This is a genomic window from Halomonas gemina, from assembly GCF_023554995.1.
GTDB lineage: Bacteria > Pseudomonadota > Gammaproteobacteria > Pseudomonadales > Halomonadaceae > Halomonas > Halomonas gemina.
Map to the genome: position 1 here is coordinate 1 of NZ_JAMJPK010000003.1, position 55,639 is coordinate 55,639.

Genomic DNA, 55,639 nt, shown 5'->3' on the forward strand with positions numbered 1-55,639 from the left:
TCTGAGCCATGATCAAACTCTTCAGTTTAAAGTCTGATAGTTCCTAAGGTGGAACCAAACCTGGCTCAAGGTTCAAACGTCTCATTTGACGAGTCGCTTGCCTTGAATGTTGCAGTGACTGGTCACCAACATCCCGACAAGCGCCCACATGAATTACCTGATCGATTGTTAAAGAGCGGCTCCGATCTCGATGATGGGAGCGTCTCGCTTGCTGGCGTGGCCGGCTCTAGCGAGCGGCGGTCTCGTCAGCGCCCTGCGAGGAAGACGTATTCTACGTGATCGGCTGTCCGTGTCAACCCTGCGAGGCGTGCCGTGGCACCCTGCGGCTGATCGACAGGCCATCGAGATGGCGACCGATCGAGAGGCGGTATTTTACCGAATCGGGCGTTTCCGTCAAGCGGGAATTTCGTCAACTTGCTCGAAAAACCCAAACTGAAACAACCACTTCTGCCTCTTATCACCGCCTGCAACGTTGCCCGTCGCCGGCAGCGGATGCGTACTTTACGATCTGAGGCCGCAACACGCAACCCCTGTGCGTCAGAAAAATATAGCCCAGCATTCACGGCCGCGCCATGCCGCGAGTAAGCTCAGATCACGAAGAGGTCGACGAAACGGTTCACCGGGGTACGCTCCAGGCGTGCTTGCTCCTTGCACAGCGCCATGATTGTCTCGCAGCGGCCTGCCGGGAAACGGGTCGCCAGGTTGCGCCGGAACTTGTCCACCAGCAGCGGAATCCCCTCGGCCCGTCGACGACGATGGCCTACCGGGTATTCGACCTCGACCTTCTCCGTGGCACTGCCGTCCTTGAAGAAGACCTGGATGGCATTGGCGATGGAGCGCTTCTCGGGATCGTAGTAATCCTTCGAGTAGGCCTCATCCTCGACCACCTCCATCCTGGCGCGCAATGCATCGATGAGCGGGTTCGCCTTGTGGAACTCGTCCTCATAGTGCTCCGCGGTCAGGCTGCCGAAGATCAGCGGCACGGCGGTCATGTACTGCAGGCAGTGGTCGCGATCCGCCGGATTGGCCAGGTCACCCTCCTTGGAGATGATGCGTATCGCCGAATCGTGGGTGGTCAACACGATGCGGTCGATCTCTTCAAGGCGGTCCCTGACCTGGGGATGCAGGGTGACGGCGGCCTCGCAGGCCGTCTGGGCGTGGAACTCGGCCGGGAAGGAGATCTTGAAGAGGATGTTCTCCATCACGTAGCTGCCGAACTCGCGCTGGAAGGTAAACTTGCGCTCCGCTTCGGGCTTGAGCGCCAGGTCCCGATTGGTATGGCTGAAGAGGATGTCATAGAACCCCCACTGCGGGGCGGAGAGCGCCCCGGGGATGCCCATCTCGCCGCGCAGGGCGATATCGGCGAGACGTACGGCGCGTGACGTGGCATCTCCGGCGGCCCAGCTCTTTCGGGAGCCGGCGTTGGGGGCATGACGGTAGGTACGCAGGCTCTGGCCATCGACCCAGGCATGGGAAAGCGCCGAGAGCAACTGCTCGCGATCGGCGCCCATCAGCTTGGCAACCACGGCGGTCGAGGCCACCTTGACCAGCACCACATGATCGAGGCCCACGCGGTTGAAGGAGTTGTCCAGCGCCAGCACGCCCTGGATCTCGTGGGCCATGACCATGGACTCCAGCACCTCGCGCATGGTCAGCGGCGAGTCGCCCTGGGCCAGGCGCTTCTGGGAGAGGTGATCGGCCACGGCCAGGATAGCCCCCAGATTGTCCGAGGGGTGCCCCCACTCCGCCGCCAGCCAGGTGTCGTTGTAGTCGAGCCAGCGGATGATAGCCCCGATGTCCCAGGCCGCCTTGACCGGGTCCAGCCGGAACGAGGTGCCCGGCACGCGGGCGCCATGGGGCACCACGGTGCCCTCGACCAGCGGCCCGAGGTGCTTGGTACACTCCGGGAAGCGCAGCGCCAGCAGGCCGCACCCCAGGGTATCCATCAGGCAATGACGGGCGGTATCCAGCGCCTCGCTGCTCTCGATCGTGAAGCCGAGGATATAATCGGCGATCTTCTGCAGTTCGACGTCATAGTCCGGCCGCACATTGGCTTCCACGGTACTCATGCTCATCTCCTGTTGCCCTGCCGAGCAAACGCCCTTGATCCGTGTCCTTCACTATAGAAGACGCCCCGAGTCCTGGGACCCGAGGCGTATTTCCATCGACGAGACCAGGCACAACGCCGGCCTTAGAAACTATCGCCGGGAACGCGGACCCAGCCCTCCATCAGCACCCGGGCGCTGCGGCTCATCACCGCCTGGTCGATCATCCAGCGGCCGTCCACCAGGCTCGCCTCGGCGCCCACACGCAGAGTGCCGGAGGGATGGCCGAAGGTCACCGCGTTGCGCTTGCCGCCGCCGGCGGCCAGGTTGACCAGGGTGCCCTCGATGGCGGCGGCCGAGGCGATGGCCACCGCCGCGGTGCCCATCATGGCGTGGTGGAGCTTGCCCATGGAGAGCGCCCGCACCAGCAGGTCAACCTCCTCGGCCTTGACCTGCCTGCCGCTGGAGGAGAGATAGTCGGCCGGCGGGGCCACGAAGGCCACCTTGGGGGTATGCTGGCGGGCCGCCGCCTCGCTGAGGTCGGCGATCAACCCCATGCGCACCGCACCATGGGCGCGGATGGTCTCGAACATCTCCAGCGCCTTGGCGTCGCCGTTGATCGCCTCCTGCAGTTCGGTCCCGGCATAGCCGAGAGCGGCGGCGTCGACGAAGACGGTCGGGATGCCGGCATTGATCATGGTCGCCTTGAGGGTGCCTACCCCGGGCACCTCCAGGTCATCCACCAGGTTGCCGGTCGGGAAGATGGCGCCCTCGCCGTCTGCCGGGTCCTTGAAGGCCACCGGCACCTCGGCGGCCGGGAAGGTTACCCCGTCCAGTTCGAAGTCACCGGTCTCCTGCACCTCGCCGTCCGTGATCGGCACTCGGGAAACGATGGTCTTGCCGATGTTGGCCTGCCAGATGCGCACCTCGGCCTCGCCGTTCTGCGGGATGCGCGTCGGGTCCACCAGTCCGTTGCTGATCGCGAAGGGTCCCACCGCCGCCGAGAGGTTGCCGCAGTTGCCGCTCCAGTCGACGAAGGCCTTGTCGATGGAGACCTGGCCGAACAGGTAGTCCACGTCGTGTTGGGGGCTCTCGCTCTTCGACAGGATCACCGTCTTGCTGGTGCTGGAGGTGGCGCCACCCATGCCGTCGATCTGCTTCTGGTAGGGATCGGGGCTGCCGATCACCCGCATCAGCAGCCGATCACGGGCCTCGCCCGGGACCTGCGCGGCCTCCGGCAGGTCGGTGAGCCTGAAGAAGACGCCCTTGCTGGTGCCGCCACGCATGTAGGTGGCGGGAATCCTTATCTGGGGTAGCTGGCTCATGCGCTCGCCACCTCCTCACTCCCCGCACCTTCCAGGAAGTCCTTGGCGAAGCGCTGCAGCACGCCGCCGGCGGAGTAGACCGTCACTTCCTCGGCGGTATCCAGGCGACAGGTCACCGGCACGCGGTCGGCCTCGCCGGTCTTGCGGTGGATGACAAGCTCCAGGGTCGCGCCGGGCTCAGGCTTGCCTTCCACGTCGTAGGTCTCGGTACCGTCGAGCTGCAGGGTGTGGCGAGTGGTGCCCTCCTGGAACTGCAGCGGCATCACGCCCATGCCGATCAGGTTGGTGCGATGGATACGCTCGAAGCCCTCGGCGACGATCGCCTCGACCCCGGCCAGGGCCACGCCCTTGGCCGCCCAGTCGCGCGAGGAACCCTGGCCATAGTCGGCGCCGGCGATGACGATCAGCGGCTGCTTGCGCTCCATGTAGGTCTCGATGGCCTCCCACATGCGGGTCACCTCGCCTTCCGGCTCGATGCGCGCCAGCGAGCCCTGCCTCACCTCGCCGTTCTCGTCGCGGACCATCTCGTTAAACAGCTTAGGGTTGGCCAGGGTCGCCCGCAGGGCGGTGAGGTGGTCGCCGCGATGGGTGGCGTAGGAATTGAAGTCCTCCTCCGGCAGGCCCATCTTGTGCAGGTACTCCCCCGCCGCGCTGTCCATCATGATGGCGTTGGACGGCGACAGGTGGTCGGTGGTGATGTTGTCCGGCAGGATCGCCAGCGGCCGCATGCCCTTGAGCGCACGCACCGCCGCCATGTTGCCCTCCCAGTAGGGCGGGCGGCGGATGTAGGTGCTCTGCGGTCGCCAGTCGTAGAGCGGGCTCTCGGCCGGCTCAAAGGCGTCCAGGTCGAACATCGGGATATAGACCTGCTTGAACTGCTCCGGCTTGACGAACTCGCCGACGATGGCGTCGATCTCCTCGTCGGAGGGCCAGAGGTCCTTGAGGGTCACCGGGTTACCCTTCGGGTCGGTGCCCAGCACGTCCTTCTCGATGTCGAAGCGCACCGTGCCGGCGATGGCATAGGCCACCACCAGCGCCGGCGAGGCCAGGAAGGCCTGCTTGGCGTAGGGGTGGATGCGGCCATCGAAGTTGCGGTTGCCGGAGAGCACCGCGGTGGCGTAGAGGTCGCGGTCGATGATCTCCTGCTGGATCTTCGGGTCCAGCGCGCCGGACATGCCGTTACAAGTGGTGCAGGCATAGGCGACGATACCGAAGCCGAGCTTCTCCAGCTCGGAGAGCAGGCCCGCCTCTTCCAGGTAGAGTCGCGCGACCTTCGACCCCGGCGCGAAGGAGGACTTCACCCAGGGCTTGCGCACAAGACCCAGCTCGTTGGCCTTCTTGGCCAGCAGGGCGGCGCCCACCACGTTGCGCGGGTTGGAGGTGTTGGTGCAGCTGGTGATGGCGGCGATGATCACCGCGCCATCGGGCATCCTGCCCGCCTTCTCCTCCGCCTGGGCCTTGTCATAGTCCACGGCGACACCGCGCTCGTGCAGGGCGCTGGTGGGCAGGCGACGGTGCGGGTTGGAGGGGCCCGCCAGGTTGCGCTCGACGCTGGACAGATCGAAGGTCAGCACGCGCTCGTACTGGGCGCCGGCCAGGCTGTCAGCCCACAGGCCGGTCTGCTTGGCGTAGGTCTCGACCAGTTCGACCTGCTCCGGCTCGCGGCCGGTGAGCGTGAGGTAGTCGAGGGTCTGCTCATCGATGTAGAACATCGCCGCCGAGGCGCCATACTCCGGGGTCATGTTGGAGATGGTGGCGCGGTCGCCGATGGTGAGGCTCTTGGCCCCCTCGCCGAAGAACTCCAGATACGCCCCTACCACCCGCTCGCGGCGCAGGAACTCGGTGATCGCCAGCACGATATCGGTGGCGGTGATGCCCGGCTTGGGCTTGCCGGTCAGCTCCACGCCGACGATGTCGGGCAGGCGCATCATGGAGGGACGGCCCAGCATCACGGTCTCGGCTTCGAGGCCACCCACGCCGATGGCGATCACCCCCAGGCAGTCGATATGCGGGGTGTGGCTGTCGGTGCCCACGCAGGTGTCGGGGAAGGCCACGCCGTCGCGTGCCTGGACCACCGGTGACATCTTCTCCAGGTTGATCTGGTGCATGATGCCGTTGCCGGCGGGAATCACGTCGACGTTCTCGAAGGCGGTCTTGGTCCACTCGATGAAGTGGAAGCGATCCTCGTTGCGACGATCCTCGATGGCGCGGTTCCTGTCGAAGGCGTCCTTCTCGAAGCCGGCGTGCTCCACGGCCAGGGAGTGGTCGACAATCAGCTGGGTCGGCACCACCGGGTTGACCTTGGCGGGATCACCGCCCTGCTCGGCGATGGCATCACGCAGGCCGGCCAGGTCGACGAGTGCCGTCTGGCCGAGGATGTCGTGGCACACCACCCGCGCCGGGTACCAGGGGAAGTCCAGGTCGCGGCGACGCTCGATCAGCTGCTTGAGCGCATCGGTGAGCAGATCGGGCTCGCAGCGGCGCACCAGCTGCTCGGCGAGCACCCGGGAGGTATAGGGAAGGGTGTCGTAGGCACCGGGCTGGATCGCCTCGACGGCCGCACGCACGTCGAAATAGTCCAGCTCGGTGCCGGGAAGCGGTTTACGGTAGTCGGTATTCATACTCAACCCCGATTCTCGATCGGCACCCACTCGCTCTTCTCGGGGCCGACGTAGTCGGCGCTCGGGCGGATGATGCGGTTGTTGGCGCGCTGCTCGAAGACATGGGCACACCAGCCGGTGACCCGCGAACAGACGAAGATCGGCGTGAACAGCTTGGTGGGGATGTCCATGAAGTGATAGGCGCTGGCGTGGAAGAAGTCGGCGTTGCAGAACAGCTTCTTCTCGCGCCACATCACTTCCTCGACGCGCTCGGAGACCGGGTAGAGCACGCTGTCACCGACATCCTCGGCTAGCTGCTTAGACCAGTGCTTGATGATGGCGTTGCGCGGATCGGACTCGCGGTAGATCGCGTGGCCGAAGCCCATGATCTTGTCCTTGCGCTCGAGCATGCCGAGGATCTCGCGCTCGGCCTCTTCCGGCGATTGCCAGTCCTCGATCATCGCCATGGCCGCCTCGTTGGCACCGCCATGCAGCGGGCCGCGCAGCGAGCCGATGGCGCCGGTCACGCAGGAGTGCATGTCGGAGAGGGTCGAGGCACAGACACGCGCGGTAAAGGTCGAGGCGTTGAATTCGTGCTCGGCATAGAGGATCAGCGAGACGTTCATCACCCGGGCATGCAGCTCGGAGGCCGGCTCGTCGCGCAGCAGGTGCAGGAAATGGCCACCCACCGACTCGTCATCGGTCTCGGTCTCGATGCGCACGCCATCGTGGCTGAAGCGATACCAGTAGCAGATGATCGACGGCAGCACGGCCAGCAGGCGGTCGGAGACGTCCTGCTGCTCATCGAAGCTCTGCTCGGTCTCCAGGTTGCCCAGCATGGAGGCGCCGGTGCGCATCACGTCCATGGGATGGGCGTCCTTGGGGATCTGCTCGAGGACGGTCTTGAGCGCGTCGGGCAGGCCGCGCAGGCCCTGGAGCTTGCTGATGTAGGCGTCGAGCTCGGCCTGGTTGGGCAACTTGCCCTTGAGCAGCAGGTAGGCGACCTCCTCGAACTTCGCCTTCTCGGCCAGTTCCTTGATGTCGAAGCCGCGATAGGTCAGGCCCGAGCCGGTCTTGCCGACGGTGCACAGGGCCGTGGTGCCGGCACTCTGGCCGCGCAGGCCGCTGCTGCTGACGGGTTTGTCTGCCATGTGGTATCTCCTTGTGAATCGATTCTTATCGGTTTGACGGCCGCGCAGCGTTACGCCTCGCCGCCCTTCTCCGCGAGCTGGTTTTCGGCAAACAGCGCGTCGAGCTTGCGCTCGAAGTCGTGGTAGTTGAGGAAGTCGTAGAGCTCGTCACGGGTCTGCATCAGCTCCACCACGTCCTTCTGGTGGCCGTTGTCGTGGATGCTCTGGTAGACCTTGAGGGCCGCGGCATTCATGGCGCGGAAGGCGGACAGCGGGTAGAGCACCATGCGGCATCCCACCTCGCTCAGCTCCTGCTGGGTGAACAGCGGCGTGGCCCCGAACTCGGTGATGTTGGCCAGGATCGGCGCGTCGACGCGCTCGCAGAAGGCCCGGTAGTCCTCGAGGGTGTGCACCGCCTCGGCGAAGATGGCATCGGCACCGGCCTCGATGCAGGCCTGCGAACGCTCGATGGCGGCATCCAGGCCATCCTTCTGGAAGGCGTCGGTACGCGCGATCAGGGTGAAGTCGGGGTCGAGGCGCGCATCGGCGGCGGCCTTGATGCGGTCGACCATCTCCTGCTTGGAGACGATCTCCTTGTTGGGGCGATGGCCGCAGCGCTTCTGGGCGACCTGGTCCTCGAGGTGGACGGCGGCCACCCCGGCGCGCTGCATCTCCTTGACGGTGCGGGCGATGTTGAAGGCCCCGCCCCAGCCGGTGTCGATATCCACCAGGAGAGGCACCTCGGTGGCGCCGCAGATGCGGTGGGCATCCTCGACCACGTCATTCATGGTAGTCATGCCGAGATCGGGCAGGCCGAAGGAGGCATTGGCCACGCCGCCGCCGGAGAGGTAGATGGCCTGATGGCCCACCCGCTCGGCCATCATGGCGGTGTAGGCATTGATGGTACCGACGATGGGCAGCGGGCGATTGGCCTCGAGGGCGGCGCGAAAACGCGCACCGGGGGTCTGCTGGGTCATGCTGGGTCTCCTCATGTTGTCCGGGTCGGCCTCAGGTGGTCGCCTCGGCTTCCTGCTTGAGAGTAGCGGCGTAGCGGTCGGCCACGTTGGCCCGGGAAGCGCTGACGTGGCGGCGCATCAGCAGTTCGGCCAGCTCGGCGTCGCCAGCCTCGATGGCATCGACGATGCGGTGGTGTTCGACGAAGGCGCGCTGGGGACGGGTGCCGCTGGCACTGAACTGGGTACGATAGAGCCGTACCAGGTAGTAGAGGTCGTCGCAGAGCATGCCCATCAGCATCTTGTTGTGGCTGCCCTGGACGATGCGGAAGTGGAAGTCCAGGTCACCCTCGCGCTGATAGTAGGCCTCGCCGCGGCGCAGGTCGGCCTGGCGCTCGTGCATGGCCAGCACCTCACGCAGCCCGGCGATTTCCTCGGCGGTCATGTGTTCGGCGGCGAGCCGAGCGGCCATGCTCTCCAGCGCCTCGCGCACGTCGAAGAGTTCGAGCAGCTCCTTCATGGTGAGCTTGACCACCCGGGCCCCGACATGGGGCACCCGTTCGATCAGGCGGTGCACTTCCAAGCGGCGCATGGCCTCCCTGAGCGGCCCGCGAGAGATGCCGTAGGCCCGTGACAACCCCGGCTCGGTGATCTTGCTGCCCGGTGCCAGCTCGCCCCTGACGATGGCATCCTGCAGCTGCTGGAAGACCCGCTCCGCCAGGGTACGGACTTCCGGAGTTGTGGCCTGTTCCGGTGCGACTGAGTTCATGGCAATTGTCGACAATCAAGTGATGGGAGAACTTTAGACACTGCCTTCCTCGGGGTCAACAGGCCGGCAGGCCGGAAGGGATTAACCTTTGGTTGTAGACAACCTGTGGCGCTCACCCATCAATGTCGACAATGATCGCGCCTCGGGAACGGACCGATAGCGTTGATCGGGGCGGCGACGGGAAGGACAAGCCGGCTCTCGAAGCCTAGAATGGGGCGCCTGTTCCGGGAAGACGCCGTGATGACACTACCGATCGAGATCACCCCCCTGCCCTACCGCGAGGATCCGCTGGGTTACTTCGCGGCCCTGCGCGACAGGCCCGGTGCCGTGCTGCTCGACAGCGGTCGCCCGAAGGCACCGGGTGGCCGCTACGACATCCTCAGCTGCGACCCCCTCGCGCTGCTCGAGGTCGACGCCGCCGGGTGCGTGCAGGGGGACCCGGCGCTGGCGGGACTCTCCCCCTTCGCCGCCCAGCAGGCGCTGCTCGACCGGCTGGATGGCGAGGCGCCGGACAGCCGGCTGCCGTTTCTCGGCGGGCTGATCGGCTACTGGAGCTACGACCTCGGACAGCGACTCGAGCCGGTGGCCGGACAGGCCCGGCAGGCGGTCACGCTGCCGGCGAGCCGGGTCGGCCTCTATGACTGGGCGCTGATCCAGGACCACGACTGCCGGCAGAGCTGGCTGGTGGGCAGTGCCTCACGACGCCGCCAGGTGCTTGAGTGGCTGGACGCGCCGGCACCTCCGGCGGCGGGGTTCCGCCTCACCGCCCCTTTCGCCGCCGAGCTCAGCCGCGACGACTACCTGGCACGCTTTGCCACGGTGCAGGACTACATCCGCGCCGGCGACTGCTACCAGATCAACCTGGCTCAGCGCTTCAGCGCCCCCTTCGAGGGTGACCTCTGGGCGGCCTACCGTCGACTCCGCGACGCCACACCCACCCCCTTCGCCGGCTACCTGGCCTGGGACGACAAGGCGATCCTCTCGCTCTCCCCGGAGCGCTTCCTGCTCTGCCGGGAGGGTCGGGTCGAGACCCGCCCCATCAAGGGTACACGGCCGCGCGGCGCGACCCCCGAGGAGGACCGGCGGCTGGCCCGTGAGCTGGCCGAGAGCCTCAAGGACCGGGCCGAGAACGTGATGATCACCGACCTGCTCCGCAATGACCTGGGGCGGGTCTGCCGGCCCGGCAGCGTGCGGGTACCCCAGCTCTGCGGCCTGGAGAGCTACGCCAACGTGCACCATCTGGTGAGCGTGATCGTCGGCGAACTGGCGGCAGGCCAGCGGCCCATGGACCTGCTGGCCGCCGCCTTCCCCGGCGGCTCCATCACCGGCGCGCCCAAGGTACGTGCCATGCAGATCATCGACGAGCTGGAACCCAGCCGCCGCAGCGCCTATTGCGGCAGCCTCGGCTACGTGGACGTGCGCGGTCGGATGGACACCTCCATCGCCATCCGCAGCGTGGTGGCCGACGGCGGAGCGCTGCACCTGTGGGGCGGGGGCGGCCTGGTCGCCGACTCCCGCGGCGAGGAGGAGTACACCGAGACCCTGGACAAGATCCGCCACCTGATGCGGGCCCTGATGGCGGCCAGCCCTGACTCATTATGGAATAAGAAGCCAGACTATTTAATCCATCAAGGAATAGATATCCAATGAATCGGTATTGGGGAAGGCCTCGCCGGCTCTGCTAGGGTAGCTCCAGACTCAAGACCACCTGCCCGGGAGCCCCTCATGGAGCCGCAACTCGACGTCATCAACCGGGAGCTCGGCAACGATCCCGAGGCCCTGATCCGCTGGGCGCTGGATCAGGGACAGCGGCCGATCTGCACGACCAACTTCCGCCCCTTCGAGGCCGTGATCCTGCACCTGGTCACGCGCCAGCAGCCGGATATCCCGATCGTCTGGATGGACAGTGGCTACAACACCGAGGCCACCTACCGCTTCGCCGATGACCTGATCCGGCGCCTGAACCTCAACCTGGTGAGCTATCTGCCACGGCGCTCGCGGGCCCATCGCGAGGCACTGGAGGGCCCCGCCCCGGGGATCGAGGATCCGCGCCACGCGGCCTTCACCCGGGAGGTGAAGCTCGAACCCTTCGAGCGCGCCCTGCGCGAGATGGCACCGGATGTCTGGTTCACCGCCCTGCGCGCCGAGGACACCCCCGAGCGTGCCCGCATGACAGCGGTGAGCCGCAACGCCGACGGCCTGCTGAAGGTCTCCCCCCTGCTGCACTGGACGGCCCGCGACCTCTATCACTACCTGCAGGCCCACGACCTGCCCAACAACTTCGACTACTTCGACCCCACCAAGGTCGAGGAGAAGCGCGAGTGCGGGCTGCACCTTCAGCATTAGATGAACGCTGGATGACGTCGCGGGCGAGACCGCCCGCGACAGCGACAGAGGGAGAGGACGAAAAGCAGAGCCACCCTCAGCGTGAAGGCAGCGCAATATCCTTGAAGAGCGCCTCCTCGTGACGCGGGCCGGCGACAAGTGCCGCGTCGACCAGATCCCGCGTCAGATGGCCGGCAAAGCCTTCCAGGAAGTCATACATATAGCCGCGCATGAAGGTGCCCCGGCGAATGCCGATCTTGGTGGTGGAACTCGCGAAGAGGTGGCCGGCCTCCACGGCCACCAGGTCGGTGTCGTGCTCGGCATCCACCGCCATGTGGGCAACGATGCCCACTCCCATCCCCAGGCGCACGTAGGTCTTGATCACATCGGCATCGGCCGCGGTGAGCACCACGTTGGGCGTCAGCCCCCTTGCGCGGAAGGCATCATCGAGCTGGGAGCGCCCGGTGAAGCCGAACACGTAGGTGACCAGCGGGTAGTCCGCCAGGGCCTCCAGCGTCAGGGTCTCCATCTCGGCCAGCGGGTGTCCCTGGGGCACCAGGATGCAGCGGTTCCAGCGATAGCAGGGCAGCAGCACCAGGTCGTTGAAGAGTTCGAGGGACTCGGTGGCAATGGCGAAGTCGGCCTGGCCATCGCTGACCATCTGGGCGATCTGCTTCGGGGTGCCCTGCTGCATGTGCAGGGCCACGTCGGGATACTTCTGGGTGAAGTCGCGGATCACCGGCGGCAGCGCATAACGCGCCTGGGTGTGGGTGGTGGCGATCGCCAGGCTGCCGCGACGCTCGTCACTGTGCTCCTGGGCAACCTCCTTGATGTTCTCGGCAAGCCTCAGCACCTGCCCGGCCAGTTCGATGATCGCCTGCCCTGCGGGAGTCACGCGGGTCAGGTGCTTGCCGCTGCGGGCGAAGATCTCGACACCAAGCTCGTCCTCGAGCAGGCGGATCTGCTTGGAGATGCCCGGCTGGGAGGTGAAGAGACTCTGGGCAGTGGCCGAGACGTTGAGATTGTGGCGCGACACCTCCCAGATGTAGCGCAGCTGCTGTAGCTTCATGGCCGCCCTCCCTCGCGTGTCATAGGGTCTTTAAAAGACCCGCAAGACATAAAAAAATAATCCATGATCGCTTTATAGCATAACCTGGCCGGGCAGGTGCAACCGCTTTCCTGCGCCCTGCCACACGGCGGGGATTTGCCAGCACTTCGGTCGACCGCTAACATCGTCCGACCGAGCATGCCCTGCATGTCACCCCATCCGCTCGATACAGCGCAACGAAACTGGAGAATCACATGGCCAATAACGTCGATGTCACCAATGCCAACTTCGAGCAGGAAGTCCTCAAGGCCGATACGCCGGTCCTGCTCAAGTTCTGGGCCCCCTGGTGTGGTCCCTGCAAGGTGATGGCACCGGTGGTCGACGAGGTCGCCGAAGAGCGCACCGGCAACCTCAAGGTCGTCAGCATCAACGTGGACGATGCCCCCGAGATCGCCGCCGAGCAGGGCGTGCGTGGCGTGCCGACCGTGATGCTGTTCAAGTCCGGCACCAAGGTCGCCTCCCTGGTCGGCGCCCAGTCAAAGTCACAGCTCTCCCAATTCATCGACCAGAACGCCTGATCCCGCGACTCCCGCACGACCGCTTCGCCCCGGCCATCGCCGGGGCGATGTCGTCTCGCGTCCCCTACTCCTCGTCACGCTCCGAGATCGGGCGGTCGGCCTTCTCGACCGGCGCCCCGTCCCCCGGCCCCAGCAGGTGGGCGATCCAGCGGGTCTCGGGATGGCTGTCCAGGGCGATCTTCAGGGTCATGGTCAGCACCACCGAGAGCAGCATCCCCACCGCCCCGAAGATCCAGCCCCACACCACCAGCGACAGGAAGGCCACGAAGGTCGAGAGCCCCAGCGCCCGCCCCATCACCCGCGGCTCGAGGATATTACCCATCACGAAGTTGACCCCCAGGTAGGCCGCGGCAAGCAGCAGCGCACCGAACATTCCGCCGCCCGGGGACACCAGCAGCAACAGTACCGGCGGCACCGCCGCGATGGCCGAACCGATGTTGGGAATATAATTCAGGGCAAAGGCCAGCACCGCCCAAAGCAGCGGAAACTCCACCCCCAGCAGCTTGCAGGCCACCCAGATCAGCGCGCCGGTCGCCAGGCTGATCAGCGTCTTCACGGCCAGGTAGCGCTTGAGGGTCCGGCTGAATTCGTTGAAGCGGCGCAGGCTAGGGGCCGGATTGACCAGGGCACGGGAGACCTTGTCGCGGAAGTTGAGTGTCTCGAAGAGCAGGAACATCACCAGCAGGGCCACGATGACGCTCTGCATCATCAGGTTGCCCACCTCGCCGAGCACCGTGGGAATCCAGTTGCCGAACTGCTCGGCATCCAGCAGCTCGGCCAGCCGATTGGTATCGATGGCAAGTCCCAGCCCGGCCAGCCCGTCGAGCAGGCCCAGGTAGTACTGGTAGAGCTTCTGCTCGATGCCTGGCAGGGAATCGACGAAGGTGCCGAAGCTGTTGACCAGCAGCAGGCCGAGCAGGGAGAGGAAGCCACCGATCACCACCAGCGTCAGCCACACGGCCAGCCGCGTGCTCAGCCCGAGGCGATGCAGCCACTGCACGGGCGCGGTGCAGACGACCGCGATGAACAGCGACAGCAGCAGTGGCACCAGCAGGCTGGACCCCGCCCGCATGCCTGCGACGATCACCACCAGGGCGGCCAGTGCCAGAGTAAGGTTGAGGGGAATGGTACTCGACTTGCTGTCTTGGGAATGGGGCATGCCCGGACTCACGACCGTTGAAAGTCTGCTCATCATGCCGGGGCGGGCGGCAATTGCAAAGGACGGGAACCATCCCCGTCCGGCGTTCTCGAACCCAGTGCCCGCCATGCGACAAGGAGAACGCCATGCCGATTGCCCGCCCGTTGCGCCCACTGCTCCTGCCGGCCCTGGCTGCGCTGGTGATCGCGGCCTCGCCGCCGATGCTGCCCCACGCCCACGCCGAGGAGACGCCGCGCCGGCTGGAGGTCCAGGCCGAGGCCGAAATGGAGGTGGTGCCGGATCGTGCCACGCTCAGTGCTCGCCTCTGGGAACACACGCCTGCCATCGCCCAGCGCGAGGCGACCGCGAACGACCCGGATGCCCTGCGCGAGGCCCGCGACCGGCTGGAAGCCCGTGCCGCCGGCTTGATTCGCGCCCTGGAGGAGGCCGGCCTTGCGCGCGAGGCGATCCGCGCCGGCTCCCTGAACGTGCAACCCGAGCACCTGCCGGGCGAGCCGCACGCGGAGGGTGAGCGCGAGACGCTGGTTCGCACCCGCCTCGAGCGCCCGATTCGTCTCCAGCTCGATGACCTCGAGCAACTTCCCAGGCTGCTCGATGCCCTGACCGAGGCCGGCGTGGATTCCCTGGACGGCGTGAGCTATGACCTGGCGGATCGCGACGGCGCAACCGACCAGGCGCTGGTCAAGGCGCTGGAGAAGGCCCGCCACAAGGCCACCCTGATGGCCGAGACACTGGGCATCGGCCTGGGTGAGGTGATCGCCGTGAGCGAGACCCGCTCGCCGGTCTTCCAGCCGCGGATGATGGCCATGACTGCCGATGCCCGGGAGAGCCTGCCACAGGCCGAGTACCGCCCCGGTACCATCAGCATCGAGGCGGGCGTCAGCGTCAGCTGGGCGATCGCGCAGTAGCGCCGAGCAAAGGGCGTCAGGCGTTGATCGATTCGACCCCGCCCATATAGGGACGCAGCACCTCGGGGATGCCGATCGAGCCATCGGCCCGCTGGTGGTTCTCCATCACCGCCAGCAGGCAACGCCCCACCGCCAGGCCGGAGCCGTTGAGGGTGTGCAGCAGCTGCGGCTTCTTCTGCTCGGGGTGGCGGAAGCGTGCCTGCATGCGCCGCGCCTGGAACGCCTCGCAGTTGGAGACCGAGGAGATCTCGCGGTAGGTGTCCTGGCTAGGCAACCACACCTCCAGGTCGTAGGTCTTGGCCGCCCCGAAGCCCATGTCGCCGGTACACAGCGTCACCACGCGATAGGGCAGCTCCAGCGCCTGGAGGATCGCCTCGGCGTGGCCGCGCATCTCCTCCAGGGCCTCGTAGCTGGTGGCCGGGTCGACCAGCTGCACCATCTCGACCTTGTCGAACTGGTGCTGACGGATCATGCCCCGGGTGTCGCGGCCATGGGAGCCCGCCTCGCTGCGAAAGCACGGCGTGTGAGCGGTGAGCTTCATGGGCAGCGCACGGTAATCGAGAATCTCGTCACGGGCGAAGTTGGTCAGCGGCACCTCGGCGGTGGGAATCAGGTGGTAGCCGCGCTCGTCGTCGAGGCGAAACAGGTCCTCGCCGAACTTCGGCAGCTGGCCGGTGCCGTGGAGCGACGCCTCGTTGACCATGTAGGGGACGTAGCACTCCTCGTAGCCATGCTCGAGGGTCTGCTTGTCGAGCATGAACTGGGTCAGCGCCCGATGCAGCCGCGCGATGGGGCCACGCATCACTGCGAAGCGGGAGCCGGTCAGCTTGGCCGCCAGGTCGAAGTCGAGGTGGCCCTTGAGCGCCCCCAGGTCGACATGGTCGCGCACCGCGAAGTCGAAGGCGTGCGGCGTCCCCCAGCGGTGGAGCTCGACGTTGTCCTCCTCGCTATCGCCCACCGGCACGCTCTCGTGGGGCAGGTTGGGCAGGCCGCTGACCACCTCGTCCCACTCGGCCTGCACCTCGGCCAGGCGCGCCTTGGCGACGTCCAGCTCATTGCCGAGGTCGGAGACCTCATCGAGCAGCGGCTGGATATCCTCGCCCTGGGCCTTGGCCTTGCCGATCGCCTTGGAGCGGGTGTTGCGCTCGGCCTGCAGGGACTCGGTCTCAGCCTGGAGCTCGCGCCGCCGAGACTCCAGCGCCTCGAGACGGTCGGTGTCGAGGACGAAGCCCCGCTTGGCCAGTCGGTGGGCGACCATTTCGAGGTCGCTGCGCAGCAGTTTGGGGTCGAGCATGGCATCCAGTCCGTTGCAGTCGTGAAGTGGGTAATTGCCAGGGCCGGGAGCGCCGGCAAGGGCATCGGCAAACAGGGCGACCATTGTAGGCAAAAGGCCACAGCGGCGCCACGCGCCCCCCGTCGCCCGGGAAGCCCGGCCATCGGGATGCGCGGCACCACCCTCTCGCGGTAGAGTAACGCCATTCTCTACTCCCCAGACAAGAGCGCCATGATCGCACGACTGGATACCGCCGACTCGCGCCGCATCGAGGGCCTCGCCGCTCCCTACCTGCGCTTCCTGGATGCCCTGCGCGAGGCGGGCTTCGAGGGCGAGATCGCCCCGGACTATGCCGCCCGCACGGTGCTGGCCACCGACAACTCCATCTACCAACGCCTGCCCCAGGCCGTGCTCTATCCCAGGCACGGTGCCGACCTCGAACGCATCGCCCGACTGGCCGGCCGTGACGAGCACCGCCAGGTGGCCCTGACACCCCGTGGCGGCGGCACCGGCACCAACGGCCAGTCGCTCACCGACGGCCTGGTGGTGGATGTCTCGCGGCACATGAACGCGATCCTCGAGATCGACGTGGAGAAGCGCCGGGTGCGGGTCCAGGCCGGCGTGGTCAAGGACCAGCTCAATGCGGCGCTGAAGCCCCACGGGCTCTTCTTCGCCCCGGACCTCTCCACCTCCAACCGCGCCACCATCGGCGGCATGATCGCAACCGACGCCAGCGGCCAGGGGAGCTGCGAGTACGGCAAGACCCGTGACCATGTGCTCGAGCTCGAGACCCTGCTGCTGGGCGGCGAGCGCCTGGTAAGCCGCCCGGTGGAGGAGCCCGAGCTCACGGCGCTGTGTGGGCGTGCTGATGCCACCGGCCGCGCCTTCCGCACGGCCCGGGAGATCATCGATACCCAGGGTGCGCTGATCGCCGAGAAGTTTCCGCCGCTCAACCGCTGCCTGACCGGCTACGACCTGGCGCACCTGCGCGACGCCGAGGGTCGCCTCGACATCAACAGCCTGCTGTGCGGCTCGGAGGGCTCGCTGGGCCTGCTCGACGAGGCGGTGCTTAAGGTGCTGCCGATCCCGAAGCACTCGACCCTGGTCAACGTGCGCTATGCCGGCTTCATGGAGGCCCTGCGCGATGCCAAGGCGCTGATGGCAAGCAGCGCGCAGCCCACCTCCATCGAGACGGTGGACGACACCGTGCTGATGCTGGCCATGGAGGACTTCGTCTGGGACAGCGTGGCGGCATTCTTTCCCTCGGGAGAGACGCCGGTGCGCGGCATCAACCTGGTGGAGTTCAACGACGACGACCCCGAGCGGCTGAATGATCGCGTCGCCGCCTTCTGCCGTCACCTGGAGGCGGACGAAAGCGTGCCCCGCCTGGGTTATACGCTGGCCGAGGGGCGCGAGCAGATCCAGCGGGTCTACGGGATGCGCAAGCGCGCCGTGGGCCTGCTGGGGAACGCCAAGGGCGAGAAACGCCCGATTCCCTTCGTCGAGGACACCGCGGTGCCACCGGAGCACCTGGCCGACTTCATCAGTGAGTTCCGCGCTGCCCTGGACGCCCGCGGCCTCGCCTACGGCATGTTCGGCCACGTGGACGCCGGGGTGCTGCACGTGCGGCCGGCCATCGACATGAAGGACCCGGCCCAGGAGCGGCTGATCCGCGAGGTCTCCGACGAGGTGGCCGAGCTGACCCGCAAGTACCACGGTTTGCTGTGGGGGGAGCACGGCAAGGGTGTGCGCTCGGAGTATTCGCCGACGTTCTTCGGTGAACTCTACCCCAGCCTGCAGCGGGTCAAGGCGGCCTTCGACCCCCACAACCAGCTCAACCCCGGCAAGATCGCCTCGCCACTCGCCGTCTCCCGAGACATCGAGGCACAGCCCGTGACCTGGGTCGACCCCAACCTGCTGACCATCGACGGCGTACCCACCCGCGGCCAGTTCGACCGCCAGATCAACGAGCGGGTCTGGCAGGCCCACGCCGCCACGGTCTACTGCAACGGCAACGGCGCCTGCTACAACTACGACCCCGATGACGCCATGTGCCCGTCGTGGAAGGCCACCCGCGACCGCATCCACTCGCCCAAGGGGCGCGCCAGCCTGATCCGCGAGTGGCTGCGCCTGCAGGGCGAGGCCGGCGTCGACCTGGTCGAGGAGTCGAGAAAGAAGAAGGCCGAGGGCGTCTGGGGCTTCGTCAGGGACTTCCCGCTGCGACTCAGGAATACCCTGGCCAGGCGGCGCGGCGAGGAGGACTTCTCCCACCAGGTGTATGACGCCATGGCGGGGTGTCTGGCCTGCAAGTCCTGCGCCGGGCAGTGCCCGGTCAAGGTCAATGTCCCGGACTCCCGCTCGCGCTTCCTCGAGGTCTACCACGGCCGCTACCTGCGCCCGCTGGGCGACTACCTGGTGGGCGGCATGGAGTTCCTGGTGCCGACGCTGGCCCGGGTGGCGCCGCTCTATAACGCCGCCCTGGGCAACCGCCTGGTCGGCCGCCTGCTGGCCGGGCCGCTCGGCCTGGTGGACAGCCCGCGCCTCTCCCGCGCCAGCCTGAAGAAGCAGCTCGCCGCCTGGGGCGTGGCCGAGGCAACCCCGACGTCGCTCGGCCTGCTCACCGAGGCGCAGAAGGCCCGCAGCGTGGTGCTCGTCCAGGACGCCTTCACCAGCCACTTCGAGGCCAGGCTGGTGATGGATATCGTCGAACTGCTCTCACGCCTGGACGTGCGGGTCTTCGTCGCGCCCTACTCGCCCAACGGCAAGCCGCTCGATGTCCAGGGCTTCCTGGGCGCCTTCGAGCGTACCGCCGAGAAGCAGGCCAGACACCTCAGGACCCTGGCCGAGTTCGGCGTGCCGCTGGTGGGCATCGACCCGGCCATGACCCTGACCTATCGCCAGGAGTACGTGAAGGCGCTGGGCCCGAACGCCGTGCCCGAGGTGCTGATGCTGCAGGAGTGGCTGGTGACCCAGGCCGCCCGGCTGGCACCCCCTGGCCTGAGCGTCGATGACCCGGGCTTCCGGCTGCTCTCCCACTGCACCGAGAAGACCAACGCCCCGGGCAGCCCGAAGGCCTGGCAGCAGCTGTTTGCCGCCTTCGGCCTGGAGCTTGAACTGGTCGCCACCGGCTGCTGCGGCATGTCGGGCACCTACGGCCACGAGGCGCGCAACCGCGAGACATCCCGGACCATCTACGCCCAGTCGTGGCAGCCGGTGGTGGAGGACGAGGCCAGCGCCGGTCGCCTGCTGGCCACCGGCTACTCCTGCCGCAGCCAGGTGAAGCGGTTCTCGGACCAGGGCCTGTCCCATCCGCTGCAGGCCCTGCTGGCGGTGCTCAAGCGGAGCCGATAGCGACCCTTCGCCCGCCGGCCCTGTCGGCGGGCCGCCCTCGGCATGTCGCGACAGGAGGCAAGAGGCATGAACCGCACCCTGATCCTCGTCGGGCTGCTGATCGTCGCCATCGGCCTGCTCTGGCCCTGGCTGTCGCGGCTGCCCCTCGGCCACCTGCCCGGTGACGTCGTGATCCGCCGCGAGAACCTCACCTTCTACTTCCCGATCACCACCATGATCCTGGTCAGCCTGGCGATCTCGGCGCTCCTCTGGCTCTTCCAGCGCTGAGCCCAGGCGCGACGCGGCGATTGTCGGACCCATCGGCAGTGACTAATCTGCAGACTGCCCCCTCGCCAGGAAGCTCGCCATGGAAAGCCCCGCCGTCCTGCTCACCGGCATCGGTCTGCTCTCCCTCGCCTGCCAGTGGCTAGCCTGGCGGCTCAAGGTCCCCGCCATCCTACCGCTGCTGCTCATCGGCATCCTGATCGGGCCGATCACCGGCCTGCTCGACCCCGACGCCCTGCTCGGCGACCTGCTCTTCCCGCTGGTCTCGCTGGCCGTGGCGGTGATCCTCTTCGAGGGCAGCCTGACCCTGAGCTTCGCCGAGCTGCGTGGCCACGGCCATACGGTGCGTCGCCTGGTGACCTGGGGCGTGCTGATCACGGCGGTGATCAGCACCCTCGCCGCCCGCTGGCTGCTCGAGCTGTCATGGGGAATGGCCAGCGTGCTCGGTGCCCTACTGGTGGTCACCGGCCCCACCGTCGTACTGCCCCTGCTCGAGACCCTGCGCGCCAAGCAGTCCCTGTCCCAGATCCTGCGCTGGGAGGGCATCCTCATCGATCCCATCGGCGCCATCGGCGCGGTGCTGGTCTACGAGTACGTGGTCATCGGCGCCTCGGGGGAGGCCTTCATGCATACCCTGGGGCTGTTCGGCCTGACCGCCCTGATCGGCTTCGGCCTGGGCGGCCTGGGCGGTTACCTCTGGGGCTGCGTGCTGCGCCACCACTGGCTGCCGCGCCAGCTGCACAGCTTCGGCACCCTGATGGTCATGCTGACCCTCTATACCCTCTCCAACCAGCTCTTCCACGAGTCCGGCCTACTGACCGTCACGGTGATGGGCGTATGGATGGCCAACATGCCACGGGTACCCACCGGGCCCATCGTCGAGTTCAAGGAGACCCTGTCGGTACTGCTGATCTCGGGCCTCTTCATCCTGCTCGCCGCTCGGCTCGGCCTCGATCAACTGGCCCTTCTGGGCTGGCCGGCCTGGGCCTACCTCGCCGTGCTGATGCTGGTGGCACGGCCGCTGACCGTCTGGCTCTGCACGGCGGGCAGCGGACTCGACTGGCGGGAGAAGGCGCTGCTGGCCTGGGTCTCGCCACGGGGCATCGTGGCGGCGGCGGTGGCCTCGCTGTTCGCCCTCAAGCTCGAGGTAGAGGGCATCGAAGGCGCAGCAATGCTGGTGCCGGTGACCTTCCTGGTGATCATCGCCACGGTAGTGATCCAGAGCCTGCTCTCGCGCCCCATCGCCCAAGCCCTCGGCGTCACCACGCCGCCGCCGCGGGGCTTCCTGATCCTCGGCGCCAACCCGGTGGCGCGTGCCATGGGCCAGGCGCTCCAGGAGGCCGGCTTCGCGGTGCGCCTCTGCGACCATGACCGGGACGCCCTCGAGGCGGCCCGCATGGCGGGCCTGCCGACCTATTTCGGCAACCCGGCCTCGGAACATGCCCAGGAGCACCTGGAGATGGCCGGTCTGGGCCACTTCCTGCCGCTCTCGCCCTATCGCGAGCAGAACGACCTGGCCGCCCTGCACTTCGAGGGGGTGCTGGGCCACGGCAAGGTCTTTCGCGTCGAGGTCAGTGGGGAGCAGGCTTCCTCGCGGGAGCGCCCCAGGCAACTGACCGAGCTGCCGCGCCTGTTCGGCGAGGCGGTCACCTGGGACAAGCTGGCGAGCCTGGTGGCCCAGGGGGCGGAAGTGAGAACCACGCGACTGCATGAGACCTTCGACGTGGACGCCTATGTCACGACCCATGCGCATCGCCTGCTGCCGCTGTTCTGCATCGATGCCCAGGACCGGATCCGCGTCGCCAGCGACCAGTCACCGCTCGAACCGCTACCGGGAGAGAGCCTGATCAGCCTGGTCTATGCGGACTCTCCCGCCTTCTGAACCGTGCCCGCGACCGGATACGACAGCGGGCAGCCCAAAGGCTGCCCGCTGTCGCTCGCGCAGGACGGTCGATCAGAAGAAGAGTCGCCGCAGCGCCTGACCGGGGTCGGCCTCGCGCATGAAGGCCTCGCCCACCAGGAAGGCATTGACGTCGTGTTCGCGCATGCGCAGCACGTCGTCGCGGGTATGGATGCCGGACTCGGTGACCACGCTGACGCCGGGGGGAATCCGCGGCAGCAGCTCCAGGGTGGTCTCGAGCCGGGTGTCGAAGGTGTGCAGGTCGCGATTGTTGATGCCCACCAGGGCGAGGTCGAGCTTGAGGGCCCGGTCGAGTTCCAGGGCGTCGTGGACCTCCACCAGCACGTCCATCCCCAGCGCCACGGCCTGTCGATGCAGGTCCGCCATGCGGGCGTCGTCGAGGGCGGCGACGATCAACAGGATGCAGTCGGCACCCAGGGCGCGGGCCTCGCTGACCTGGTAGCCGTGGGTGATGAAGTCCTTGCGGATCACCGGTAGCTCGCAGGCCTCGCGCGCCTCGATCAGGAAGTCCTCGTGGCCCTGGAAGAAGTCGGCATCGGTGAGCACCGAGAGGCAGGCCGCTCCGCCCTCGGCGTAGCTCGCCGCGATCTCGCCGGGGCGGAAGTCCTCGCAGATCACCCCCTTGGAGGGCGAGGCCTTCTTGATCTCGGCGATCACCGCCGGGTCGCCGGCCTGGATGGCACGGTCAAGCGCGGCGACAAAGCCCCGCGGCGCTGCCTGTTCGGCGGCCAGGCGCAGCAGCTCCTGCTCGGAGACAACGCGGCGCCGTTCGGCGACCTCTTCCTCCTTGCGGGCCAGGATGCGCTCGAGGATGGTGGGCAGGGGACGGGATTCGGTCATGTCGGGCCTCACTGGGTGAACACGCGGGTGAAGTTGGCGAGTTCCCTGAGCTTCTCGAGGGGCAACTTCGAGGCCTGGGCGTCCTGGGCCATGGCCACGCCCTCCGCGAGGCTGTCGGCCACGCCCGAGGCATAGAGGGCCGCGCCGGCGTTGAGCGCGACGATATCCGCCGCCGGCCCCTCGCCCACCAGGGCCTGTTCGACCAGCCGCAGGCTGTCCTCGGCGGTCTTGACCCGCAGCGGGTCCAGGGATTGGCGCTCGATGCCGAAGTCCTCGGGAGCGATGGTGTACTCGCGGACCTCGCCCTCCTTCAGTTCGGCGACCAGCGTCGGCTGCGCCAGCGAGATCTCGTCGAGGCCGTCCTCGGCATGCACCACCAGCACGTGCTCGCTGCCCAGGCGGCGGAGCACCTCGGCCATCAGCGGCACCAGCTCGGGCGCATAGACCCCCAGTACCTGGTTGGGGGCACCGGCGGGATTGGTCAGCGGCCCCAGGATGTTGAACAGGGTGCGCACCCCCATCTCGCGACGCGGGCCCACGGCATAGCGCATCGCCGGGTGATGGTTGGGGGCGAACATGAAGCCCACCCCCACCTGCTCGATGCAGCGGCCCACCTGCTCGGCATCCAGGTCCAGGTTGATGCCGGCCACGGCGAAGAGGTCGGCACTGCCCGACGACGAGGAGACCCCGCGATTGCCGTGCTTGGCGACATGGGCCCCGCCCGCGGCGACCACGAAGCTCGCCGCCGTGGAGACGTTGAAGAGGTTGGCGCCATCGCCCCCGGTGCCCACGATGTCGACCACGTTGTCGGCCTGCAGCCGGACCGGGTTCATCAGTTCGCGCATCACCTGGGCCGCGGCACTGATCTCCTCGGCGGTCTCACCCTTCATGGCCATGCCCACCAGGAAGGCGGCGATCTGGGGATCGCTGGCCTCGCCGGTCATGATCTGGCGCATCACCTCATGGGTCTCGGCGAAGTTCAGGTTCTCACGGCGCATCACCGCACCGATGGCCTCTCGCATCTGCATGACGTTGCTCTCCTCTGGCATGGGCACGGCTCAGCGACGCTTCAGGAAGTTGGCCAGCAGCTCATGGCCCTGGCGGGTCAGGATCGACTCGGGATGGAACTGCACGCCCTCGACATCCAGCTCACGGTGGCGCAGCCCCATGATCAGCCCCGGGGTGACGTCGTCGTCGTCGCACCAGGCGGTGATCTCGAGACAGTCGGGCAGGCTCTCTCGCTCCACCACCAGCGAATGGTAGCGCGTCACCTCCAGCGGGTCCTCGAGTCCCAAGAAGACCCCCTGGCCGAGGTGGCGGATCCGCGAGGTCTTGCCATGCATCACCTGGGGGGCGCGGACCACCTTGCCGCCGTAGACCTGGCCGATGGCCTGGTGACCCAGGCAGATGCCCAGTACGGGGATCCGCCCCGCGAAGCGGCGTATCGCCGCCATGGAGATGCCGGCCTCGTCGGGGGTGCAGGGCCCCGGCGAGATCACCAGGTGGCTCGGGGCCAGGGCCTCGACCTCCTCCAGGGTAATGGCGTCGTTGCGGTGGGTCACCACCTCGGCGCCCAGCTCCCCCAGGTACTGCACCACGTTGAAGGTGAAGCTGTCGTAGTTATCGATCATCAGCACGGACATGGCAGGCTCTCCGGCACTCGCCCGGCCAGCGCCGGGCGACAGGATTCAGGGGTCACTCAAGATTGTCCAGGCCACGCTCGGCCATGGCCACGGCACGGAACAGGGCGCGGCCCTTGTTGAGCGTCTCCTGCCACTCCATCTCGGGGACCGAGTCGGCGACGATGCCCGCGCCGGCCTGGACGTGCAGCTGGCCATCCTTGATCACCGCCGTGCGGATGGCGATGGCGGTGTCCATATTGCCGTGCCAGGAGAGGTAGCCCACCGCGCCGGAGTAGACGCCGCGCTTGACCGGCTCCACCTCGTCGATGATCTCGAGTGCCCGGATCTTGGGCGCGCCGGACACCGTGCCCGCCGGGAAGGTGGCCCGCAGCACGTCCATCGCGGAAAGGCCCGGCTTCAGACGCCCGACGACGTTGGAGACGATGTGCATCACGTGGGAGTAGCGCTCGACCACCATCCGGTCGGTCACCCTCACCGAGCCGGTCTCGCTGATGCGGCCCACGTCGTTGCGCCCCAGGTCGATGAGCATCAGGTGCTCGGCGAGTTCCTTGGGGTCGGCCAGCAGGTCGGCCTCCAGGGCGCGGTCCTCCTCCTCGCTGTGGCCGCGCTTGCGGGTGCCGGCGATGGGTCGCACCGTGACCTCGCCCTCCTCCAGGCGGGTGAGGATCTCCGGCGATGAGCCCGCCACCTGATGATCGCCGAGGTTCAGGTAGAACATGTAGGGCGAGGGGTTGAGGCTGCGCAGGGCCCGGTAGAGGTCCAGCGGCGGCGCCTGGTAGGGGATCGACATGCGCTGGGACGGGACGCACTGCATGACGTCGCCGGCCAGCACGTACTCCTTGATCTTCTCCACGGCGGCCTTGAACCCCTCCTCGGTGAAGCCCGAGGTGAAGTGCCCCTCCTCCACCGCCGCGCGACCGGTGCCGGGGCTGATGGTGTTGAGGGTGGCACTGCGCAGGCGGATCTCCAGGCGCTCCAGCCGATCCAGGGCGCGGGCGTAGGCCTCCGGCTCGGCGGGGTCGGCATGCGTCCACAGCGTCAGGCGCCCGGAGAGGTTGTCGAACACCACCAGGTCGTTGCAGACCATCAGCAGGATGTCCGGCACGCCGATCGGGTCGGGCTTGGCTTGCACATCGGGGCCCCGCAGGCGCGGTTCGATGTAGCGGATGGTGTCGTAACCGAAGTAGCCCACCAGGCCACCGTCGAAGCGCGGCTGGTCATCGAGGCGCGGCACCTTGAAGCGGGCCTGGAACTGCTCGATCCAGGCCAGCGGGTCCTCCACCTCGCCAGCCCCCTGGAGCTCGTCATCGACGATATGGCTGACGGTGAAGCCACGCACCTCGAGACGCTCGCGGCAGGGCAGCCCGATGATCGAGTAGCGCCCCCACTTCTCGCCACCCTGCACGGACTCCAGCAGGAAGGTCCAGGGCTCGTCGGCCAGCTTGAGGTAGGTGGAGAGCGGCGTGTCGAGATCGGCCAGCACCTCGCGGGTGACCGGGATGCGGTTGTAGCCGGCGTCGGCCAGCTCACGGAAGCGTTCGGGAGTCATCATGCCCGGGTCCTCGGTGTGACGGGTTGGCGATGGCGGGCGCAGGGGCGCCACGGGTCAGGCTCGCGAGGCGAGCGTCACCATCGCCAGTCGCCGCGGACAGGCGAACGGGGCAGGGGTCGTACGGCGGCCATCTCGCCGCCGGCGGTCGAGAGGGGGTCCGGCTTCATGCGGCTGATCATCGAGGGGTTTCCGCGTCTTATAGCAATAACATATTGATTGGGCCGCGCTTATAGCATTAGCCGAACTCACGTTAAACGAGTTCCGCCAGCGATTCAACCACGCCATCCGGGGCGCTATCGCGCACCGGTTCCCCGTGGTTGTAGCCGTAGGGTACGGCCAGGGTCCGGAACCCCGCGGCGCGCCCGGCCTCGATGTCATGGCGCGAGTCACCGACCATCAGGCAGGCCGCGGGCGGGACGTCGAAGTGGGCCGCTACATGCTGCAGCGGGGCCGGGTCGGGCTTCTTCCGCGCCAGGCTGTCGCCCCCCAGGCAGAGGCCGAAGTGCGCCTGCAGGTTGAAGGCTGCAAGGATCGGCGCGATGAAGGCGCTGGGCTTGTTGGTCACCAGCGCCAGGGGCAGCCCCCGGTCGCGCAGGGCGTCCAGTGCTTCCCGCACCCCGGGGTAGAGCCGGGTATGGGCGCTCGGGTCGCGACCGTAGTGGTCGAGGAAGCCCTGGTGGGCCCGGGCCAGTAGCGCCGCATCGGGGTCCCGACCCAGGCCGTCCCGCAGGGAGCGCTCCATCAGCTTCAGCGACCCATTACCCACCCAGTCTCGCACTCGTGGCTCCCCGGCAGGCGGCATGCCGAGATCCGCGAGGGCGGCATCCACCGCCGCGGCCAGGTCGGGCACGGAGTCGACCAGGGTGCCGTCCAGGTCGAAGGTGACCAGGCGGATGTCGTTCAATATGGGGTGCATGATGCCTCTCGTGATGCGGTCGGGCGGATATTATGCCGGACAGGCCATGGGCAGGAAATCGGCACGGGCTTATGCTGGAACTGCATTCCTTACCGGAGTCATTCCATGAGTGTGCCAAGAATCGTCGTGGTCGGGGGTGGTGCAGGCGGCCTCGAACTGGTGACCCGGCTCGGGCGCAAGCTCGGCAAGCGCAAGCGCGCCGAGGTCGTGCTCGTCGACCGCAACGCCACCCATATCTGGAAGCCGCTGCTGCATGAGGTCGCCACCGGCGCACTGGACTCGGGGCTCGACGAGATCTCCTATCAGGGACACTCCAGCGCCCACGGCTACCGCTTCCAGCGCGGCACCCTGTGTGATATCGACCGCAGGGCCCGCACCCTGACCCTGGCTCCCGTCCTCGACGACGACGGCAGTGAGGTACTGCCCTCCCGCACGCTGGGATATGACCTTCTGGTGCTGGCGGTGGGCAGCGTCAGTAATGACTTCGGCACGCCGGGCGTCGGCGAGCACTGCCACTTCCTCGACAGCCCGCAGCAGGCCGAGGCCTTCCGCCGGGACATGCTCAATACCTTCCTGCGCCACAGCGACCCAGGCAGTGAGCGTCATGCCCGCATGGTCGTCGGCATCGTCGGCGCCGGCGCCACCGGGGTGGAACTCGCGGCGGAACTCCATGAAGCCTCGCGCATGCTGCACAGCTACGGTGTCACGGACCTGGACAGTGACCACCTCGAGGTCCACCTGATCGAGGCCGCTCCCCGGATCCTGCCGGCCCTGCCCGAGCGCATCAGCCAAGCGGTCCACCGCGAGCTCGAGGGCCTCGGCGTGCATGTTCATGCCGACACCCGCGTGACCCGCGTGGAAGCCTACGCGATTCATACCGCCGATGGCGAGCGTATCGACACGGACCTCGGCGTCTGGGCGGCGGGCATCAAGGCACCGTCCTTCCTTTCAGAGCTGGGACTGCCGACGGAGCGCAATCACCGCCTCAAGGTCCAGGCGACCCTGCAGAGCACGGAGGATCCCCATGTCTTCGCCCTGGGGGACTGTGCCAGCTGCCCGCAGGCGGATGACAGCACGGTACCGCCCCGCGCCCAGGCCGCCCACCAGCAGGTCGCGACGCTCTATCGCAACCTGCGCGCCCAGCTGGACGGCAAGCCACTCAAGCCCTTCGTCTATCGGGACCGCGGGTCACTGATCTCGCTGGCTCACTTTGATGCCATCGGCAGCCTGATGCGCGGCGCCTCCGCACGCAGCCTGTTCATCGAGGGACACCTGGCGAAGTTCTTCTACGCCTCGCTCTACCGCATGCACCAGCGTGCCATCCACGGCACGCTCAAGACGGGCCTCATCGTGGTGGTGGATGGCATCAATCGCTTCCTCAAGCCGCGCATGAAGCTTCACTGATACAGGGGCTGCATCCGGATAGACCCTCAGGTCATCGGGACCATACCCGTCACCGCCTTGCGCTCTGCCAGCCAGGTGCGCTTGGCCGCCGCCGTCAGCCGCTTCAGGCGCGCCTCAAGGCGCAAGGCCTCGCTGCGACTGCCGACGGGTTCCTGGTGGCAAAGCACCAGCGGTCCCTTGCCGCGCAGCGCCTTGGCCCCCCGGCCTGCGCGGTGCTCGGCCAGGCGTCGGGTGACGTCGGTGGTGATCCCGGTATAGAGGGCACCACCGGCCGTCTCGACCAGGTAGAGGTACCACAGGGGAGCGGGAACCGCTTCCGCCACGGCCGCGGCCTACGCCCTGGCCAGCTGGTCGCGGAACTCGCGGATCACGCTGTCGTAGCGGTGGGGGTCGGCTTCGTTGCGCGCCTTGAAGACCGCCGAGCCGGCCACGAAGGTATCGGCCCCGGCCCGGGCGATCTCGGCAATATTGTCGACCTTCACTCCGCCGTCGACCTCCAGGCGGACCGTGCGCCCCGAGGCATCGATGCGCCGGCGCGCCTCGCGCAGCTTGTCCAGGGTCCCGGGAATGAACGACTGGCCCCCGAAGCCGGGATTGACGCTCATCAGCAGGATCATGTCGACCTTGTCCATGACGTGGTCGAGGAAGGAGAGCGGCGTGGCCGGGTTGAACACCAGGCCCGACCGGCAACCCGCATCGCGGATCAGCTGCAGGGAGCGGTCGATATGGTCGGAGGCCTCCGGATGAAAGGTGATGTAGCTGGCCCCGGCGTCGATGAAGTCGCCGATCAGCCGATCCACCGGCTTGACCATCAGGTGGGCATCGATGGGTGCGGTCACCCCGTGCTTGCGCAGTGCCTCGCAGACCATGGGCCCGATCGTGAGGTTCGGTACGTAGTGGTTGTCCATCACGTCGAAATGGACGATATCGGCGCCGGAGGCCAGCACATCGTCCACCTCCGCGCCCAGCCGGGCGAAGTCGGCCGAGAGGATGGAGGGCGCAATGAGGAAGTCGCGGGTCGTGTCGGTCATGGGGTCGTCCGTCATGGAATGTGCAGGCGATCCCGGCCATTCTACCAGAGCCACTCGAGAGTCAGGACCTCGCCAGCCGCCTCGGCGGGGTTCGCCGCGCCCTCAGCGAGACCAGGCCATGAGCGACTCCTGCTCCCCGGTCTCCGGGTCCTCACGCTCATCGACGATGCTGAAACCCAGCCGCCGGTAGAAGGAGACGGCGCGCACGTTGCGGCAATAGACCCACAGGGTGATGCAGTGGTGGCCCTCCATGGCGTGGGCCATCAGGCCGGACCCATGCCCGAAGCTCTGCACCTCGGGGTCCACGAACAGCGCCTCGAGGTGGTCACCGCGCATGGCGCTGAAGCCGATCACGCGGCGGCCGGCCTCCAGCACCTGCACCTCACAGGCGGGCAGGCGGCGAAGCGCCATGTCATCGGCGCGTGCCTTCCAGCAGGCCTCGGGGATGAAGGGGTGGGCCTGCCGGGAGGCACGCAGCCAGATGTCGACAAGCTGCGGGAACTCCTCCCGGGTGGCGGGTCGGATCATGTCGCGGCTCCTGTGGCTATACCTGCAGTGTAACCCCTCACACGCGAGGGGTCGCACCACCGGTTTCGGCCACCCGGACCGGGGGATATACTCGGGGCCCTGCCATCATCGGGAGACCACCCATGCAGCGTCGTCACGTCCTGGGAGCCTGTGCCCTGCTCCTTGCCACCGGCTGGCTGGCCGGCTGTGCCAGCCCCCACTACCTGCAGCTCGACCCCCAGCGCACGTCCCCGGTGCCACAGAGCGGCAGCGGCCAGGCGGTCACCGTGACGGCCGTGGACGGTCGCGACAGCGAGGTGATCGGGACCCGCACCGGCAGCGCCATGTCCACCGCCGTGATCACCGTCAACGCCCACGAACTGGTGCCGCGGCTGCAGGCGGAGGCGGAACGTGCTGTCAGGGAAATGGGCTTCACCCCGACCACCGAGCGCACCGAGGGACGCCCGAGCCTGACGCTGACCCTGGACCACCTGGGCTACGAGCGTGGCGAGAGCCGGCCGGTCATCGACGAGGCACGCCTCGAGGCGGTGCTGGTCGCCGAGGCAGTCAACGCCGGCAACACCTACACCGGCACCTACACCTCGCGCCGCACCCAGAGCTATGCGGTGCGTCCCGGCAAGGAGGCCAACACGCGCATGGTCAACGAGCTGCTCTCCGATGGCCTCGACCGTGCCTTCCGCGACCCCGAGCTGGGTCGGCTGCTGGCCCGCTGAATCAGGCCAGCGGGCCGCGCCGCTCCAGCGCCCAGGCAGTCTCGCGAAAGCCGTTGGGCTCCGGCTCGCCGTCTTCCAGGTGGGTGACGCGGAAGTTGGGCTCGAACAGCTCGCGCACCTCCTCGACGGGAACACTGAACGGCGGCCCGCCCGGGTCGCGGGTCAGGCTGATCAGCAGCCCTCGGGCACCGGGAGGAATCAGCTGGGCCAGGTGGAAGGCGTAACGCTGGCGGGTGGCTTCCGGCAGGGCGATCAGGGCGGCGCGGTCGTAGAAGGCCCCGATCTCCGCCGCCTGCTGGATATGGAAGTGGAAGAAGTCGCCGCACCACAGCTCCACGCTGCCCTGGCGACAGATGTCGAAACCCGCCTGGCGATAGCGGGTCACCTCCCCCACGCCCTCGGCGATGAACGCCTCGATGGCCTGCCCAGCCAGCTCGATGCCCAGCACCGGGTGGTCATGGCGCGCCAGCCAGCGCATGTCCAGGCTCTTGCCGCACAGCGGCACCAGCACCTTGGTGCCGGCCCGCACGCCCAGGTCGGGCCAGTGGCGGACCAGCACCGGATGGGGCCGGTCACGGTGGAAACCGATGCGCCCCTCGCGCCAGCGCTCCAGCCAGTCGTTGGTCATCACTCCCCCTGCCGAGCTGGCATCAGAACCAGCGATCGCGCTTGCGGCGACGACGCGGCAGGTGGGGCACGATCAGCCCGACCAGCAGCCCCCCCCCGGCGACTCCGCCACCGTACATGAAGTAGCGTATCAGCAGGTCTTCTTCCTGCGTGTCCAGGCGGGCCTGGAGCTCGCGGATGGTGGCGCGCGACTGCTCGGTCTCCCCCTCGAGCGCCGCGTTGCGTGCCTCGAGTTCGGCGATGCGCCGCTCGCGGACCTCGAGGGTCTCGGTCATCGACGCGGTACGGCTCTCCCAGGTGTCGTTGATACCGGAAAGCTCCTCGGTCAACTCCGCCACCCGGTCTTCCAGCGCCGGCAGTCGCTGCTGGGCGCTGGGTTCCTCCTGGAGCTCGCGGCTGAGAACCCAGACGTCGTCGCCGTCGGCGTCCTCCACCCGGCTGTAGTCGCCGCTGGTCTCCAGTACCGTCACCGGCTCGCCGGCGCTCAGGGTGCCGATGATGCGGTAGCCGTCGGTCGGGCCGCTGCGCACATAGGTGGTGAGTTCGTCCGACACCCAGGCAGTGCCGTCGTCCGCCTCCTGGGCATGCACCATGGGGGGGAGCGTCGCGAGCGCAACGCCCAGTGTCAGAATCTTGAGTCTGTGTATCGTCATGCCGTTGTCCTGGCTGTCCAAGGCTCGCGCATCGCGGCGGTGTCGCAAGGGGGCAACACGCGAGCCCCCTGCCGACCACGGCGGCGATGCTGATGTTCATGGTGTCGGGTTACCCACAGCGGCTGTGGACAACCATCGGGAAAACCGCTGGAAAGCCACCGGCAGCCGGCATGCCGACCGCCCCTTGCCGCTGCCGGTCACTTTCTGACCAGGGCACGCATCCGCGCCCGTCCCTCGAAGGCGCACAGGGTACCACAGTCGCGCCGGCCGGCTGCTGGCCCCGATGGCGGCCGCCGCGTATAATGAGGGGTCTTGTCCCGGGTGGCCATTCGGCCGCCTGCCAACGTCCAACCACCGGTGCACCGTCGCGCCAGATGCCGCGACCTATCCTTATGGCGAAGAAACTCTTCATCAAGACGCACGGCTGCCAGATGAACGAGTACGACTCCGCGCGCATGGCGGATCTGCTCGGCGAATCCCACCAGCTCGAGCTCACCGACGACGAGCGCGATGCCGACGTCATCCTGCTCAACACCTGCTCCATCCGCGAGAAGGCCCAGGAGAAGGTGTTCCACCAGCTGGGGCGCTGGAAGAAGCTCAAGGAGGCCAACCCCGACCTGGTGATCGGCGTGGGGGGCTGCGTGGCCAGCCAGGAGGGCGAGGCGCTGCGCAAGCGCGCGCCCCATGTCGACATGGTGTTCGGTCCCCAGACCCTGCACCGGGTGCCCTCCATGCTCGACTCGCGACGCAACGACCAGATCTCGGTGGTCGACGTCACCTTTCCCGAGATCGAGAAGTTCGACCACCTGCCCAAGCCGAGCTCCGACGGCGCCACCGCCTTCGTCTCGGTGATGGAAGGCTGCTCCAAGTACTGCACCTTCTGCGTGGTGCCCTATACCCGCGGCGAGGAGGTCTCGCGCCCCTTCGAGGCGGTGATGGAGGAAGTGATCCACCTGGCCGACCAGGGCGTGCGCGAGATCAACCTGCTGGGCCAGAACGTCAACGCCTACCGCGGCGAGAACCAGCTGGGCGACGAGATCGACCTGGCCGAGCTGATCAGCTGCGTGGCAGCGGTGGAGGGCATCGACCGGATCCGCTTCACCACCTCCCACCCGGTGGAGTTCTCCGACAGCCTGATCGAGGCCTACGGGGAGATCCCCGAGCTGGTCAGCCACCTGCACCTTCCGGTGCAAGCCGGCTCGGATCGGGTGCTCGCGGCCATGAAGCGCGGCCACACCGTCGAGGAGTACGTCGAGAAGATGGAGCGCATCCGCGCGCTGCGCCCGGACATCAGCTTCTCCTCGGACTTCATCATCGGCTTTCCCGGCGAGACCGAGGCGGACTTCGAGGCCACCATGGACCTGATCCACCGCATCGGCTTCGACCACTCCTTCAGCTTCGTCTACTCGGCACGCCCGGGGACCCCGGCGGCCAGCCTCGAGGATGACACGCCGGAAGGCGTCAAGAAGCAGCGCCTGGCCATCCTCCAGGAGCGCATCAACCAGCAGGCGATGCAGATCAGCCGGCGCATGGTAGGCACCACCCAGCGCATCCTGGTCACCGGCTTCTCGCCGAAGGACCCGGGCCAGCTCTCCGGGCGTACCGAGAACAACCGCGTGGTCAACTTCCGTGCCGCCAACCCCTTCGAGCTGATCGGCTACTTCGTCGACGTGGAGATCAGCGAGGCGCTGCCCAACTCGCTGCGTGGCGAGCTGGCCTCCCCTGCACGCTTCTGAGGGCCATGATTGCCCCGGCCAGCGCCGGGGCAGTAAGCTGACCCCACACTCACCCTGCACGGATCCCCCTCTCTTGAGCCAGCCATCTTCTCCGGCCAACCGCATCGTCACCCTGAACCTCGAGCCCAACGACCCGCGTCGCCTGGCCAATCTCTGCGGCCAGCGTGACGAGCACCTCAAGCTGGTCGAATCGCGGCTCGGCATCACGCTACGCAACCGCGGCAACATCTTCCAGCTCGCCGGGCCGACCCCTCGCGTCAAGGCGGCCGCCAACGTGCTCGAACACCTCTACCGCGAGACCGAGGCCAGCGACCTGGAGCCGGACACCGTTCACCTCTTCCTGCAGGAATCGGGCCTGGAGGCGCTGGACGAGGAGGAAGGCATCGAGCCGGACGACGAGGTGCTGCTGCGCACCCCGCGCACGCTGATCAAGCCCCGCGGCCTCAACCAGCAGGGCTATGTGCAGAGCATCCGCGCCCACGACATCAACTTCGGCATCGGCCCGGCGGGTACCGGCAAGACCTACCTGGCCGTGGCGGCGGCGGTAGAGGCGCTCAACCAGCAGGAAGTGCGCCGCATCCTGCTGGTGCGCCCGGCCGTGGAGGCCGGCGAGAAGCTGGGCTTTTTGCCCGGCGACCTGGCCCAGAAGATCGACCCCTACCTGCGCCCGCTCTACGACGCCCTCTACGAGATGATCGGCTTCGAGCAGGTGGCCAAGCTGATCGAGCGCCAGGTGATCGAGATCGCCCCGCTGGCCTACATGCGCGGCCGCACCCTCAACAACGCCTTCATCATCCTCGACGAGAGCCAGAACACCACCCGCGAACAGATGAAGATGTTCCTGACCCGCATCGGCTTCGGCTCCACCGCGGTGATCACCGGCGACGTCACCCAGGTCGACCTGCCCCGCGGCCAGACCTCGGGGCTGATCCAGGTGCTCGAGGTGCTGAAGGGCACCCCCGGCATCGGCGTGACCCACTTCGCCGCCAAGGACGTGGTCCGCCACCCGCTGGTGCAGCGCATTATCGAGGCCTATGACCACTTCGAAGCCGAGCAGGAGGCCTCCGAGCGCGCCCAGCGCGAGGAGCGCGAGACCCTGCGCCAGGAACGCCTGGAGCGCGTCCGGCAGGACAAGCAGCGCCACGACGACCCTGGACCTGTCGACCCATGAGCCCCCTTCTCGTCGACCGTCAGGTCGCCGTCGAGGCCGACGGCCTGCCGTCAAAGGCCCGGCTCGAGGCCTGGGTGGCCGCGGTGCTGGCGCGCCATGCCGATGAGCCACGCCACGAGCTCACCATCCGCTTCGTCGACGATGCCGAGAGCCAGGCCCTCAACCGCGACTACCGCGGCAGGGACCGACCCACCAACGTGCTCTCCTTCCCCTTCGAGAGCCCGCCCGGGGTCGAGCTGCCGCTGCTCGGTGACCTGGTGGTCTGCCACCCGGTGGTGGCCCGCGAGGCCGCGGAGCAGGACAAGTCGCTGCGTGCTCACTACGCTCACATGGTGGTCCATGGCACCCTGCACCTGCTGGGCCATGACCACCAGGAGGACACCGAGGCCGAGGCCATGGAGGCCCTCGAGCGTGAGATACTTTCGTCGCTGGGGGTCGCCGATCCCTATGCGCCGTCGAATCGCGATTCCGATACCGAGGACGAGAGAGCCGACGCATGAGCGAAGACCGATCGATCAGCCAGGGCAGCAAGTCCTGGCTCGACAAGCTGTTCAGCGCCCTGTCCAGTGATAGCGATGAACCCAGCTCCCGCGGCGAACTTCTGGAGTTCCTGCGCCAGGCAGGTTCCCGCCTCAAGCTCGACCAGGACGCCATGATGATCATCGAGGGCGCCCTGAACATCAGCGACCAGCAGGTGCGCGAGGTCCTCATCCCGCGCTCCCAGATCACCGCCATCGCCCTCGACCAGCCCCTCGAGGAGTACCTGCCGGTGATACTCGAGACCGGCCACTCCCGCTATCCGGTGATCGGCGAGAACCTCGACGAGGTCAAGGGCATCCTGCTGGCCAAGGACCTGCTCCCGCTGCTGCGTAGCGGCCAGGGGAACGGCCTGCCCTTCCAGCTCGACGAGATACTGCGACCGGCGATGTTCGTCCCCGAATCCAAGCGCCTCAACAGCCTGCTCAAGGAGTTCCAGGACACCCACAACCATATGGCCGTGGTGGTGGACGAGTATGGCGGTACGGCGGGCATCGTCACCATCGAGGATATCCTCGAGGAGATCGTCGGCGAGATCGAGGACGAACACGACATCGACGAGGAGATCGATATCCGCGAGCTGGGGGACGAGCGCTATGCGATTCGCGCCCTGACCACCATCGAGGACTTCAACGACCGCTTCGGCACCCGCTTCTCCGACGACGAATTCGATACCCTCGGTGGCCTGGTGATGCAGCGTTTCGGCCACCTGCCGGGACGCGGCGAGCATACCGAGATCGGTGGCTGGCGCTTCACGGTACTCAACGCCGACAACCGCCGAATCCGCCTGCTCGAGGCCGAGCCCTGCGAGGAGAGCGCCGAAGAGTGACGCGCCCCATGACCACGGATGGAACCATGGCTGACGCCCGACTGACCCCGGCGCTGGGCTGCCTGGCGGCCCTGATCGCCGGCGGCCTCACCACCCTCAGTGCCGCCCCCTTCTCGCTCTGGTGGCTGGGCCCGGTCGCCGCCGGCCTCGTCTACCTGGGCCTGCCTGCGCTGACACCCGCGCAGGCGGCGCTTCGCGGCTTGTGCTACGGCCTGGGGCTGTTCGGCTCCGGGGCCTCATGGGTCTACGTCTCTATCCATGACTACGGTTACACCGGCGTACCCCTGGCGCTCATCCTCACGGCGCTGTTCGTCGCCGGCCTGTCGCTGTTCTTTGCCGTCACGCTCTGGCTCTACCGGCGGCTGTGCGGGCCGCGCCTCGCGGCGTTGAGCTTTGCGGGCGCCTGGGTGCTGGGCGAGTGGCTACGCACCTGGCTGTTCACTGGCTTCCCCTGGCTGCTGCTGGGCAGCGCCCAGGTCGATTCTCCTCTGGCCCCCTGGGCCCCGGTGGGCGGCGTCTACCTGCTGTCGTTGATCACCGCCCTCACCGGAAGCCTCGGCGTCGAATTCCTGCGCCGCCGCTGGTGGGCCGCCGCGCCGCTCGCCGTGCTGTGGCTGGCGCCACTAGCCCTGCCCGCCCAGTGGACCTCCCCCGCCGGCGATCCGGTGCGCGTCGCCCTGCTGCAGGGCAACCTCCCCCAGCTGATCAAGTGGACCCCCGAGGGGCAGCGGCGGGCCGTCGACACCTACCTCTCGATGACCCGCGGACTGGAGGCAGACGTCGACCTGGTGATCTGGCCCGAGGCCGCCCTGCCCATGTTCGAGGACCAGGCCGAGCCGATGCTCGACCGCGCCCGGACCGGCCTGCCGACGGGCACCGACCTGCTGACCGGTATCCTGCAGCGTGATGATGACGGCCGCTACTACAACAGCGTCGTCGGCCGGGGCGACGTGGAGGGCGAGTACCGCAAGGCCCACCTGGTGCCCTTCGGCGAGTACCTTCCACTGGAGAGCCTGCTGCGCGGGGCCATCGCGTTCTTCGACCTGCCGGCGCCGACCATGGCTCCGGGACCGGCCGACCAGGCGCCGATCCGCGTCGGCGAGCTGACCATCGGCAATGCCATCTGCTACGAGATCATCTATGCCGACCTGGTGGCCTCGCGAGCCCGCGATGCCGGGATCCTGCTCACGGTCTCCAACGACACCTGGTTCGGCGCCTCCATCGGCCCGCTGCAGCACCTGCAGATGGCCCGCCTGCGGGCCCTGGAGAACGGCCGCGCGGTGGTACGCGCCACCAGCAACGGCGTCACCGCCCTCATCGACCCCCAGGGCCGAATCACCTCCCGGGCACCGCAGTTCGAGACCACGGTGCTCACTGGTGAGGTCACGCCCATGGAGGGCCTCACCCCCTTCACCCGCACCGGCAGCTGGCCGGCCTGGCTGCTGGCCGCCCTGCTGGTGCTGCCGGGACTCCAGCTGCGGCGCGAGCTGAGCTAAAAGTGGCCAAGCGGCCAAGCGGCCAAGCGGCCAAGCGGCCAAGCGGCCAAGCGGCCAAGCGGCCAAGCGGCCAAGCGGCCAAGCGGCCATCAGTATGTGCTGCTCCCGAAAAAAGCAAACCCCGAGGTCATGGCCTCGGGGTTTGCTTGTAGCTCGGCGCTTATAGCTCGGCGCTTACTTCTCGCCCAGCACCTCGGGAATGGTCATGCGCACATAGCGCCCCGGGGCCGGCTCGAGGATATCGAGCTCGCCATCACCGGGCTGACGTGCCGGCACCAGTTTCTCGGTGTCCACATAGCCGTTCTCGGTGATCCACGCCTGCCAGTGGGGCCACCAGGAGCCTTCATGCTGCTCCGCGCCCTCGAGCCACTCCTCGGCGGTCTCCGGCAGCGCGTCGTTGGTCCAGTAGCCGTACTTGTTCTTGCTCGGCGGATTGACGATCCCGGCGATATGGCCGGAGCCGCCCAGCACGAACTTGACCGGCCCCTTGGGCAAGAGGGCGCCGTAGTAGGTGCTGTTCCACTTGGCGATATGGTCCTCCCGGGTGGAGATGAAGTAGCTCGGCGTGGAGATCTTGCGCAGGTCGATCTTGACCCCGTCGAGCTCGAGGCCACCCGGCTGGACCAGGCGGTTCTCCATGTACATGTGGCGCAAGTACCAGGCGTGGGTACCGGCCGGCAGGTTGGTGCCGTCGGTATTCCAGTAGAGCAGGTCGAAGGGGGCCGGCGCATCGCCCTTCAGGTAGTTGTTGATATAGAAGGACCAGAAGAGGTCGTTCTCGCGCAACAGGTTGAAGGAGTAGGCCATGACCCGGCCGTCGAGGTAGCCGTCGCGCTCCAGCTTGGCCTCGATGCCCTCAAGCACCGGCTCGGAGAGGAAGACACCGATCTCGCCCGGGTCGCGGAAGTCCTGCAGGGTGGCCATGTAGGTCACCGACTTGACCTTGCGGCCACGCCGGGTGCTGGTCAGGTAGGCGACGGTCGAGGCGGCCAGGGTCCCGCCGATGCAGTAACTCACCAGGTTGACCGACTTCTCGCCGGTGGCCTGCTCGATGGCCCCCATGGCGGCGATGGGCCCCATCTGCATGTAATCGGCCCAGGTCAGGTCACGCTGGTCGGGGCCGGGGTTGCGCCAGGAGATCAGGAAGACGGTGTGGCCCTGCTCCACCAGCCAGCGCACCAGGGAGTTGTCCTGGCGAAGGTCGAGGATGTAGTACTTGTTGATCCAGGGCGGCACCACCAGCAGCGGGGTCTTGTAGACCTGCTCGGAGGTCGGCGTGTACTGGATCAGCTGGATCAGCTCGTTCTCGTAGACCACCGCCCCCGGGGTGACGGCGATGTTCTCGCCGATCGCGAAGGCGTTGCGGTCGGTCATGGTGACATTGAGGCCCTCGGCAGAGTTGGCCAGGTCCTCGCGCAGGCGCGCCAGCCCCTCGACCAGGTTCTGCCCGCGCGTCTCCATGGTCTTGCGCATCACCTCGGGGTTGGTGGTGACGAAATTGGTTGGCGCCATGGCATTGACCAGCTGGCGCGCATAGAAACCGAGGTTGCGCTTCTGGTCCTCCGAGAGGCCATCCAGGCGCTCGATCAGCTCTTCCACCATGCGCGAGAACAGCAGGTACTGCTGCATGATCGCCAGGTAATAGGGATCATCGCGCCAGGCATCGTCCCGAAATCGGCGGTCGCCCTTGTCCGGGGTGATCAGCGGCTCGACCTCCTCGCCGGCGAGGCTACGCAGCGACTGCTGCCACAGCTGGAACTGGTCCTGGAGCAGCCGAGACTGGGTCTGCCACAGCAGGGGCGGGTTCTGCATCAGCGACTGGGCACCGGCCTGGAAGCTCTGGCGCATGTCTTCATGGACCGATTCCGCGGCATCGCTGGGCACCATGCGCGCCAGCAGATCCTGCATCAAGGCCTTGTATTCCTCGCCGATCGCGGCGAGCTGGGCGTTCCACGCCTCGAGCTCGACCTGTGTCGGTGCTTGCACCCCTGACTGCATTGACCCCTCCTGTTATTCATGAAGGCCGGTGTTGCTGACGGCCGGACACTGGCACCGGCCTTAGGCCATATACGTCTATTGCCGCACCACCTTGCGCAAGGCAAGGCTTAGCCAACAACGGCACTGTCCGGCCCCCGTGACCCGGGCACCGGACAGGACGCAACTAGCTTACCGTGATATCAGCGCTTGCGCGACGTGGACTGGCTGGTCGCCTTGGCGGGCTCATCCGATTTCGGGGCCTCGCCCTTGGCAGCCTGGCCGGCCTTCTCGGCCTGTTCGGCGAGCTGCTTGCCCGATTCGGCATAGAGCTTCTCGAGCTCGGCCTTGAACTCCAGACTCATCTCGCTCATCGCCTTGGCATCCTCGAGCATCTGCTTGGAGAGCTCGTTCATCATCTCGGCCTGGCGAGTGCCGAAGTCGCGCATGCTCTCGGCATCGCTGACCTCGCTGGCGTCCCGCATGCGCTCGGTGCCCATCTGGCTGTAGCGCTTCATGGACTCCATCTGATACTGGGTCATCTTCTCCATGTTGTTCAGCATCAGCGAGTTGAGCTTGCGCATCGGTTCAAAGAACTGACGGGTCTGCTCGTTGAATGCGTTGATCATCTTGTCTTGGTCTTGCATGTCGAATTCCTCCTCGAGGATCGGTAACGAACGATTTGCTGCACTGCACAAAGCCTAGTCTGACAGCTACTCTGTTGCAACCGTATTAACGGCGCCCCCGCGAAGGTCAAACGCGCCCCGCGCATGCCTGCCGTCAACTCTCGCGCTTGCTGCGGGAGCGGGCACTGGCCGTGGACTTGCGGGAGGCGCTGCCGGCACTGGACTTCCCGGTAGAGCCGCCGGCACTCTTTCCCGAACTCCCGGAATCCCCGGCGTCCGTCTTCTGGTCTCCGCTCGCTGCCCCGCTGCCGCTTCCCGCGGAACTGGCGGCCTTGGTCAGCATGTCGAGCATCATCTGCTGGTAGTTGCCGAAGCTGGACAGCCCCTGGGAGAGGCCCTGGGAGAGGTTCTGGGACAAGCCGGGCTGCTGCAGGAAGGGCTGCATCAGACTCATCGGGTCGTACCCTTCGGTTCCCGACTCCATCTGCTTGTAGATACGGTTCAACAGGTCCTTCTGGAAGGCCTCCACGTCGGGCAGGCCCAGCGCCTGGCGAAACTCCTCGGGGGTCAGGTCGAACTCGACGTTGATCTTCATGGCGTCACTCTTGTGGATGGTCACATCCAGTGTAGCAGCCATGCCGGATGACACGGCTCAGCGCAGTCGCGGGGTCGATACCTGGACCTCGGCATTCTGGCCGCGATGACGCAACAGGTGGTCCATCAGGGTCAGCGCCATCATCGCCTCGGCGATGGGCGTGGCCCGGATGCCCACGCAGGGGTCGTGGCGCCCCCTGGTGACCACCTCGACCGGATGGCCATGGACGTCGATGCTGCGGCCCGGCGTGGTGATGCTGGAGGTGGGCTTGAGTGCCAGATGGGCGATGATCGCCTGGCCGCTGGAGATGCCGCCGAGCACCCCGCCGGCATGGTTGGAGAGAAAGCCCTCGGGCGTCATCTCGTCGCGATGCTCGCTGCCACGGCTTGCCACGGCGGCGAAGCCGTCGCCGATCTCCACGCCCTTCACCGCATTGATGCTCATCAGGCCGTGGGCCAGCTCGGCGTCCAGGCGGTCGAACACCGGTTCGCCGAGCCCCGGCGGCACCCCTTCGGCGACCACGCTGATCCTCGCCCCCACCGAGTCCTGGTCGCGGCGCAACTGGTCCATGTAGGCCTCGAGCTCCGCCACGCGATCCGGGTCGGGGCAGAAGAAGGGGTTCTCGTCCACCGCCTCCCACTGCTTGAAGTCGATGGCGATCGGGCCGAGCTGGCTCATGTAGCCGCGGATGGTGATCCCCTGGGCGGCCAGGTACTTCTTGGCGATGGCCCCTGCCGCCACCCGCATGGCGGTCTCCCGGGCACTGGAGCGCCCGCCGCCGCGGTAGTCGCGGATACCGTACTTGTGGTGGTAGCTGTAGTCGGCATGGGCCGGGCGGAACTGGTCCTTGATCTTCGAGTAGTCCTTGGAGCGCTGGTCGGTGTTCTCGATCATCAGGCCGATGGTCGTGCCGGTGGTCATGCCCTCGAAGACCCCGGAGAGGATCCGCACCCGATCAGGTTCGCGCCGCTGGGTGGTGTGGCGAGAACTGCCGGGGCGGCGGCGGTCCAGGTCGCGCTGCAGGTCTTCCTCGCTGAGCGGCAGTCCCGGCGGGCAGCCATCGACGATGGCCCCCAGCGCGGGGCCATGGCTCTCGCCGAAGGTGGTGACGGTGAAAAGCTTGCCGAAGGTGTTGCCGGACATGGGCGCTCCTCCTGGGTCGGGAGATGGGAATCAGGCGAAGGACGCCGCATGGGCGTCGAGTTCAGCGGCGGTCAGGGCGAACACCCCATGGCCACCGCGCTCGAATTCGAGCCACAGGAAGGGCACCTCGGGGAAGGCGGTCTCCAGGTGGTGGTCGGAGTTGCCGACCTCGACGATCAATACGCCCGCCTCGCTGAGGTACTGCCGGGCCTCGCGCAGGATGCGCCGCACGATATCCAGGCCGTCGGCCCCGGCGCCCAGCGCCAGTGCCGGCTCGTGACGGAACTCGGCGGGCATGGTGGTCAGGTCGCGGGTGTCCACGTAGGGCGGGTTGCAGACGATCAGGTCATAGCGCTGCCCGGCGAGCCCCGCGAAGAGGTCGGACTCCACGACACGCACCCGCTCGCCCACCTGGTGGCGGGTGATGTTGATGCGGGCCACGGCCAGGGCCTCGGGGCTGATGTCGGCCAGGTCGACCTCACAGCCGGGCAGGTGCAGCGCCGTGGCGATGCCGATGCAGCCCGAGCCGGTGCAGAGGTCGAGCACCCGTTGCGGCGGCTCGACGGGGAACCAGGCGGCGAAACCATGCTCGATCAGCTCGGCGATGGGCGAGCGGGGAATCAGCACCCGCTCGTCAACGCTGAAGGGGGCACCCGCGAAGAAGGCCTCGCCCAGCAGGTAGGGCAGCGGACGCCGGGTCTCGATGCGGGCACGCACCAGCGAGACGATGCGGGCGCGTTCCATGGGCAGCAGCCGCGCCTCGAGCACCGCCGGGTCGACGTTCCAGGGCAGGTGCAGGGCGCCCAGTGTCAGCGCCACGGCCTCGTCCCAGGCGGAATCGGTGCCGTGGCCGTAGAAGAGGCCCGCCAGGTGGAACTCGCTGGCGGCCCAGCGCAGGCAGTCACGCAGGGTGACCAGGCCATCGGCGAGGGCCTCATCGCTCAGCACGAGGGTGGAGGAAGACGCATCAGGGAGAGATTCAGCCACGGGGCATCCTGGAGTCGGAGGGTTCGGGTCGGGACAAGAGCCGATTGTAACCGGGCCCGCGGTTCACAGCCACGGCAGGGGCGGTATACTGGCGCTTTGCGTCACAAGCCGAATACCCCATGAGTCGAGACCGCCATCTCCCGGACGAGGACGAGGTCAGCGCCTTTCGCCAGGCCCTGAAAGAGGCCGGCGTGCGCCCGATCGCCAGCAATCGGGCCGACCCCGGACGCCGGCGCCGGGGAGACCCCGCCGCGGCCGAACGACGGGCCGCCGCGACCTCGGCCGCTGACGATCTCGCCGCGGCCGGTCGCACCTCGGACGGCCGCGTGGAGCCGGTGCGGCCCTCCGAATTCCTCGACTTCGCGCTGCCCGACCTGCCCTGGCGCACCCGCAAGCAGCTCAAGCGCGGACGCATCGGCTGGGAGGCCGGGCTCGACCTGCATGGCTTTACCCTCGAGGAGGCCCGGGCGGAGCTGGAGGCCTTCCTGCGCGATGCCGCAACCCGCCGTCGGCGCTGCGTGCTGGTCGTGCACGGCAAGGCCTGGGGCACCACCAGCGACTACCCGGTGATCAAGAGCCACGTGAACGCCTGGCTGCGGGAGTGGCCCAGCGTGCTGGCCTTCTGTTCGGCCACCATGATCGACGGCGGCACCGGGGCGGTCTATGTGCTGCTCAGGCGGCGCGGCCACTAGGCCTGATGCCCCCTCAGGACACTTCCTCGCCATCCTGGCCTGCCTTGGCCGGCGGCTCGACGACGATGGATGGGCTTCCCCAGCCGGGATGGACCCGCCCCTCGAAGCGGTCCAGCGCCTCCGCGGCCAAGTGCCTGCCCAGGCTTATCAACGCCTCGGCGCGGTGGAACTCGTAGGCGCCACAGACCGTCTTGGGCACCTCGATGAGCACATCCGGCGGGTAACCCGCCACCTTGTACTTGGCCAGGGCCGCCTGGGTGATGTCGAAGGAGGCCAGCACCATGTCCATCCGCCCCCATTCGCGGCGACCACCCTCCAGGGCCTCTTCCACCTCACTCTTGTCGTCACTGTCGGCGTCGGTGGTGCTGCCGTTACCAAAGCCATCCAACAGCCGCCGGGTGGCCCCGCGAACCCCGTCGATCCAGCTGGCGAAGTCGACGCCACCGGCACCCCGGGTTTTCTCCCGCGCCTGCTCCTCGGCCACCTCCTCGGGAGGCAACAGCTCCTCCAGGGTCACCGGACGCGGGCTGTGAGCGGTGACGTTGACCGCCAGCACGAAATCCGCCTGGGCGGAGACCGTGGGGATGATCGGCAGGGGGTTGAGCAGCCCGCCGTCCACCAGCACCTGGTCACCGCGATGCACCGGCGTGATCACCCCGGGCACGGCGATGGAGGCGCGGATCGCCTCGAGCAGCGAGCCACTCTGGAACCACACCTCGCGCTGGCGCGTCAGGTCGGTGGCCACAGTGGTCACGGCAATCGCCAGGTCCTCGATGCGGGTATCACCGATCAGGCTCTCGAGCTTGTCCATCACCTTGCTGGCCTTCATGGCCCCCATGGGGCTCCAGGTGACATCGACCAGCCTGAGCACATCGAAGTAGTCCAGCCGACAGACCCAGTCGCGGTAGGCGGCCAGTTCCCCCGCCGCATAGACGCCGCCCACCAGGGCGCCCATTGAGCAGCCGGAGATCGCCACCACCCGGTAGCCCCGCGCCTCGAGTTCCTCGATGACGCCGATATGGGCATAGCCCCGGGCACCCCCACTGCCGAGCACCAGCGCCACGTTCCTGCCCCTTGTGCTCTTGACCGCTCTTCGCTGGCTCATGACGCGTCCCCCCTCTCGGCTTCCACGTAGCCCTCATGCCATCTCACGATGGCCTGCGCCACCGCCACGGTGGCCGATGGCTCCAGGTGCAGGTGATGGCCGCCGGGCAGCACGCGACGAGTCAGCCTCGCCACCGCCGCCCGAGCCTGGCGTGCCCGCGACCGCTCGCCCAGGATGCCGGCCTCCCCCTCCACCAGCAGCACCGGGCTGCGGATCGCCGTGAGCATGGCGCCCACCTGCTGGGGAGAGAACCGTACCAGGGAGGGACGCAGCAGTCCGGCATCGGTGCGCAGCTGCACATGGCCGTCGGGCAATGCCTCGAGGTTGCGTAGGACCAGCGGGCGTGCCGTCTCGGCATCGATGGGCGTCGCCCCGCCGGCCACCCGTGCCGCCACGGCGGTCTCCTTATCAGGATAGCGCGGCGGCGGCGAGAGGGGGCGTCGATCGGCGAGCAGGCCCTTGCGCAGCTGGGCAGGCGCCTCTCCGGCTTCGGTGGTCAGGGCCCCCAGGCCGTCGATCAGCACCAGCGACTCGACCCGCTCCGGCAGGGCGGCGGCCGCCAGGCAGGCCACCCCGGCCCCCATGGAGTGGGCCAGCAGGGGCACCCGCGCTAGGCCCAGCTGGTCGCAGGCATCGAGGAGGTCGTGGCAGTAGTCCCAGAGCGCATAGTCGCCACGACGGTGGCGGGACAGGCCGTGGCCGGCAAAGTCGATGGCCACCACCCGGATGCCGAGGGCGGCGACCAGCCGGGGCGCCAGGCGCGAGAAGCTGGCGGCATTGTCCAGCCAGCCGTGCAGCGCCAGCCAGGTGGGGGCCTGCTCATCGCCCCAGGCCAGTGCCGCCAGGCGGCCCCCGGCCAGCCTCAGGGAACGGGGCTCACGCATGTCGACGCTCCAGCAGATCATCGAGCATGGCCAGCAGGGCCGAGCGGGTCTGGTCGGGGTGCTCCATGGGGAACATGTGCCCGCCCGGGACCTGGGCCACGCTCACGCCCCGTCGCGCCAGACGGCGGCGCCGACGCGAGGTGAGCAGGTCGGACTCGGCGCCGGCCAGCACCCCCAGGGGCACCCTGACCCGCCTGGGGAGGTCGCCGAGGTGGTCCGGCAGGTGGCGGAAGATCTGCACCTCGATGTCGGGGTCGTAGAGCAGCACCACGCGCCCGTCATCCAGCTCCCGGGTACCGCCGTCCACGTAGTCGTGCAGGGCGGCCTCGGTGAAGCGCCGGAAGAGCCCCCGCCGGCGCAGGTAGTGGAACATGGCCTGGCGGTCGGGCCAGCTGTCACGACGGCCCAGGCTCCTGCCCGCAGGGGTCACCCGGTCGGCCAGGCCCAGGCGTTTGGCCGCCTTCATGGCCCAGGCCTCCAGGCCCAGCATCAGGGGCGGGTCGAGCAACACCACGCAGCGGAACCGCTCAGGGGAGTGCTCGGCGGCCATGGCCATCAACACGCCGCCCATGGAGTGGCCCACGCCGACCACCGGGCCCGGGAAGCGGGCCAGGTGCTCGAGCAGCTCGTCACGCAGGGCCAGCCAGTTGTGGCCGACGGGGAAGTCGGGGTGATGGCCCAGTCGGTCCAGCGGGTGCAGGTCGAATCGCTCTCCCAGCGGCGCCAGGAAGCTGCGGTAGCTCTGTCCCGGGAAGCCGTTGGCGTGGGCGAAGACGAGGGGAATGCGCGAGGCGTGGTCGGATCTGCTCATGGACTCTATCCTGCTGGCGGGCGCCCGGCCGGCACCCTTCTGGCGATAGCAGGCTAACGGGATTACCATGTTTCGCCAAGTCGCCCGGCGACGACAGGCCAATCGACAGGAGACCCTCGTGGCAGACCCCCGCAAGCCCGTCCGTGATACCCGTACCCGCAACCGCGTGTTCCTGGTGACCGTGGCGGCCGCCATCGTCGTCGGCTTCTGGCTGACGCGCTAGGCCAGGCCCCATGGAGCTCTCCGCCCTCTTCCTGCAGACCCTGGAGATCACCCTGCCGGTCTTCGCCATGGTGTTCATCGGCCTCGGCCTGAAGCGCGCCGGCTGGATCGACCAGGCCTTCGTCGCCACCGCCTCGATGCTGGTCTTCAAGGCCACCCTGCCGACGCTGATCTTTCTCAGCATCATCCGTGCCGACCTGGCGGCCACCCTCAACCCGGCGCTGCTCGGCTTCTTCGCCCTGGCGACCCTGGGCAGCTTCCTGTTCAGCTGGGGCTGGGCGATCCTGCGCGTGCCCCGTGAGGAGCGCGGCGTCTACGTCCAGGGCGCCTTTCGTGGCAACTGCGGCATCGTGGGCCTGGCGCTCGCCGCCGGCATGTACGGCGACTACGGGCTCTCCGCCGGTGGCCTGCTGCTGGGGGTGGTGATCCTCACCTACAACGCCTTCTCGGTGATCGCCCTGGCCAGCTATCAGGAGGGCCGGCGTACCGACTGGCGCAACATCCTCGGGCATATCGCCACCAACCCGCTGATCCTCGCCGTGGTCGCCGCCGTTCCAGTGGCCGCCGTCGGGTTGCCCCTGCCTGGCTGGTTGATGACCTCTGGTGACTATTTCGCCTCGCTGACCCTGCCGCTGGCGCTGATCTGCGTCGGCGCCACCCTGTCGCTTGGCGAGATCCGCGACTCGGGCCGGCTGGCGATCAGCGCCAGCCTGATGAAGATGGTCACCCTGCCGGCCCTGGCCACCGGCGCCGCCTGGGGGGCCGGCTTCGAGGGCCGCGAACTCGGGGTGCTGTTCCTGTTCTTCGCCAGTCCCACCGCCGCCGCGGCCTTCGTGATGGCCAAGGCGATGGGCGGCAATGCCGCGCTCACCGCCAACATCATCGCCATGACCACGCTGATGGCAAGCGTGACCATCACCCTGGGGGCCTTCGGGCTCAGGGCCGCAGGCCTGATCTAGTTCAGGTCGGTGGGCGCCGTGAAACGCGCCAGCCTGGCGCAACCGGCTGCAAAAACATCGGCGTCGAGTTCGGCCACAGCGCCGGTAGGAAAGCCGGGGCCACGATCGGCGCGGCCCTCCACCAGCAGGCCGCTGAGCATTCCCACCAGCGGCATATGGCTGACCAGCATCAGTGGCCGGTCCTCAACCTCGCCGAGCAGCCACTCCAACACGCTCTCGGGAGGGTCGTCGGGCGTGATGATCGGCAGCGGCTCCACCGCGAGCCCCAGGGGCTCGGCGATCCGCTCCGCCGTCTGCCGGGCCCGCACGTAAGGGCTGGCCAGCAGGCGCAGGCGACTGAGGTCCAGGTCCTCGCGTGCGGCGAGCCAGCGGCCCATGCGCTGCGCCTCCTCCTCTCCGCGTGGGGTCAGCTCGCGCTCGGCATCGGGACGGCCCGGCGCGGCCTCGCCGTGTCGCATGATCAGCAGCCGCTCAACCATGGCGCTCGCCCCCGTCGCGACGATCCTGCTGCACATCCTTGCGCGGCAGCACGAACTCCACGTCGCTACTCTGCTCGCCGAGCATCAGCAGTCGCGCCATGTCCCGGGCCGGCACACCCTTGAACAGCACCTGGTAGAGGCCCTCGGCCAGCGGCATGTAGACGCCATCCTCGTGGGCCTTGTCGCGCACCAGGCGCACGGTGTTGACCCCCTCGGCGACCTGGCCCAGGGCCTGGACCGCCTCCTCCAGGGTCTTGCCCTCGCCCAGGGCCTGGCCCACCCGGTAGTTGCGCGACAGCGCCGAGGAGCAGGTGACGATCAGATCCCCTACCCCGGCGAGCCCCAGGAAGGTCATGGGGTTGGCCCCCTGGTCCACCGCGAAGCGGCTCATCTCGGCCAGTGCGCGGGTCATCAGCATGCTGCGGGTGTTCTCGCCCATGCCCAGCGCCGCCGCCATGCCGGCGGCGATCGCGTAGATGTTCTTCAGCGCCCCGCCCAGTTCCACGCCATAGCGGTCGTTGCTGGCATAGACCCGGAAGTAGTCGCAGCCCAGAGCGCTCTGCACGCGGGTGCGGGTCTCCGGGTCGTCGCTGGCGATCACCGTGGCGGTGAGCTGCTTATCGGCGATCTCCGAGGCCAGGTTCGGCCCCGAGATCACGCCGATATGCGGAAAGCCGGTCTCCTCCTCGAGGATCTGGCTCATCAGCTTGAAGCCCTCCTCCTGGATGCCCTTGGTGGTGCTGACGAGAATCTGCGCCTGGTGCAGAAAGGGCCGTGCCTTGCGCACCACCTCGCGGAAGGCCTTGGAGGGGATGGCCACCAGCACCAGCTCGGCGCCCTCTAGGACCTCGGCCATCTCGGTGGAGGCCACCACCGCGGCATTGATAGCGTAGTCGGGCAGGTAGCGGCCGTTACGGTGCTCGCGGGTGATCTGCGCCGCCAGGTCGGGGTCGCGCAGCCACTGGCGCACCTCGGCCCCGTTGTCGGCGGCGATGCTGGCCAGGGCGGTGCCGAAGCTGCCGCCGCCGAGCACCGCCACGCGCATGGATTGGTCTGACATGGTCGCCCCGGGAAGTTGAATGGATGTGGGGAGTGTAACGAAAAAACGCCCCGCGAAGGGGCGTATCAGAGTAGAGAAAGGCCCGGGCCGGCAATGCGGCCCGGAGCACCCGGGTCAGTCGATCAGGTGCAGCAGCGAGTCGATGCTCGATCTGGCATCGCCGTAGAACATCCGCGTGTTCTCCTTGAAGAACAGCGGGTTCTCGATGCCGGAGTAGCCGGTCCCCTGGCCCCGCTTGCAGACGAAGACCTGCTTGGACTCCCAGACCTTGAGCACCGGCATGCCGGCGATGGGGCTGTTGGGGTCATCCTCGGCGGCCGGGTTGACGATGTCGTTGGAGCCGATGACGATCACCACGTCGGTGGTGGGGAAGTCGTCGTTGATCTCGTCCATCTCCAGCACGATGTCGTAGGGCACCTTGGCCTCGGCGAGCAGCACGTTCATGTGACCCGGCAGGCGACCGGCCACCGGGTGGATGCCGAAGCGCACGTTCTTGCCGGCGGCGCGCAGCTTGCGGGTCAGCTCGCTGACCGCGTTCTGGGCCTGGGCCACCGCCATGCCGTAGCCCGGCACGATGATCACGCTGTCGGCATCATTGAGGGCGCTGGCCACGCCGCCGGCGTCGATGGAGATTTGCTCCCCCTCCATCTCCGCGGCCTCGCCAGCAGTAGCGCCACCGAAGCCACCCAGAATGACGTTGATGAAGTTGCGGTTCATCGCCTTGCACATGATGTACGAGAGGATGGCACCGGAGGAGCCCACCAGGGCGCCGGTGACGATCAGCAGGTCGTTGGAGAGCGTGAAGCCGATGGCCGCCGCGGCCCAGCCGGAGTAGCTGTTGAGCATCGACACCACCACCGGCATGTCGGCACCACCGATGCCCATGATCAGGTGGTAACCGATGAAGAAGGCCAGCGCCGCCAGCACCAGCAGGGTCCAGAAGCCGGCACCGTTGAGATAGAGGATGGCCATCAGCAGCGACAGGGCCGCCGCCCCGGCGTTGAGCATATGTCCGCCGGGCAGCTGCCTCGGCTTGCCGTCGACCTTGCCGGCGAGCTTGCCGAAGGCGATCACCGAGCCGGTGAAGGTCACCGCGCCGATGAAGATACCCAGCACCACCTCGACCTGCAGGAACATCAGCTCGTCCGGCGCCTTGGTGGCCACCAGGGCGGCAAAGGCCGAGAACTCCTCCATGGAGGCATCGATGGCCCGCGCCGCCATCACCCGGCGCCGCTCCAGGTCCGCGCTCCAGGCCACGAAGACTGCGGCCAGGCCGACGAAGCTGTGCAGTGCCGCCACCAGCTGGGGCATCTCGGTCATGTCGACCTTGCCGGCCACGTAGACGCCGACACCCGCCCCGATCAGCATCATCGGGATCATCCACCAGTAGCCACCGATGCCCGGCCCGAAGGCGGTGAAGAACACCGCCACGGCCATGCCGACGATGCCATACCAGACGGCCCGCTTGGCCTTCTCCTGGTTACTCAACCCCCCCAGCGAGAGGATGAACAATACACTTGCCGCGATCGCCGCGGCAGATACGAATCCTTGACCCAACATGTCGTGTCTCCGCCGCTCAGGATTTCTGGAACATGGCCAGCATCCGGCGTGTCACCAGGAAGCCACCCACGATATTGATGGACGCGATCAGCACCGAGATCGCCGCGAGCACGCCGACGACGATGCTGCCGGAGCCGATCTGCAGGACCGCCCCGAGGATGATGATGCCGGAGATCGCATTGGTCACCGCCATCAGCGGCGTATGCAGCGAATGGCTGACGCCCCAGATCACCTGGAAGCCGACGAAGCAGGCCAGCACGAAGACGATGAAGTGCTGCATGAAGGAGGCCGGGGCCACCTGGCCGAGCAGCAGCATCAGCGCGCCGCCCACGGCGAGCAGCGTCACCTGGCGCTTGGTCTGCGCCTTGAAGGCGGCGTGTTCGGCGGCCTTCTTCTCCTCCGGCGTCGGCTCCTTCTCCTTGGGCTTGGGCTTGGCCGCGGCAATCGCCTTCACCTTGGGCGGCGGCGGCGGGAAGGTGACCTCGCCCTGGTGGGTGACCGTGGCGCCGCGAATCACGTCGTCTTCCATGTCATGCACGACCTTGCCGTCCTTCTCGGGCGTGAGGTCGGTGAGCATGTGGCGGATGTTAGTGGAGTAGAGCAGCGAGGCCTGGGTGGCCATGCGCGAGGGGAAGTCGGTATAGCCGACGACCGTCACGCCGTTGTCGGTCACCACCTTCTCGTCGGCCCGGGTCAGGTCGCAGTTGCCGCCCTTCTCGGCCGCCAGGTCGACGATCACCGAGCCGGGCTTCATGGCCTCGACCATGTCCTCCAGCCACAGCTTGGGGGCCGGCTTGCCGGGGATCAGCGCCGTGGTAATCACGATGTCGACATCCGGGGCCTGCTCGCGGAAGCACTCCAGCTGCTTCTCGCGGAACTCGGGGCTGGAGGGCGCGGCATAGCCGCCACTCTCCGAACCGTCCTGGCTCTCATCGAAGTCGAGGAACAGGAACTCGGCGCCCATCGACTCAATCTGCTCGGCCACCTCGGGGCGCACATCGAAGGCGCGCACCACGGCCCCCAGGCTGGTAGCGGTGCCGATGGCGGAGAGGCCCGCCACGCCGGCGCCGATCACCAGCACCTTGGCCGGCGGCACCTTGCCCGCGGCGGTCACCTGGCCGGTGAAGAAGCGTCCGAAGTTGTTGCCCGCCTCGATCACCGCGCGATAGCCGGCGATATTGGCCATCGACGAGAGCGCATCCATCTTCTGTGCCCGGGAGATGCGCGGCACCATGTCCATGGCAATCACGGTGGCCCCCTGGGCCTTGCACAACTCGAGCAGCGCCTCGTTCTGGGCCGGCCAGAAGAAGGCGATCAGCGTCTGCCCCTCGCGCAGACGACGGGCCTCCTCCTCGGAGGGTTCGCGGACCTTGATGACCACCTCGGCCTCGGTCCAGAGCGCCTCGACCCCGTCGACGACGGTGACCCCGGCCTCGCGGTAGGCCTCATCGTTGAAGCCCGCGGCCACCCCGGCCCCGGCCTCGATCAGGCATTCATGTCCCAGTTTCTGGATCTGCTTCGCGCTCTCGGGGGTCAGCGCAACACGCGCTTCCCCCCGGGCACTCTCCTTCGGTGCGCCTATCTTCACGTTCCATCTCCTTGCTTCAGGCCGCCCTAGGCGGCCCCACAATGACTGAATCGGTGCCGATGCCCGGTGCCGAGAACCAGAACGCTATAGAGCACCACAACGCGGGCATCGGATCAAGGTCGCTTAGGGCGCTCCTCACCAAAACCCGGGCCCCATCAGGCCCTCGAAAACGAAAAACCCCGCCGGCTGAAGGGGCCGACGGGGTAGCAGTCACTTACCGCGAGGAAGCGGTGGTGCGCAGGAGTCAGGCGCTCAGCAGGGCGTTGAGACGCTTGACGTAGGCGGCGGGATCGTCGAGATGACCGCCCTCGGCGATGATCGCCTGGTCAAGCAGGATCCGCGCCAGGTCCTCGAAGCCCTCGCCCTCGATGCCCTCGAGACGCGCCACCAGCGCATGCTCGGGGTTGAGCTCGAGGATTGGCTTGACCTCGGGCATCTTCTGACCGGCGGCCTCCATGATGCGGCGCATCTGGAAGCCCATCTCATGCTCGGGCAGCACCACGCAGGCCGGCGAGTCGGTCAGGCGATGGGTCACCTTGACCTCCTGGACCTCGTCACCCAGTGCCTCCTTGACGCGCTTGACCAGCTCCTCCTTGGCCTTGGCGGTCTCTTCCTGGGCCTTCTTCTCCTCCTCGTCCTCGACGTCGCCGAGGTCGAGCTCGCCCTTGGCCACGTCGACGAAGGTCCTGCCTTCGAACTCGGTGAGATGGCTCATCAGCCATTCGTCGATGCGGTCGTGCAGCAGCAGCACCTCGATGCCCTTCTTGCGGAAGATCTCCAGGTGAGGGCTCGACTTGGCCGCATTGAAACCGTCGGCGACGATGTAGTAGAGCTTCTCCTGGCCTTCCTTCATGCGCGAGACGTAGTCGGCCAGCGACTGGTTCTGGGTGGTGCTGTCGGTGTGGGTGGTGGAGAAGCGCAGCAGGCCGGCGATCTTCTCGCGATTGGCGAAGTCCTCCGCCGGGCCCTCCTTGAGCACGCTGCCGAAGGTGTTCCAGAAAGTCTGATAGGCCTCGTCGTCCTTGGCCAGCTTCTTGAGCATGTCCAGCGCGCGCTTGGTCAGTGCCGACTTGATCTTCTCGACCTTGGGATCCTGCTGCAGCAGTTCGCGGGAGACATTGAGCGACAGGTCGCGGGTGTCCAGCACGCCCTTGATGAAGCGCAGGTAGAGCGGCAGGAACTGCTCGGCGTCGTCCATGATGAAGACGCGCTGCACGTAGAGCTTCACGCCCCGGGCACCGTCGCGCTCGTAGAGATCGAAGGGCGCGCGGCCCGGCACGTAGAGCAGGCTGGTATATTCGAGCTTGCCCTCGACCTTGTTGTGGCTCCAGGTCAGCGGGTCCGAGAAGTCGTGGGCCACGTGCTTGTAGAAGGCCTTGTACTCGTCGTCGGAGATCTCGCTCTTGGGACGCACCCACAGCGCGGTGGCCTCGTTGACGGTCTCCCAGGTGGTGGTCTCGCTGCCCTCGATCTCGTTGCCGTCCTCGTCGCGGGCCTTCTCGACCTGCGGCATGCGCACCGGCACCTCGATATGGTCGGAGTACTTGCGCACCAGGCTCTTCAGACGGAAGTCGTCGGCGAACTCCCGGGCATCCTCCTTGAGGTGCAGCACGATCTCGGTGCCGTGGGCCTCACGCTCGATATCGGCGACGGTGAACTCGCCCTCACCCTTCGAGTGCCATTCGACGCCCTCGGCCTTGTCACTGCCGGCCTTGCGAGTGCGCACGGTAATGTCATCGGCGACGATGAAGCCGGAATAGAAGCCGACGCCGAACTGGCCGATCAGCCGGGCATCCTTCTGCTGCTCGCCGGAGAGCTGCTTGAGGAACTCGGCGGTGCCGGAGCGCGCGATGGTGCCCAGGTTCTCGATCACCTCGTCGCGGCTCATGCCGATACCGTTGTCACGCACGGTCACGGTGCCTGCCTCGGCGTCGTGGTCTATCTCGATGCGCAGCTCGCTGTCGCCCTCGTAGAGCGCGTCGTTGTCCAGCGCCTGATAGCGCAGCTTGTCGCAGGCATCGGCGGCGTTGGAGATCAGCTCGCGCAGGAAGATCTCCCGGTTGGAGTACAGGGAGTGGATCATCAGGTGCAGCAGCTGCTTGACCTCGGTCTGGAAGCCGAGGGTTTCCTCATGCGTGGCTGTGGTCATGTGGCTTGGACCCCTCTTTCGACATGACGATGGTGGCAAGGCCACCGGTTCGGAACTGTCGTCGATATGGGGCCCGGGCGGGGTTTTTCAAGCGCCTGCTTCGGCGGGATTTCCGAGCACGAAGTGCAGGCGCGCGGTGGCCACCGGCACCGCCTCGCTCTCCTGCCAGGCGCAGACCCGCACGTTGCCCATGCGCCGCCCCTCGCGCAGCAGGCTGCAGCGAGCCAGGGTCGGCGCCATCCGCGCCGTGCGCAGGTAGTCGATGGAGATGTCGACGATCCGCGGCAGGCGCGGCGCACGGGTGGCGAGCATCAGGTCCAGGGTCGCCGCGGTCTCCATGAAGGCCGCCACCACCCCGCCATGCAGCGCCGGCAGCAGGACGTTGCCGACATTGCCCTCGCGGGGGTCGAGGCGAAACAGCAGGCCATCGCCCTGCGGGTCCGGGAGCGCCGAGACCCCGATGCGCCGCGCATAGGGCACCAAGGCCAGCCAAGCCTCGAGATCCCCCTCGGCACGGGTCCTGGCCAGCCACTCGACATCGTCGAAGCCCTCACGCATGGTCGTCCTCCTCCGCGAAGAGCGCCTCGGCGAAGCCCTCGGGCGTGTTGCGCGGCCCCAGCCGCACGAAATTGCCGATGCCCCTCGCCAGCGGCCGCCCCGTCTCCTGCCACAGGGTGCCCTCGGTGAAGACCACCGACTCGGTGACCCGGACCACGCGCGCCTCGGCGAGGATGGGCTGCCCAGCCACCCCCGGCCGGAAGTGGTCGACACGCAGGTCCAGGGTCGGGCACACCTCCGGGGCCGGCAGGGCGGGCAGCACCGCCGAGCCGCAGACGGTATCCAGCAGCATGGTCAGCACCCCGCCGTGGATCAGCCCCCGGGCGGTGTCGCCGAGCAGGTCATCGCACCAGGGCAGGCGCATGGTGGTCATCTCGGGGGTCACCTCGAGCACCTCGAGGCCCAGTTCGCGGGTATGGGGGATCACCGTGACGAAGCGCGTCAGGGCGCGACGCCAGTCGGCGTCGCTCGAAGTCTGGCCGTGGATCATCCGGGCCTCGCAGGCGGCAGCAGGGGAACGATGATTTCAAACGATCGTATCAAGACGGTGGTGCCTCGTCGCCTCGACCTTCGCCGGAGGGTGGTGCGCTCCCCGACCCGCGCTCCCGCCAGGCACGATAGCCTGCCAGGCGCCTGTCGACCCGCGTCAGCAGCCAGCCGACGATCACCACGTCGTCCACCAGCCCCAGCAGCACGAGCATGTCGGGAATAAGGTCAAGCGGCGAGACCAGGTATGCCAAGGCCGCCAGCATCCACAGGAAGGCACCCCAGGGCACCGGGCGGTAGCGTCGCAGCAGCACATCGCGGGTCATGGGCAGGAACAGCCGCAGGGCACGACCGACGTGGCCCAGCACGCGGGCGCGACGCCGCAGCCGCGCCACCAGGAAGCCGCCACCGAAACTCGCCATCTCGATCTCCTTGC

At 67.6% G+C, this 55,639-nt stretch carries 51 protein-coding genes; 16 read left to right on the forward strand and 35 right to left on the reverse strand.

What is annotated here, in order from left to right:
* Positions 1-587: 587 nt before the first annotated feature.
* From prpD to M8009_RS06745, 6 genes are all read right to left on the reverse strand, one after another.
* Complete coding sequence (prpD, locus tag M8009_RS06720) at positions 588-2,069, reverse strand: 2-methylcitrate dehydratase (RefSeq protein WP_250060064.1); 1,482 nt, start codon at positions 2,067-2,069, stop codon at positions 588-590.
* A 122-nt stretch (positions 2,070-2,191) separates the two neighbouring features.
* Complete coding sequence (gene prpF / locus M8009_RS06725) at positions 2,192-3,370, reverse strand: 2-methylaconitate cis-trans isomerase PrpF (RefSeq protein WP_250060065.1); 1,179 nt, start codon at positions 3,368-3,370, stop codon at positions 2,192-2,194.
* Entirely contained in the window at positions 3,367-5,991 is a 2,625-nt protein-coding gene (gene acnD / locus M8009_RS06730; protein ID WP_250060066.1) for a Fe/S-dependent 2-methylisocitrate dehydratase AcnD, read from the reverse strand. Before acnD ends, prpF begins: the two co-directional genes overlap by 4 nt.
* A gap of 2 nt (positions 5,992-5,993) precedes the next feature.
* On the reverse strand, positions 5,994-7,121 hold the full coding sequence (gene prpC / locus M8009_RS06735; RefSeq protein ID WP_250060067.1) for a bifunctional 2-methylcitrate synthase/citrate synthase: 1,128 nt from the start codon (positions 7,119-7,121) through the stop codon (positions 5,994-5,996).
* A gap of 50 nt (positions 7,122-7,171) precedes the next feature.
* Positions 7,172-8,077: a methylisocitrate lyase gene (prpB, locus tag M8009_RS06740; protein WP_250060068.1), complete on the reverse strand. Its 906-nt coding sequence runs from the start codon at positions 8,075-8,077 to the stop codon at positions 7,172-7,174.
* Between the two features lie 31 nt (positions 8,078-8,108).
* Positions 8,109-8,822 (reverse strand): GntR family transcriptional regulator, encoded by a 714-nt coding sequence (locus M8009_RS06745; RefSeq protein ID WP_250060069.1) that lies wholly within the window; start codon positions 8,820-8,822, stop codon positions 8,109-8,111.
* A 240-nt stretch (positions 8,823-9,062) separates the two neighbouring features.
* On the opposite strand from M8009_RS06745, the gene pabB reads away from it, so the two are divergent.
* Both pabB and M8009_RS06755 read left to right on the forward strand, forming a co-directional pair.
* Entirely contained in the window at positions 9,063-10,472 is a 1,410-nt protein-coding gene (gene pabB / locus M8009_RS06750; RefSeq protein ID WP_250060070.1) for an aminodeoxychorismate synthase component I, read from the forward strand.
* Positions 10,473-10,547: 75 nt separating this feature from the next.
* Positions 10,548-11,168 carry a phosphoadenosine phosphosulfate reductase domain-containing protein gene (locus M8009_RS06755; RefSeq protein WP_250060071.1) on the forward strand — a complete coding sequence of 207 codons (621 nt, stop codon included), beginning with the start codon at positions 10,548-10,550 and terminating at the stop codon, positions 11,166-11,168.
* A gap of 76 nt (positions 11,169-11,244) precedes the next feature.
* Here M8009_RS06755 and cysB read toward each other — a convergent pair whose 3' ends face one another.
* Positions 11,245-12,216, reverse strand: coding sequence for an HTH-type transcriptional regulator CysB (cysB, locus tag M8009_RS06760; RefSeq protein ID WP_250060072.1), 972 nt, complete (start codon positions 12,214-12,216; stop codon positions 11,245-11,247).
* 233 nt (positions 12,217-12,449) lie between these two features.
* On the opposite strand from cysB, the gene trxA reads away from it, so the two are divergent.
* Complete coding sequence (trxA, locus tag M8009_RS06765; RefSeq protein ID WP_250060073.1) at positions 12,450-12,773, forward strand: thioredoxin; 324 nt, start codon at positions 12,450-12,452, stop codon at positions 12,771-12,773.
* Between the two features lie 64 nt (positions 12,774-12,837).
* On the opposite strand, the gene M8009_RS06770 is transcribed toward trxA, so the two are convergent.
* Complete coding sequence (locus tag M8009_RS06770; protein WP_250060074.1) at positions 12,838-13,932, reverse strand: AI-2E family transporter; 1,095 nt, start codon at positions 13,930-13,932, stop codon at positions 12,838-12,840.
* A 125-nt stretch (positions 13,933-14,057) separates the two neighbouring features.
* On the opposite strand from M8009_RS06770, the gene M8009_RS06775 reads away from it, so the two are divergent.
* The gene (locus M8009_RS06775) at positions 14,058-14,840 is read left to right on the forward strand and encodes an SIMPL domain-containing protein (protein WP_250060075.1); all 783 of its coding nucleotides are present in this window, start codon (positions 14,058-14,060) and stop codon (positions 14,838-14,840) included.
* A gap of 16 nt (positions 14,841-14,856) precedes the next feature.
* Here M8009_RS06775 and serS read toward each other — a convergent pair whose 3' ends face one another.
* Positions 14,857-16,134 carry a serine--tRNA ligase gene (gene serS, locus M8009_RS06780; protein ID WP_250060076.1) on the reverse strand — a complete coding sequence of 426 codons (1,278 nt, stop codon included), beginning with the start codon at positions 16,132-16,134 and terminating at the stop codon, positions 14,857-14,859.
* A 210-nt stretch (positions 16,135-16,344) separates the two neighbouring features.
* Here serS and ydiJ point away from each other — a divergent pair, with 210 nt between their 5' ends.
* From ydiJ to M8009_RS06795, 3 genes are all read left to right on the forward strand, one after another.
* On the forward strand, positions 16,345-19,464 hold the full coding sequence (gene ydiJ, locus M8009_RS06785) for a D-2-hydroxyglutarate dehydrogenase YdiJ (protein ID WP_250060077.1): 3,120 nt from the start codon (positions 16,345-16,347) through the stop codon (positions 19,462-19,464).
* A gap of 66 nt (positions 19,465-19,530) precedes the next feature.
* The gene (locus M8009_RS06790) at positions 19,531-19,731 is read left to right on the forward strand and encodes a DUF2905 domain-containing protein (RefSeq protein WP_250060078.1); all 201 of its coding nucleotides are present in this window, start codon (positions 19,531-19,533) and stop codon (positions 19,729-19,731) included.
* A gap of 79 nt (positions 19,732-19,810) precedes the next feature.
* Positions 19,811-21,610 carry a cation:proton antiporter gene (locus tag M8009_RS06795; protein ID WP_250060079.1) on the forward strand — a complete coding sequence of 600 codons (1,800 nt, stop codon included), beginning with the start codon at positions 19,811-19,813 and terminating at the stop codon, positions 21,608-21,610.
* Between the two features lie 72 nt (positions 21,611-21,682).
* Here the strand turns inward: M8009_RS06795 and trpC are convergent, their stop codons facing one another.
* The 5 genes from trpC to M8009_RS06820 all read right to left on the reverse strand — a co-directional run bounded on the left by trpC (position 21,683) and on the right by M8009_RS06820 (position 26,600).
* Positions 21,683-22,489, reverse strand: coding sequence for an indole-3-glycerol phosphate synthase TrpC (gene trpC, locus M8009_RS06800; RefSeq protein WP_250060080.1), 807 nt, complete (start codon positions 22,487-22,489; stop codon positions 21,683-21,685).
* Positions 22,490-22,497: 8 nt separating this feature from the next.
* Positions 22,498-23,517, reverse strand: a complete 1,020-nt coding sequence (gene trpD / locus M8009_RS06805; protein WP_250060081.1) for an anthranilate phosphoribosyltransferase — start codon at positions 23,515-23,517, stop codon at positions 22,498-22,500.
* A 30-nt stretch (positions 23,518-23,547) separates the two neighbouring features.
* Positions 23,548-24,132: an anthranilate synthase component II gene (locus M8009_RS06810; RefSeq protein WP_250060082.1), complete on the reverse strand. Its 585-nt coding sequence runs from the start codon at positions 24,130-24,132 to the stop codon at positions 23,548-23,550.
* Between the two features lie 52 nt (positions 24,133-24,184).
* Positions 24,185-25,681 (reverse strand): anthranilate synthase component I, encoded by a 1,497-nt coding sequence (trpE, locus tag M8009_RS06815; RefSeq protein WP_250060545.1) that lies wholly within the window; start codon positions 25,679-25,681, stop codon positions 24,185-24,187.
* 253 nt (positions 25,682-25,934) lie between these two features.
* On the reverse strand, positions 25,935-26,600 hold the full coding sequence (locus M8009_RS06820) for a phosphoglycolate phosphatase (protein WP_250060083.1): 666 nt from the start codon (positions 26,598-26,600) through the stop codon (positions 25,935-25,937).
* Between the two features lie 105 nt (positions 26,601-26,705).
* On the opposite strand from M8009_RS06820, the gene M8009_RS06825 reads away from it, so the two are divergent.
* Positions 26,706-28,004 (forward strand): NAD(P)/FAD-dependent oxidoreductase, encoded by a 1,299-nt coding sequence (locus M8009_RS06825; protein ID WP_250060084.1) that lies wholly within the window; start codon positions 26,706-26,708, stop codon positions 28,002-28,004.
* A gap of 26 nt (positions 28,005-28,030) precedes the next feature.
* Here M8009_RS06825 and M8009_RS06830 read toward each other — a convergent pair whose 3' ends face one another.
* The 3 genes from M8009_RS06830 to M8009_RS06840 form a co-directional block, all read right to left on the reverse strand.
* Positions 28,031-28,327, reverse strand: coding sequence for a GIY-YIG nuclease family protein (locus M8009_RS06830; protein ID WP_250060085.1), 297 nt, complete (start codon positions 28,325-28,327; stop codon positions 28,031-28,033).
* 9 nt (positions 28,328-28,336) lie between these two features.
* Complete coding sequence (gene rpe, locus M8009_RS06835; protein ID WP_250060086.1) at positions 28,337-29,035, reverse strand: ribulose-phosphate 3-epimerase; 699 nt, start codon at positions 29,033-29,035, stop codon at positions 28,337-28,339.
* Positions 29,036-29,137: 102 nt separating this feature from the next.
* Positions 29,138-29,563, reverse strand: a complete 426-nt coding sequence (locus M8009_RS06840) for a GNAT family N-acetyltransferase (protein WP_250060087.1) — start codon at positions 29,561-29,563, stop codon at positions 29,138-29,140.
* 122 nt (positions 29,564-29,685) lie between these two features.
* On the opposite strand from M8009_RS06840, the gene M8009_RS06845 reads away from it, so the two are divergent.
* Positions 29,686-30,276 carry a YajG family lipoprotein gene (locus M8009_RS06845; RefSeq protein ID WP_250060088.1) on the forward strand — a complete coding sequence of 197 codons (591 nt, stop codon included), beginning with the start codon at positions 29,686-29,688 and terminating at the stop codon, positions 30,274-30,276.
* Between the two features lies 1 nt (position 30,277).
* Here M8009_RS06845 and M8009_RS06850 read toward each other — a convergent pair whose 3' ends face one another.
* Both M8009_RS06850 and M8009_RS06855 read right to left on the reverse strand, forming a co-directional pair.
* Positions 30,278-30,904, reverse strand: coding sequence for a class I SAM-dependent methyltransferase (locus M8009_RS06850; RefSeq protein WP_250060089.1), 627 nt, complete (start codon positions 30,902-30,904; stop codon positions 30,278-30,280).
* Between the two features lie 22 nt (positions 30,905-30,926).
* A complete protein-coding gene (locus tag M8009_RS06855; protein WP_250060546.1) occupies positions 30,927-31,496 on the reverse strand; it encodes a TIGR04211 family SH3 domain-containing protein in 570 nt (189 codons plus the stop codon).
* Between the two features lie 452 nt (positions 31,497-31,948).
* Here M8009_RS06855 and miaB point away from each other — a divergent pair, with 452 nt between their 5' ends.
* The 5 genes from miaB (at position 31,949) to lnt (ending at position 37,325) form a co-directional block, all read left to right on the forward strand.
* On the forward strand, positions 31,949-33,292 hold the full coding sequence (miaB, locus tag M8009_RS06860) for a tRNA (N6-isopentenyl adenosine(37)-C2)-methylthiotransferase MiaB (protein ID WP_250060090.1): 1,344 nt from the start codon (positions 31,949-31,951) through the stop codon (positions 33,290-33,292).
* A 73-nt stretch (positions 33,293-33,365) separates the two neighbouring features.
* On the forward strand, positions 33,366-34,463 hold the full coding sequence (locus tag M8009_RS06865; protein WP_250060091.1) for a PhoH family protein: 1,098 nt from the start codon (positions 33,366-33,368) through the stop codon (positions 34,461-34,463).
* A complete protein-coding gene (gene ybeY, locus M8009_RS06870) occupies positions 34,460-34,963 on the forward strand; it encodes an rRNA maturation RNase YbeY (protein ID WP_250060092.1) in 504 nt (167 codons plus the stop codon). Before M8009_RS06865 ends, ybeY begins: the two co-directional genes overlap by 4 nt.
* Positions 34,960-35,829 (forward strand): CorC family transporter, encoded by an 870-nt coding sequence (locus M8009_RS06875; RefSeq protein ID WP_250060093.1) that lies wholly within the window; start codon positions 34,960-34,962, stop codon positions 35,827-35,829. The genes ybeY and M8009_RS06875 overlap by 4 nt, the downstream gene beginning before the upstream one ends.
* A 26-nt stretch (positions 35,830-35,855) precedes the next feature.
* Positions 35,856-37,325: an apolipoprotein N-acyltransferase gene (gene lnt / locus M8009_RS06880; protein ID WP_250060094.1), complete on the forward strand. Its 1,470-nt coding sequence runs from the start codon at positions 35,856-35,858 to the stop codon at positions 37,323-37,325.
* A gap of 174 nt (positions 37,326-37,499) precedes the next feature.
* On the opposite strand, the gene phaC is transcribed toward lnt, so the two are convergent.
* From phaC to prmB, 5 genes are all read right to left on the reverse strand, one after another.
* Positions 37,500-39,323, reverse strand: coding sequence for a class I poly(R)-hydroxyalkanoic acid synthase (gene phaC, locus M8009_RS06885; RefSeq protein ID WP_250060095.1), 1,824 nt, complete (start codon positions 39,321-39,323; stop codon positions 37,500-37,502).
* A gap of 179 nt (positions 39,324-39,502) precedes the next feature.
* A complete protein-coding gene (locus M8009_RS06890; protein WP_250060096.1) occupies positions 39,503-39,946 on the reverse strand; it encodes a phasin family protein in 444 nt (147 codons plus the stop codon).
* Positions 39,947-40,079: 133 nt separating this feature from the next.
* Positions 40,080-40,520: a hypothetical protein gene (locus tag M8009_RS06895; protein WP_250060547.1), complete on the reverse strand. Its 441-nt coding sequence runs from the start codon at positions 40,518-40,520 to the stop codon at positions 40,080-40,082.
* 57 nt (positions 40,521-40,577) lie between these two features.
* Positions 40,578-41,663, reverse strand: coding sequence for a chorismate synthase (gene aroC, locus M8009_RS06900; protein WP_250060097.1), 1,086 nt, complete (start codon positions 41,661-41,663; stop codon positions 40,578-40,580).
* 30 nt (positions 41,664-41,693) lie between these two features.
* On the reverse strand, positions 41,694-42,650 hold the full coding sequence (gene prmB / locus M8009_RS06905; protein ID WP_250060098.1) for a 50S ribosomal protein L3 N(5)-glutamine methyltransferase: 957 nt from the start codon (positions 42,648-42,650) through the stop codon (positions 41,694-41,696).
* A 119-nt stretch (positions 42,651-42,769) separates the two neighbouring features.
* On the opposite strand from prmB, the gene M8009_RS06910 reads away from it, so the two are divergent.
* Complete coding sequence (locus tag M8009_RS06910) at positions 42,770-43,342, forward strand: Smr/MutS family protein (protein ID WP_250060099.1); 573 nt, start codon at positions 42,770-42,772, stop codon at positions 43,340-43,342.
* Positions 43,343-43,355: 13 nt separating this feature from the next.
* On the opposite strand, the gene M8009_RS06915 is transcribed toward M8009_RS06910, so the two are convergent.
* Genes M8009_RS06915 through M8009_RS06925 form a run of 3 tightly spaced genes read right to left on the reverse strand, consistent with a single transcriptional unit; the run spans position 43,356 to position 46,142 of the window.
* The gene (locus M8009_RS06915; protein WP_250060100.1) at positions 43,356-44,447 is read right to left on the reverse strand and encodes a patatin-like phospholipase family protein; all 1,092 of its coding nucleotides are present in this window, start codon (positions 44,445-44,447) and stop codon (positions 43,356-43,358) included.
* Positions 44,444-45,331, reverse strand: coding sequence for an alpha/beta fold hydrolase (locus tag M8009_RS06920; RefSeq protein WP_250060101.1), 888 nt, complete (start codon positions 45,329-45,331; stop codon positions 44,444-44,446). Before M8009_RS06920 ends, M8009_RS06915 begins: the two co-directional genes overlap by 4 nt.
* The gene (locus M8009_RS06925) at positions 45,324-46,142 is read right to left on the reverse strand and encodes an alpha/beta fold hydrolase (RefSeq protein WP_250060102.1); all 819 of its coding nucleotides are present in this window, start codon (positions 46,140-46,142) and stop codon (positions 45,324-45,326) included. Before M8009_RS06925 ends, M8009_RS06920 begins: the two co-directional genes overlap by 8 nt.
* Positions 46,143-46,375: 233 nt before the next feature.
* Here M8009_RS06925 and M8009_RS06930 point away from each other — a divergent pair, with 233 nt between their 5' ends.
* Positions 46,376-47,323: an AEC family transporter gene (locus M8009_RS06930; RefSeq protein ID WP_250060103.1), complete on the forward strand. Its 948-nt coding sequence runs from the start codon at positions 46,376-46,378 to the stop codon at positions 47,321-47,323.
* Here the strand turns inward: M8009_RS06930 and sixA are convergent.
* From sixA to M8009_RS06970, 8 genes are all read right to left on the reverse strand, one after another.
* On the reverse strand, positions 47,320-47,802 hold the full coding sequence (gene sixA / locus M8009_RS06935) for a phosphohistidine phosphatase SixA (protein ID WP_250060104.1): 483 nt from the start codon (positions 47,800-47,802) through the stop codon (positions 47,320-47,322). The genes M8009_RS06930 and sixA overlap by 4 nt on opposite strands.
* Positions 47,795-48,862, reverse strand: coding sequence for an NAD(P)H-dependent glycerol-3-phosphate dehydrogenase (locus M8009_RS06940; protein ID WP_250060105.1), 1,068 nt, complete (start codon positions 48,860-48,862; stop codon positions 47,795-47,797). The genes sixA and M8009_RS06940 overlap by 8 nt, the downstream gene beginning before the upstream one ends.
* Before the next feature lie 114 nt (positions 48,863-48,976).
* Complete coding sequence (locus tag M8009_RS06945) at positions 48,977-50,422, reverse strand: NAD(P)(+) transhydrogenase (Re/Si-specific) subunit beta (RefSeq protein ID WP_250060106.1); 1,446 nt, start codon at positions 50,420-50,422, stop codon at positions 48,977-48,979.
* 16 nt (positions 50,423-50,438) lie between these two features.
* Positions 50,439-52,010, reverse strand: coding sequence for a Re/Si-specific NAD(P)(+) transhydrogenase subunit alpha (locus M8009_RS06950; RefSeq protein ID WP_250060107.1), 1,572 nt, complete (start codon positions 52,008-52,010; stop codon positions 50,439-50,441).
* Positions 52,011-52,254: 244 nt separating this feature from the next.
* On the reverse strand, positions 52,255-54,159 hold the full coding sequence (gene htpG, locus M8009_RS06955) for a molecular chaperone HtpG (protein ID WP_250060108.1): 1,905 nt from the start codon (positions 54,157-54,159) through the stop codon (positions 52,255-52,257).
* Positions 54,160-54,246: 87 nt separating this feature from the next.
* Positions 54,247-54,717 carry a PaaI family thioesterase gene (locus M8009_RS06960; RefSeq protein ID WP_250060109.1) on the reverse strand — a complete coding sequence of 157 codons (471 nt, stop codon included), beginning with the start codon at positions 54,715-54,717 and terminating at the stop codon, positions 54,247-54,249.
* Positions 54,710-55,207 carry a PaaI family thioesterase gene (locus M8009_RS06965; RefSeq protein ID WP_250060110.1) on the reverse strand — a complete coding sequence of 166 codons (498 nt, stop codon included), beginning with the start codon at positions 55,205-55,207 and terminating at the stop codon, positions 54,710-54,712. Before M8009_RS06965 ends, M8009_RS06960 begins: the two co-directional genes overlap by 8 nt.
* 49 nt (positions 55,208-55,256) lie before the next feature.
* Positions 55,257-55,625: a YkvA family protein gene (locus M8009_RS06970; protein WP_250060111.1), complete on the reverse strand. Its 369-nt coding sequence runs from the start codon at positions 55,623-55,625 to the stop codon at positions 55,257-55,259.
* Positions 55,626-55,639: the final 14 nt, after the last annotated feature.

What these genes read in the sequence shown, in the direction of transcription:
- prpD (WP_250060064.1), bottom strand. Translation starts at nt 2,069, where the DNA reads ATGAGTACCGTGGAAGCCAATGTGCGGCCGGACTATGACGTCGAACTG.
- prpF (WP_250060065.1), bottom strand. Translation starts at nt 3,370, where the DNA reads ATGAGCCAGCTACCCCAGATAAGGATTCCCGCCACCTACATGCGTGGC.
- acnD (WP_250060066.1), bottom strand. Translation starts at nt 5,991, where the DNA reads ATGAATACCGACTACCGTAAACCGCTTCCCGGCACCGAGCTGGACTAT.
- prpC (WP_250060067.1), bottom strand. Translation starts at nt 7,121, where the DNA reads ATGGCAGACAAACCCGTCAGCAGCAGCGGCCTGCGCGGCCAGAGTGCC.
- prpB (WP_250060068.1), bottom strand. Translation starts at nt 8,077, where the DNA reads ATGACCCAGCAGACCCCCGGTGCGCGTTTTCGCGCCGCCCTCGAGGCC.
- M8009_RS06745 (WP_250060069.1), bottom strand. Translation starts at nt 8,822, where the DNA reads ATGAACTCAGTCGCACCGGAACAGGCCACAACTCCGGAAGTCCGTACC.
- pabB (WP_250060070.1), top strand. Translation starts at nt 9,063, where the DNA reads ATGACACTACCGATCGAGATCACCCCCCTGCCCTACCGCGAGGATCCG.
- M8009_RS06755 (WP_250060071.1), top strand. Translation starts at nt 10,548, where the DNA reads ATGGAGCCGCAACTCGACGTCATCAACCGGGAGCTCGGCAACGATCCC.
- cysB (WP_250060072.1), bottom strand. Translation starts at nt 12,216, where the DNA reads ATGAAGCTACAGCAGCTGCGCTACATCTGGGAGGTGTCGCGCCACAAT.
- trxA (WP_250060073.1), top strand. Translation starts at nt 12,450, where the DNA reads ATGGCCAATAACGTCGATGTCACCAATGCCAACTTCGAGCAGGAAGTC.
- M8009_RS06770 (WP_250060074.1), bottom strand. Translation starts at nt 13,932, where the DNA reads ATGCCCCATTCCCAAGACAGCAAGTCGAGTACCATTCCCCTCAACCTT.
- M8009_RS06775 (WP_250060075.1), top strand. Translation starts at nt 14,058, where the DNA reads ATGCCGATTGCCCGCCCGTTGCGCCCACTGCTCCTGCCGGCCCTGGCT.
- serS (WP_250060076.1), bottom strand. Translation starts at nt 16,134, where the DNA reads ATGCTCGACCCCAAACTGCTGCGCAGCGACCTCGAAATGGTCGCCCAC.
- ydiJ (WP_250060077.1), top strand. Translation starts at nt 16,345, where the DNA reads ATGATCGCACGACTGGATACCGCCGACTCGCGCCGCATCGAGGGCCTC.
- M8009_RS06790 (WP_250060078.1), top strand. Translation starts at nt 19,531, where the DNA reads ATGAACCGCACCCTGATCCTCGTCGGGCTGCTGATCGTCGCCATCGGC.
- M8009_RS06795 (WP_250060079.1), top strand. Translation starts at nt 19,811, where the DNA reads ATGGAAAGCCCCGCCGTCCTGCTCACCGGCATCGGTCTGCTCTCCCTC.
- trpC (WP_250060080.1), bottom strand. Translation starts at nt 22,489, where the DNA reads ATGACCGAATCCCGTCCCCTGCCCACCATCCTCGAGCGCATCCTGGCC.
- trpD (WP_250060081.1), bottom strand. Translation starts at nt 23,517, where the DNA reads ATGCAGATGCGAGAGGCCATCGGTGCGGTGATGCGCCGTGAGAACCTG.
- M8009_RS06810 (WP_250060082.1), bottom strand. Translation starts at nt 24,132, where the DNA reads ATGTCCGTGCTGATGATCGATAACTACGACAGCTTCACCTTCAACGTG.
- trpE (WP_250060545.1), bottom strand. Translation starts at nt 25,681, where the DNA reads ATGACTCCCGAACGCTTCCGTGAGCTGGCCGACGCCGGCTACAACCGC.
- M8009_RS06820 (WP_250060083.1), bottom strand. Translation starts at nt 26,600, where the DNA reads ATGCACCCCATATTGAACGACATCCGCCTGGTCACCTTCGACCTGGAC.
- M8009_RS06825 (WP_250060084.1), top strand. Translation starts at nt 26,706, where the DNA reads ATGAGTGTGCCAAGAATCGTCGTGGTCGGGGGTGGTGCAGGCGGCCTC.
- rpe (WP_250060086.1), bottom strand. Translation starts at nt 29,035, where the DNA reads ATGACCGACACGACCCGCGACTTCCTCATTGCGCCCTCCATCCTCTCG.
- M8009_RS06840 (WP_250060087.1), bottom strand. Translation starts at nt 29,563, where the DNA reads ATGATCCGACCCGCCACCCGGGAGGAGTTCCCGCAGCTTGTCGACATC.
- M8009_RS06845 (WP_250060088.1), top strand. Translation starts at nt 29,686, where the DNA reads ATGCAGCGTCGTCACGTCCTGGGAGCCTGTGCCCTGCTCCTTGCCACC.
- M8009_RS06850 (WP_250060089.1), bottom strand. Translation starts at nt 30,904, where the DNA reads ATGACCAACGACTGGCTGGAGCGCTGGCGCGAGGGGCGCATCGGTTTC.
- M8009_RS06855 (WP_250060546.1), bottom strand. Translation starts at nt 31,496, where the DNA reads ATGGTGCATGCCCAGGAGGCGGACGACGGCACTGCCTGGGTGTCGGAC.
- miaB (WP_250060090.1), top strand. Translation starts at nt 31,949, where the DNA reads ATGGCGAAGAAACTCTTCATCAAGACGCACGGCTGCCAGATGAACGAG.
- ybeY (WP_250060092.1), top strand. Translation starts at nt 34,460, where the DNA reads ATGAGCCCCCTTCTCGTCGACCGTCAGGTCGCCGTCGAGGCCGACGGC.
- M8009_RS06875 (WP_250060093.1), top strand. Translation starts at nt 34,960, where the DNA reads ATGAGCGAAGACCGATCGATCAGCCAGGGCAGCAAGTCCTGGCTCGAC.
- lnt (WP_250060094.1), top strand. Translation starts at nt 35,856, where the DNA reads ATGGCTGACGCCCGACTGACCCCGGCGCTGGGCTGCCTGGCGGCCCTG.
- phaC (WP_250060095.1), bottom strand. Translation starts at nt 39,323, where the DNA reads ATGCAGTCAGGGGTGCAAGCACCGACACAGGTCGAGCTCGAGGCGTGG.
- M8009_RS06890 (WP_250060096.1), bottom strand. Translation starts at nt 39,946, where the DNA reads ATGCAAGACCAAGACAAGATGATCAACGCATTCAACGAGCAGACCCGT.
- M8009_RS06895 (WP_250060547.1), bottom strand. Translation starts at nt 40,520, where the DNA reads ATGAAGATCAACGTCGAGTTCGACCTGACCCCCGAGGAGTTTCGCCAG.
- aroC (WP_250060097.1), bottom strand. Translation starts at nt 41,663, where the DNA reads ATGTCCGGCAACACCTTCGGCAAGCTTTTCACCGTCACCACCTTCGGC.
- M8009_RS06910 (WP_250060099.1), top strand. Translation starts at nt 42,770, where the DNA reads ATGAGTCGAGACCGCCATCTCCCGGACGAGGACGAGGTCAGCGCCTTT.
- M8009_RS06915 (WP_250060100.1), bottom strand. Translation starts at nt 44,447, where the DNA reads ATGAGCCAGCGAAGAGCGGTCAAGAGCACAAGGGGCAGGAACGTGGCG.
- M8009_RS06920 (WP_250060101.1), bottom strand. Translation starts at nt 45,331, where the DNA reads ATGCGTGAGCCCCGTTCCCTGAGGCTGGCCGGGGGCCGCCTGGCGGCA.
- M8009_RS06925 (WP_250060102.1), bottom strand. Translation starts at nt 46,142, where the DNA reads ATGAGCAGATCCGACCACGCCTCGCGCATTCCCCTCGTCTTCGCCCAC.
- M8009_RS06930 (WP_250060103.1), top strand. Translation starts at nt 46,376, where the DNA reads ATGGAGCTCTCCGCCCTCTTCCTGCAGACCCTGGAGATCACCCTGCCG.
- sixA (WP_250060104.1), bottom strand. Translation starts at nt 47,802, where the DNA reads ATGGTTGAGCGGCTGCTGATCATGCGACACGGCGAGGCCGCGCCGGGC.
- M8009_RS06940 (WP_250060105.1), bottom strand. Translation starts at nt 48,862, where the DNA reads ATGTCAGACCAATCCATGCGCGTGGCGGTGCTCGGCGGCGGCAGCTTC.
- M8009_RS06945 (WP_250060106.1), bottom strand. Translation starts at nt 50,422, where the DNA reads ATGTTGGGTCAAGGATTCGTATCTGCCGCGGCGATCGCGGCAAGTGTA.
- htpG (WP_250060108.1), bottom strand. Translation starts at nt 54,159, where the DNA reads ATGACCACAGCCACGCATGAGGAAACCCTCGGCTTCCAGACCGAGGTC.
- M8009_RS06960 (WP_250060109.1), bottom strand. Translation starts at nt 54,717, where the DNA reads ATGCGTGAGGGCTTCGACGATGTCGAGTGGCTGGCCAGGACCCGTGCC.
- M8009_RS06965 (WP_250060110.1), bottom strand. Translation starts at nt 55,207, where the DNA reads ATGATCCACGGCCAGACTTCGAGCGACGCCGACTGGCGTCGCGCCCTG.
- M8009_RS06970 (WP_250060111.1), bottom strand. Translation starts at nt 55,625, where the DNA reads ATGGCGAGTTTCGGTGGCGGCTTCCTGGTGGCGCGGCTGCGGCGTCGC.